The sequence below is a fragment of the uncultured Microbacterium sp. genome, assembly GCF_937927635.1.
Taxonomy (GTDB): Bacteria; Actinomycetota; Actinomycetes; order Actinomycetales; family Microbacteriaceae; genus Microbacterium.
On record NZ_CALBRW010000003.1, the window covers coordinates 1 to 56,869 of the forward strand.

Below are 56,869 nucleotides of genomic sequence, written 5' to 3' on the forward strand. Positions count from 1 at the left end.
GGTGGTTCCGGGGTCGGTGGTTCCGGGGTCGGTGGTTCCGGGGTCGGTGGTTCCCGGGTCGGTGGTTCCGGGGTCGGTGGTTCCGGGCTCGATGCTCGGCTCGGTCGTCTCAGCCGGAGTCGGCTCGGCGGTGGGTTCAGGCGCAGGTGGGGCGGGTTCGTCGGCGACCGTGACGGGTGCAGGCGCCGGGGGCGCCTGCACGTCGGCATCCGGATCCGTCTTCGGCTCGGGTGCCGGCGTCGGCTGCTCGGGCAGGTCGATCACCAGAGGATCACCGGTCGACAGGCCGGGCGCGGGAGCGACGTCGGCGGAGGCGACGGACGAGGAGTCCGACTCCGACGCATTGGGCTGGGAGGTGGCGGGTGCGCCGCCCAGCACACCGGGCAGAACCGCGGCTGCCGCCACGACGCCGGCGATCACCAGCGCGGCGGATCCGGCGCCGACCAGCGCTCCGATCCCGGAGACGACGCCCGCGCTGGAACCCGCCGAACCTCCTGCTGCGGCCGAGGACGACGCCCCTGTGGTGCCCGTCGCGGCAGCGACGCCCGCCGAGCCGGTGGCACTCGCGACGACCACGCCCTCGACCACACTCGAAGGCATGGCGGCCAGAGCGGCGACGGGGGCCTCGCCGAGCTGCAGTGAGGCGAGGTACGCCGAGGCGCCGGTGACGCCCAGCACGAGCGGGAGCAGCACGAGCGTCAGCCGGCTCGAGACGTCCTTCGCCTCCGCGGCGACGATCATGCAGCGCGCGCATCCCTCGAGATGATCGTCGACGCGCTGATGTGCACGCGTGGTGAGGTTGCCGCGGGCGTACGCACCCAGACGCTCGATGGTCCACTGGCACTCGGAGCCCTCGCCGACGCTGTGCAGGTGCGCCTGGATCCACGCCTCCCGCAGTCCCTCACGGGCGCGGAACGACAGCTGCGAGACGGCTCCGGCGCTCATGCCCAGCAGCGTGCCGATCGCAGCCGGCTTCATCTGCTCGATCTCGGAGTACCAGAGCACCTCCTGCCAGCGCGACGGCAGTGAGCGGAACGCCTTCGCGGTCAGACCGCGGTCGAGCTCCTCGCTCGCGGCAGCGTCTGTGCTGGCCGGATCGACCACGGTCTCCAGCTCGTCGATGGTGGTCTCGCGGCGACGGCGCCCCCAGGCCGCGGCGGTGTTGCGGATGCTGGTGAACAGATAGGCGCGGAATGAGCCGTTGGGACCTCCGCCCGTGAGGATGGCCTGATAGATGCGGGAGTACGCCTCCTGCACGAGATCGTCGGCGTCGATCGAGGAGGTGATCGAGCGCGCGACGGTCATGCCGGAGCGGTAGTGGCGCCGCCAGAGTTCGCCGAACGCGTCGACGTCGCCGGACCGCGTGCGCAGCACGAGGTCGGCGTCAGCCGCCGCTGACTCCCCGGAGTTCTTCTCTTTCACGACTTCCCTGATTCGGTTCCTGTCGTCGGCGCTCGCGCAGTGCGGGAACGCTCTCACAGCAAGAGACGCGTGAAAGCTCGAATCATCACGCGTCCCGACCATTCTCACCCGAAAGGTTCAAGGAAGCCACCCCTGTGGAGAACTCGGGGAGCGCTCCCAGGAACCCGCTCGAGAAAATCTTCAGAACTCGCGTAATGAATCGCCTTCGGCGTCGTCTCATCCTGTGGAGCATCCCTGACGCCCCACCGGGGGGCTGGTGCGTCAGGGGCCGATGCCGGGGTATCGCATCGGATGTGACCGGCTCGGGAACCTCGGGGGAGGAGCTCCCGAGCCGGTCCGCTCGTATGGGGACAAGACCGCTGTGCTGGGGAGCACAGCACTGGGGACGCGGGGCCGCCGGGCTGGGGAGAACGGCGGCCTCCCGCAATCCACCACCGCGCTGGACTCAGCGCGTCGGCGCGGCGCCCGTCCAGACCGCGTGCACGGTCAGATCAGCATCCAGCAGCACGGCATCCGCGACATGGTCGGGCTGCAGCCGCCCGAGCGAACCGGCGAATCCGATGGCTCCCGCGGGAGTCCCCGTCAGTGCGCGAACTGCCTCGCCGAGCGGCACACCGGCGTCGACGGCTCGTCGCAGCGCGATGTCCTGGGTGAGTGTGGAGCCGGCGATGGAACCGGTGTCGTCGGCACGAGCCATTCCGTCCGTGACCGTGACCTTCACCGCGCCGAGGTCGTAGTGCCCGTCTGCGCTGCCGGCAGCCGCCATGGCATCCGTGATCAGCGCGACGCGACCCGGCGCGATGTCGAACAGCAGGCGGATCACGTGCGGGTGCAGGTGGAAGTTGTCGGCGATGCCCTCCAGCACCACCCCGCGATCCGCCGCGGCCGTCAGAATCGGACCCGGAGCGCGGTGGTGGATGCCGTTCATGGCGTTGAAGGCGTGCGTGAGGATCGAGGCGCCGGCGTCGAAGGCGGCGGCCGCGATGGCGGCATCCGCATTCGTGTGTCCGACCGCGACTGCGGTGCCTGCGGCGACGACCTGACGCACCGCGTCGAGCCCGCCCGGGAGCTCGGGGGCGATGGTCACCTGGCGGATCGTGCCGCGGCCGGCCTCCAGCAGGCGCGTCACATCGGCGGCCTCCGGGTGCCGCAGCAGCGACGGCTCGTGAGCTCCGTGATGGCCCGGATCCAGGAACGGACCCTCCAAGTGGCTGCCCAGGATGCCGGCATCCGTCTGCATGAGATCGGCGATATCCCCCACCTGTGTGACGAGCTGGTCGATCGTGGCGGTGACCAGCGAGATCACCGCGCGGGTCGTGCCGTGCGAGCGGTGCATCGCGCGGGCCGTGCGGATGGCGTCGGCGCCGTCGTCGTACGAGGCGCCCGCACCGCCGTGGCCGTGGATGTCGATGAATCCGGGAGTGAGGATCGCTCCCGCTCCGGCGACGGATGCCGCATCGATCACGTCATCGGCATCCGCCCAGCCCGCACCGGTGCCGCGCGCCGCCACGATGCCATCCTCGAAGCGCACCCACGCGTCCTCGACCACCGTCCCGTCTCCGTCGACGATGCGCGCGGAGTGGATCACCCGTGAGCCGGTGAAGTCTGTGATCGGTGTCATCGTTCGCTCCTGGTGGGGTCGGGGTCCGGCAGGCAGGACCATGAACAAAATCTACCCTTCGGGCATCCGCCGCACCCGCTAGACTTTCCTCGTCGCGACTGGCGTCTGGGTGGGTCACCACCGGGGAGCGGCCTCTTTGGAATCGACCGCGCGCCTGGGCCGATGAGGAACACACCCAATCCCCGTGTGAACAGGAGACCGCTATGACCGACCGTTACTTCAACGCCCCGCTCTCCGAGGTGGACCCGGAGATCGCCGAGGTTCTCGAGCGCGAGCTGAACCGCCAGCGCACGTACCTCGAGATGATCGCCTCGGAGAACTTCGTGCCCGTCTCGGTGCTGCAGTCGCAGGGCTCGGTGCTCACCAACAAGTACGCCGAGGGCTACCCCGGCCGTCGCTACTACGGCGGCTGCGAGGAGGTCGACGTCGCGGAGTCGCTGGCCATCGAGCGCGCCAAGAGCCTGTTCGGCGCCGAGTACGCCAACGTGCAGCCGCACTCCGGCGCAACCGCCAACGCCGCCGTGCTGCACGCCATCGCGCGTCCCGGCGACACGCTGCTGGGTCTGTCGCTCGACCAGGGCGGTCACCTCACGCACGGCATGAAGATCAACTTCTCCGGCCGGCTGTACAACATCGTCGCCTACGGCGTGAACCCGGAGACTTCGCTGGTGGACATGGACGAGGTCCGCCGCCTGGCCCTCGAGCACAAGCCGAAGGTCATCATCGCCGGATGGTCGGCCTACCCCCGTCAGATGGACTTCGCCGCCTTCCGCGCCATCGCCGACGAGGTCGGCGCCACGCTGTGGGTGGACATGGCGCACTTCGCCGGTCTGGTCGCGGCGGGCCTGCACCCGAGCCCCGTGCCGCACGCGCACGTGGTCTCCTCCACCGTGCACAAGACCATCGGCGGCCCGCGCTCGGGCTTCATCCTCACCAACGACGCCGACATCGCCAAGAAGATCAACTCGGCCGTGTTCCCGGGCCAGCAGGGCGGTCCGCTCATGCACGTGATCGCCGCCAAGGCCACCGCGTTCAAGCTCGCCGCGACCCCCGAGTTCGCCGAACGCCAGCAGCGCGTGCTGTCGGGTGCGAAGATCATCGCCGAGCGGCTGATGCAGCAGGATGTCGCGGATGCCGGCATCTCGGTCCGCTCGGGCGGCACCGACGTGCACCTGGTGCTGGTCGACCTGCGCAACGCCGAGATCGACGGCAAGCAGGCCGAGGACCTGCTGCACGAGATCCACATCACCGTCAACCGCAACGCCGTCCCGAACGACCCGCGCCCGCCGATGGTCACCTCGGGCCTGCGCATCGGCACCCCGGCGCTGGCCACCCGCGGCTTCGGCGACGCCGAGTTCACCGAGGTCGCCGACGTGATCGCGCTGGCGCTGCAGCCGAACGCCGACGTCGAGGCGCTGCGCGCCCGTGTCGACGCCCTGGCCGAGGCGTTCCCGCTCTACCCGGACCTGCACCAGTGACCGCGAAGGTCCTCGACGGCAGGGCCGCTGCGGCCGCCATCAAGGCCGAACTGGCCGAACGGGTGGCGGCGCTGCGCGAGCGCGGCGTCGTCCCCGGCATCGCCACCGTGCTGGTGGGCGCCGACCCGGCATCCCAGCTGTACGTCGGAATGAAGCACCGCCAGTCCGAGGCGATCGGGATGAACTCGATCCAGCGCGAACTGCCGGCCGACGCCACCCAGGCCGACGTCGAGGCGCTGATCGACGAGCTCAACGCCGATCCGACCTGCCACGGGTACATCGTGCAGCTGCCGCTGCCGAAGCACCTCGACACCGACGCGATCCTGGAGCGCATCGACCCGGCCAAGGACGCCGATGGCCTGCATCCGACCAACCTGGGTCGGCTGGTGCTGAACGTCAACTCGCCCATCCACACGCCGCTGCCCTGCACGCCCCGTGGCGTGATCGAGCTGCTGCTGCGCAACGATTACGACCTCAAGGGCAAGCACGTGGTGGTCGTGGGACGCGGCGTGACCATCGGCCGCCCGATGGGGCTGCTGCTGACGCGTCGCGACATCAACGCCACGGTCACGCAGGTGCACACCGGCACGCCCGACATGACCCCGTTCCTGCGCGAGGCCGACGTCATCGTCGCCGGTGCGGGCGTGAAGCACCTGATCAAGGCCTCGGACGTGAAGCCGGGAGCCGCGGTGCTGGATGTCGGCGTCACGCGTGAGACGGATCCTGCGACCGGCAAGTCGAAGGTCTACGGCGACGTGCATCCGGATGTCGCGGAGGTGGCGGGCTTCCTGTCGCCGAACCCCGGCGGCGTGGGCCCGATGACCGTGGCCCTGCTGATGACCAACGTCGTCGAGGCCGCCGAGCGCACTCTGGCCTGACGCGCCTTCTCGCCGAGACCCCTCACCACCGCCGAGACCCCTCGTGGGCGACGCGGCTGCTGAGGGGTCTCGACGTTCAGGAGGGGTTTCGGCGAAAGCGGGTCAGGCCGCGGGGCTGCTGGCCAGTGAGGCCTGCACGCCGGTGATGCGGGCGTACTCGTCGAAGCGGAAGGTCGCGGAGCCGGTGGCATCCGTGATCACCGCGCCGGAGAACGACTCGTCGGTCCACTGCAGCGTCCAGCCGGCCAGCCGGGCGAGGTCCCAGACCGAGGCGCGCGGGTCGCTGAGTGTGAGCCCGGAGAGGATGCGGGGGAGCACGGTCATCGCCGACGCGACTGTCAGCGGCGGGATGGCATCATCCAGCAGCAGCACGGCCCTCGAACCGCCGGCAGGAGCCGAGTAATGGGGCGAGATTCCGGTGATCTCCGCTGCTGCGCCGCCGATGACGTGCGCGAGATCGGCGATCCACGCGTCGATGTCCTCGCCGGCGTCCGAACCGAAGGCGACCTCACCCGTGGTCAGCTCCGGGATGCCGTGCTCGGCGCCGTAGGCGCGCAGACGCTCGCCCACGCCGGTGGGATCGCCCTGCGGCAGCGCCCACGACCACATCAGCGAACGCGGCCCCGGCGCGATCGAGGCGATCAGATGCGGAGACGCCTGCAGCGTGCGCGACGGATCCTCGGTGCCGGCGAACACGAAGGTGCCCGCGGCGAGATCGACGTCCCAGCGGTGATCGCCGAGGGCCTCTGTCGCTGTGTGCAGCTGGTCCTGACGGAGGGCGGTGAACAGCGCGGCGCGGTGGGCGAGGGCGCGCAGGGTCTCGAAGGTCATGCGCACAGTCTGGCCCCGGATGCTGTGCGCGACCGAAGTCGAAGCCGTGAATTCGCTATGGTCGATGCAGAATATCGGAACGAAGGAGTTTCTGACATGCCCACGACGCAGACCAGATCCCCACGGCGCAGCGTGATGCGCCCCATCAACAGATTCCTCGAGCAGTGGGTGCCATCGGCGCTGACGTTCGCGATCGTGCTGACCCTGGTGGTCGCCGTGCTCGCGATGACGCTCACGCAGACGAGCCCCGTCGACGTGGTGAAGGGCTGGGGCGACGGACTCTCCGGCCTGCTGGCCTTCATGACCCAGATGTGCCTGATCCTGCTGCTGGGGTACATGCTGGCCAACACCCGACCGGTGCGCAAGCTGCTGCGGTGGCTGGCGCGCGTGCCGGGCACCGCCGCCCTGGCATATGTGTTCGTGTTCGTCGTCGCCGCGGTCGCCAGCCTCATCACCTGGGGCCTGGGGCTGATCGTCGGCACGCTGCTGGCCCGCGAGATCGCTGTGGTGGCGCGCGAGCGCGGCATGAAGGTGCACTTCCCGCTTTTGGTCGCGGCCGGGTACTCCGGCTTCGTCGTCTGGCACATGGGCTACTCCGGTTCCGGTCCGCTGACCGCCGCCACTCCGGGCTCGTTCCTGGCGCCGAGTCTGCATGACAGGGTGATCCCGGTCAGCCAGACCACGTTCTCGACATGGAACATGCTCGCCGCGCTCGCTGTCATCGTGGTGTGCGGCCTGCTGTTCTTCCTGATCCGCCCGCGCAAGGACGACGAGATCTATGAGCTGCCCGCGCGGGTCGGCTCCGAGGCCGACGACGACGCCGACGACGAGGTCATCACACCCGCCGACCGCATCGACGCCTCCCGCATCCTCACCCTGCTGCTCGGCTTGGGTCTCGCGGCCTACCTGGTGGTGCACTTCGTGCAGGGCGGCACGCTCACGCTGGACATCGTGAACTGGTCGTTCCTGGCGCTGATCCTGCTGATCGTCCGCAGTCCGTTCGAGCTGATCCACCTCACCAAGAAGGCCGCCGCCAACGTCGGCGAGATCCTGGTGCAGTTCCCGCTGTACGCCGGCATCCTCGGCATCATGGCCAGCTCCGGCCTGATCAAGCTGTTCTCCGACGCTTTCGTCTCGATCGCCACGCCCGTCACCTTCGGCGTGCTGGCACTGATCTCGGCGGGCTTCGTGAACTTCTTCGTGCCCTCCGGTGGCGGGCAGTTCGCCGTGCAGGGGCCGATCATGCTGGATGCCGCGAACCAGCTGGGCGTCGACCCGTCCATCGCCATCATGGCGGTGGCGTACGGCGACCAGTGGACCAACATGATCCAGCCGTTCTGGGCCCTGCCGGTGCTGGCCATCGCGGGACTGAAGATGCGCGACATCCTCGGCTACACGTTCGTCACCCTGTTGGGGTCCGGCGTGGTGATGGCGGCCGCGCTGCTCTTCGTCAGCCTGTGAGCGCCCGCGCCGGGCGCGGCTGCCGGGTCATCCCCGGATGGTCGCGCCCGGCGCTCTGCCCATCCGCCACACGCTGGGCACGAACGCCGTCGAGATGGCGATGACGGCGTACAGGATGCCGGAGGTGACCAGCACCACCTCCGGGTCGGCGCGAGTGATGAGCCAGCCGTATACCAGCGTGCCGATGGGCATGACCACGAAGCTGCCCAGCATGTCGTAGCTGGAGACGCGGCTGAGCTTCTCGACGGGGATGTTCTCCATCATCGCCACGCTCCAGCCGGTGCTGAACACCTCGGCCCCGGCTCCGGCGATCAGCGCCGCGATGGCCACCAGCACGACCGCGGGATGCACGCCCAGCATGGTCAGCGGGATCGAGAACAGGCTGATGCCCAGCATCCCGAACCGCAGCGGTCGCCGCAGCGGGAACCACATCAGGATCAGTGTCATCAGCAGCACGCCCGCGCCCTCGGCGCTGACCACCCAGCCCCAGCCGGCGATGCCGAGCCGGTCGTCGTTCTTGGCGATGTAGGGGCCGACCACGCCCCAGGAGCCGACGTGAATCGCGTTCATGATCATGAACGCGAACACCACCGCAACCAGCCAGGACCTGCTCCAGAACTCGGTCCAGCCGATGCGCAGATCGGTGAACAGCGAGAACGCGCCGTCCCCGGCCGGCGGTGGGAGCCTGACCATCGCCAGGATCGGGATGGCGGAGAGCCAGCCGATCAGCTGCACCACCATGGCCCAGGCGGGACCGGCGGTGGTGACCAGGATGCCGGCGATCACCGGCCCGCCGATCGTGACGGCCGAGCGCACGAACGACAGCATGGCGTTGGCCTGCTGCAGCGTCTCCGGTCGGGTGAGCTGCGGGATGATGCCCTGCATGGCCGGCAGCACGAACGCCGTGGAGGCGCCGTTGACGGCGGCCAGCGCCACGACGACGGGGATGGTCGCCGTGTGCGTGAACAGCAGCGTGGCGATGGTGCCGATGGAGAGCAGATCCAGCACGTAGCACGCCTGGATCACCAGCGCTCGGGGGAGCCGGTCGGCCACCACGCCGCCGAACAGCACGAACACGACATTCGCGACGGTGAACGCGGTGAGCACCAGCGACAGGCTCACCGGATCGTTGTCGATCTCCAATACCGCGAATGCCAGCGCGATCGATGACATGGAGCCCGTCACGAGAGTGATGGCGCGGGCCAGGAAGAACCAGCGGAAGTTGCGGTCGCCCAGCGCCGCCAGCCGCACGCCGTGGCTCACGGGGCGCCGGGGTTCATGAGGCGGTCCGCGGTATCGGCATCCGTTCATCAAACCACAGCGTTCACAACTCCGGAGAACTGGGCCGGGCACCGCAGGATCGGCGGTTCCCGTCGTCGATCGGCGGTGGATCTCCGGAGTTGTGAACGCGGGCTCAGTACGCGTCGGCGGTGGTGTCTCCGGATGCCGGGATGAACCGGGCCGCGAGGGCCTCGGAGCCGCGGGCGAGGATCGTCACATCGGCGCTGGCGGAGAGGAAGTCCGCGCCGGCTTCGAGGTAGGCGTCGGCCGTGGCCGGGTCGAACGCGTTCACGCCGGCCTTCTTGCCCGCCGCATGCGCGGCAGCGAACACGCGGTGCACGCAGGCGACCACCTCAGGATGACCCTGCTGGCCCGGCAGTCCCATCGACGAGGACAGGTCGGCGGGGCCCACCAGCACGCCGTCCACGCCGTCGACGGCGGCGATCTCGGCGGCCTGCTCCACGGCATCCGCCGACTCGATCTGCACGAACAGCGACACCGTCTGGGACGCGTTCTGCACATAACCGGTCACCCGGCCCCAGCGCGCGCTGCGGGCGAGAGCGGAGCCCACGCCGCGGATGCCCTCCGGCGGGTACCGCACGGCGGCGACGGCCGCCCGGGCCTCGTCGGCCGTCGACACCATCGGCACCAGCAGATTCTGCGCGCCGGCATCCAGCACCTGCTTGATGACGACCGGATCGTTGAACGGCACGCGCACGACGGTCGCGGGGGGATACGCGGCGATCACCTGCAGCTGCTGCTGCACGGTGGTGAGGGTGTTCGGGCCGTGCTCCATGTCGATCAGCAGCCAGTCGATCCCGGAACCGGCGCAGATCTCCGCCAGCAGCGGAGACCCCGTGCTCAGCCACATGCCGATCAGCGGGCGGTCGGCAGCATCCAGCCGCTCGCGGAAGGTCGGGTCTAGACGAATCGGCATTCGATGGTCCCCATCTCTCGGTAGTCGCAGCGCACGGCATCCCCGCGCTGCACCCACATCGGCCTTGTGAACGAGCCTGCCAGGATGATCTCCCCGGCCTGAAGACGCTGACCGTGCTGGTGGAACTTGTTCGCCAGCCAGGCCACGCCCGTCGCCGGGTGGCCGAGCACGCCGGCGGCGACACCGGTCTCCTCGATCTGCCCGTTGCGGCTGAGCACGCCGGGCACCCAGCGCAGATCGATCTCGTCGGGGCGCATGTGCACGTCGCCGAGCACCATCGCGCCGTAGGCGGCGTTGTCGCTGATGGTGTCGACGATCGTGCGGCCCTCGAGCTCGATGTGCGAGTTGAGCACCTCCAGTGCCGGCACGGCGTAGTCGATGGCAGCCAGTGCATCCTCGAGCGTGCAGTCCGGGCCTTCCAGCGGCGCCTTCAAGGCGAACGCCAGCTCCACCTCGATGCGCACGTTGGAGAAGTGGTCGAACGGGATCTCCGCGCCCGTGCGGTACACGGTGTCGTCGAACATCACGCCGTAATCGGGCTCGGTGATGCCGGTGGCCTGCTGCATGGCCTTCGAGGTCAGCCCGATCTTGCGACCGACCAGTGTGCGCCCGGCCGCCAGCTGCGAATCCCGCCAGACGCCCTGGATGGCGTAGGAGTCCTCGATCGTGGCGTCCGGGTACCGTGCCGTGATCCGGGGGATCACGCCACGGGTGCGCTCGGCCTCGGCCAGCTCCGCGGCCAGTGCCGCGATGGTCTCGCCGGGCAGGGTCACAGCTGGTGACCCAGCTTGTACTCGCCCTGCTTCCACTCCGGCATCGGCGTCTCATCCAGCGGGCGCGTGTAGCTGAACCCGTCGGCGCCGATGGTCACCGCCAGCTCGCTGGTGTCCGTGCGGGCGAGCACGGGCTGCGGGTTGCCGTCCAGGTCGAGCACCAGCGACGCGTCGGTGTACCAGCTCGGCACGACCGGGTTGCCCCACCAGTCGCGGCGCTGGTTGTCGTGCACGTCCCAGGAGATGACCGGGTTGTCGGGGTCACCGGTGTAGTAGTCCTGCGTGTAGATCTCCACGCGGTGCCCGTCGGGGTCGCGCAGGTACAGGTAGAACGCGTTGGAGACGCCGTGCCGGCCGGGACCGCGCTCGATGGCGTCCGAGTGCCGGCGGGCGCCCAGGATGTCGCAGATCGCCAGGATGTTGTGCTTCTCATGGGTCGCGAACGCGACGTGGTGCATGCGGGGCCCGTCGCCGCCGGTCATCGCGGTGTCGTGCACGGTGGGCTTGCGGCGCATCCACGCGGCGTACACGGTGCCCTCTTCGTCCTGGATGTCCTCGGTGACGCGGAAGCCCAGTGACTGCATGAAGTTCACGGCGCGCGGCACATCGGGGGTCACCTGGTTGAAGTGGTCCAGTCGCACCAGCTCACCGGGCTTGTGCAGGTCGTAGCGCCACGACATGCGCTCGACGTGCGTGGTGGCGAAGAAGAACTCGTACGGGAAGCCCAGCGGGTCGACCACCCGCACCGAGTCGCCGATGCCGTTCACGAAGCCATCCGGATTGCGGCGCACGTCGCAGCCGAGCTCCGTGTAGAAGGCGACCGCCTTGTCGAGGTCCTCCGCGGAGCGCACCCGGTACGAGAAGGCCGCGACCGCCGCGACCGGGCCCTTGCGCAGGATGAGGTTGTGGTGGATGAACTCCTCGGTGGAGCGCAGGTAGATCGCCTGATCGTCCTCCTCGGTGACGTACAGGCCGAGGATGTCGACGTAGAACTCGCGGGATGCGGCGAGGTCGGTGACGATCAGCTCCATGTACGCGCAGCGCAGGATGTCCGGCGGGGACGCCTGCGGGGTGGCGATCGGGTTGTCCGAGCGGATCGGCGCCTCCTGGCTCACGTAGAAGCCGGAGGAGGTGAGGGTCATTTCATCGCGGTTGGTCATGTCAGCGTCCTTGCTAGAAGTGGGGGAGAAGGGTCAGCGGGGGTCCGGGTCGTCCAGGTCCTGCTTGCCGAAGGCGGGGTTGTGCGGGGCGCCCAGGGTGATGTGCACGCTCTGCTGGTCGGTGTAGAAGTCGATCGAGCGGTAGCCGCCCTCGTGCCCGAGTCCGGAGGCCTTCACGCCGCCGAACGGGGTGCGCAGGTCGCGCACGTTGTTGGAGTTCAGCCACACCATGCCGGCCTCGACGGCGCCCGCGAAGTTGTGCGCGCGCTTGAGGTCGTTGGTCCAGATGTACGCCGCGAGGCCGTACTTGGTGTTGTTGGCCAGCGCCAGCGCCTCCTCGTCGGTGTCGAACGGCGTGATCGCGACCACCGGGCCGAAGATCTCCTCCTGGAAGATCCGGGCATCCGGCGACACGTCGGCGAAGGCGGTCGGGGCGACGTAGTTTCCGGTGGGGAATCCCTCCGGACGCCCGCCGCCGGCGATCAGGCGGCCCTCGCTCTTGCCCAGCTCGACGTAGCTCATCACCTTGGCGTAGTGCTCGGGATGCACCAGCGCGCCGACCTCGGTGGTGGGGTCGTGCGGCAAACCCACCTTCACGCGGCGCGCCATGGCGCCGAAGCGCTCGACGAACTCGTCGTAGATCGAGCGCTCGACGATGATGCGCGAGCCCGCCGTGCAGCGCTCGCCGTTGAGCGAGAACACGCCGAACACGCAGGCGTCCACGGCCGTGTCGAGGTCGGCATCCGCGAACACGACCGCCGGGCTCTTGCCGCCCAGCTCCATCGAGAGGCCCTTGAGGAACGGTGCGGAGTTCGCGAAGATCAGCTGGCCGGTGCTGCTCTCGCCGGTGAACGAGATCAGCGGGACATCCGGATGCTTGACCAGCGCGTCACCGGCATCCTCGCCCAGGCCGTTGACGAGGTTGAAGACGCCCTTCGGCAGCCCGGCCTCCTCGAAGATTCCGGCCCAGAGCGACGCCGACAGCGGCGTGAACTCGGCGGGCTTGAGCACCACGGTGTTGCCGGTCGCGAGAGCGGGGCCCAGCTTCCAGGACTCCAGCATGAACGGGGTGTTCCACGGCGTGATCAGGCCCGCGACGCCGATCGGCTTGCGGTTGACGTAGTTCATCTGCTTGCCGGGCACCTTGAACGCGTCATCGGCCTGGGCGACGATCAGGTCGGCGAAGAAGCGGAAGTTCTCGGCCGCGCGGCGGGCCTGACCCAGCGCCTGCGTGATGGGCAGGCCCGAGTCGAAGGACTCCAGCTCGGCCAGGCGGGCGTCGCGGGACTCGACGATGTCGGCGATGCGGTGCAGCACGCGGCTGCGATCGCGCGGCAGCATGCGTGGCCACGGGCCCTCGGTGAATGCGCGACGGGCCGCTGCGACAGCGCGGTCGATGTCGGCCTTCTTGCCCGCGGCGGCGTGCACATAGGTCTCGTTGGTGACGGGGTTCAGGACCTCGAAGGTGTCGCCGTCGAGCGAGTCCACGAACTCGCCGTCGATGTAGTGCTGGATCTTGGCCGGCAGGTCGGCCGGGGTGTAGGTCATCATCGTCCTTCTTCGGTGTGGTGGGCGTGGCGGGCGGCCAGGAACGCTTCCATGGTGCGCCAGCGGTGGTCTCGTGCGGCGAGCTCGATCTGCAGCGGCTCGGCGCCGCCGCGGATCAGCTCGAGGATCTCGTCGTGCTCGTCGACGGAGTGTCCGGCTCTGCTCGGCACGTACGTGAACGAGGTGTCGCGGATGCCGGAGAGCCGGGCCCACCCGCGGTGCACCAGATCGAGGATGTGCGGGTTCGGGCACGGTTCGAAGAGCACCGAGTGGAACTGCTGGTTGAGCTTGGTGAACGTGCGCGCGTCGAAGTGCTCGAGCAGATGCCGCATGCGGTCGTTGGCGGCCTGCGCGCGGGCCAGGTCGTCGTCGCTGAGGAAAGGTGCCGACAGCGACGTGGCGGCGCCCTCGACGATGCCGAGGGTCTGCATGGTGTGCGCGTACTCGCTCTCGTCGACCATCGAGACGTGCGCGCCGATGTTGCGCTCGAAGGTCACCAGGCCCTCGGCCTCGAGCCGGCGGATTGCCTCGCGCACGGGCACGACGCTCATCCCCAGCTCGCCCGCGATGGCTCCCAGCACCAGCCGGTAGCCGGGGCCGAAGGCGTGCGAGGTGATCCGCGAGTGGACCCAGTCGTAGGCCTGCTGGGATTTGCTCGGCGTGTGCAGGAGAGTGCTCATCCGCGGGCCTCGTATCGGGCGCGCCACTCGGCATTCATGGGGAACAGCCCGTCGAGCTTCTCTCCCTCGGCCACGCGGTCGGCGACCCAGGCATCCTGCTCCTCCTGCGCGAGGGCCGCGTCGGCGACCTCCTCGGCGAGGGCCGGGGGGATGACGATCACGCCGTCGCCGTCGCCGACGATGATGTCGCCGGGCTGCACCGCGGCGCCGCCGCAGGCGATGGTGACATCGGACTCCCACGGCACGTGCTTGCGGCCCAGCACCGATGGGTGGCGGCCCTGCGAGAACACCGGCAGGCCGATCTCGACCACGGCGTCGTAGTCGCGCACGGCGCCGTCCGTGACGACGCCCGCGGCGCCACGGGTCTTCGCACGCAGTGCCAGGATGTCGCCGAGCGTGCCGGCGCCGGCATCCCCGCGGCACTCGATGACGACGATCTCGCCCTCGCCGACGGCGTCGAACGCGCGCTTCTGGGCGTTGTAGCCGCCGCCGTGGCTGGTGAACAGGTCCTCCCGGGCGGGGATGAACCGCAGCGTCTTCGCGGTGCCGACGATCTTGCTGCCGGCGATGTTGGCGTGCACGCCATCGATGAAGCAGGAGTGCAGGCCGCGCTTGCGCAGCTGGCTGGACAGGCCGGCCGTGGGCGCGGCCTCGAGCTTCGCGCGCAGCTCGGGGGTCAGGACCGACCCTTCGTCCGGCAGTCCCGCGAGCTCGCGGGAGCCCCACGCCTCGGTGCGCTGCAGGTCGTTCACGGCCGGCAGCGAGCCCAGCGCGGGGTCGAACGGCACGGTGCCCTGCGTGACCGTGGTCACCAGGCGTCCCGAGGTGGGGGAGCCGGCGGCATCCGGAGCGTCCACCTCGATCTCGACGACGTCGCCCGGCACGATCACGCTGGACCCCGCGGGCGTGCCGGCGAGGATCACGTCGCCCGGCTCCAGCGTGAAGTGCTGCGACAGGTCGGCAATCAACTGGGCCAGCGGGAACAGCACACCGGACGTGCTGTCGTCCTGGCGCAGCTCGCCGTTGACCCACGCCCGCACGCGCAGCGCCGCCGGGTCGACCGTGGCGGCGTCGATGAGCTCCGGACCCAGGGGTGTGTAGCCGTCGCCGCCCTTGGAGCGCACGTTCGAGCCCTTGTCGACTGCGCGCAGGTCGTACAGGCCCAGGTCGTTGGATGCGGTGACCGAGGCCACGTGCGACCAGGCGTCGGCGACGGAGACGCGGCGGGCGGCTGTGCCGATGATCAGCGCGATCTCGCCCTCGAAGGCCAGCAGCTCGGTGCCGGCGGGGCGCTCCACGGTGCCACCGGAGACGCCGACGGAGCTGGCCGGCTTGAAGAAGTAGGAGGGGGCGGCGGGGGTGCGTCCGCGCTGCTCGGCGCGCGAGCGGTAGTTCAGATGGATCGCGACGATCTTGCCGGGACGGGGAATGGCCGTCATTGGTGCGCCTCCTTGCGTTCGCACGTGGCGGGGAGATGCCCTTGTGCGTCGTATTCGAAATCGTATATCATCACTCGCAACAGGGCAAGCATTCCGATCATCCGCCCTGGACAACGACGTCAGCTCGAAGGAGAGACTCATGAGCGCCCAGCCAGACGGCGGGTTCACCCCGACCGGGACCATCGCATCGTCGGCGGATAGACGACGCGTCGTCTTCGCCACCGTGGTCGGCACCACCGTGGAGTGGTACGACTTCTTCATCTACGCGTTCGCCGCCGCGACCGTGTTCGCGACGCTGTTCTTCGAGCCGATGGGCGACCAGTTCGCGCAGATCGTGTCGTTCTTCAGCGTCGGCATCAGCTTCCTGTTCCGCCCGCTGGGTGCCTTCCTGGCCGGCCACTTCGGCGACAAGCTCGGGCGTCGCCCGATGCTCGTGCTGACGCTGCTGCTGATGGGCGGCGCCACCACCCTGGTCGGTGTGCTGCCCACGCACGCGCTGATCGGCGTGTGGGCTCCCGTCCTGCTGATCCTGCTGCGCGTGATCCAGGGCATCTCCGCCGGCGGCGAGTGGGGCGGCGCGGTGCTGATGGCCGTCGAGCACGCGCCCAAGCACAAGCGCGGCCTGTTCGGCGCCTCGCCGCAGATCGGCGTGCCGATCGGCCTGCTGCTGGCATCCATGGTGCTGGCCGTGACCGAGAGCATCTTCCCGGGACCTCAGCCCGGATCCTCCGTCGCCCTGGCGGACACCCCGTTCGGCCAGTTCGGCTGGCGCATCCCGTTCCTGCTCTCGATCGTGCTGATCGGCGTCGGCTACTGGGTGCGACTGCGGGTGTCGGAGAGCCCGGTGTTCACCGAGATCGCCGCCCGCAAGGATGAGACCCGGATGCCGATCGTGCAGCTGCTGCGCAACCACCTCCCGCTGGTGATCGTCGCAGCGCTCGTGTTCGCCGGCAACAACGCCGTCGGCTACATGACCACCGGCGGATACGTGCAGCACTACGCCACCGATCCCAAGGGTCCCATCGGCCTGGCCACCGGCCCGGTGTTCTGGGTCGTGGCGCTCTCGGGCGTGACCTGGCTGTTCTTCACCTGGTTCTCGGGCTGGCTCTCCGACAGGCTGGGGCGCCGCACCACCTACATCGTCGGATGGATCGCGCAGCTGGTCGGCGTCTTCCTGCTGTTCTTCCTGACCAACCTCGGAACCGTCGCCTCGCTGGCCGCGGCCCTGGTCATCCTCACCATCGGGCTGGGCTTCACGTACGGGCCGCAGGCCGCGCTGTACTCGGAGCTGTTCCCGGCATCCATCCGCTTCTCGGGCGTCTCGATCTCGTACGCGATCGGCGCCATCGTCGGCGGCGCGTTCTCTCCGCTGATCGCGCAGGCGATCTTCCAGAGCACGCGCTCGACCACGGGCATCACCTGGTACCTGGCGGGCATGACCGTGGTCGGCCTGATCGCCACGCTGCTGCTGCGCGATCGCACCGGCATCCCCCTGGGCCCGGAGAGCGAGGACGAGCAGGCGAAGTCCCCGATCTACGGGATGTCGCGAGCCTGAACGACGCATCCGCCCGGCTCGGTGCGAGCCGGGCGGATGACGGCGTCAGCCGTTGATGACCTGCGGGACCGACACGGACTTCAGCCCCTCGGCGCCGAACTCCAAGCCGTAGCCGGACTGTTTCACGCCACCGAACGGCACCATCGGGTGCACGCCGCCATGCGAGTTGATCCACACGGTGCCGGCCTGCAGGCGCGCCGCGATCTCGCGGGCCTTCGCGCGGTCGGCGGACCACACCGAGGCGCCCAGGCCGACATCCACTCCGTTGGCGAGAGCGACTGCCTCGTCGACGTCGTGGTAGCGGATGATGGGCAGCGCGGGGCCGAACTGCTCCTCTGTGACCAGGGGGTTGCCGGGATCGATGTCGGCGATGAGCGTGGTCGGGTAGAAGTTGCCCACGGCATCCCGATCCGGATCCCCTCCCATCACGACGCGGGCTCCGGAGGCCTTGGCCGCCTCGACGAGCCGGTCCACGACGTCGAACTGCATGCGGTTCTGCAGCGGCCCCAGTACGTTCTGCTCGTCGACGCCCGTGCCCATCGGCATGGCGGCGGCGACCTCGGCGAGCGCGGAGACGACGGCGTCGTAGACGTCCTCGTGCACGTACAGCCGCTTCAGGGCCGCGCAGGTCTGGCCGGTGTTGATGAACGCGCCCCAGAACAGGTCCTGCGCGATGGCAGCAGGATCCACATCGGGCAGCACGATGCCGGCGTCGTTGCCGCCGAGCTCCAGCGTGAGACGGGTGAGGTTGTCGGCCGAGCTCTCGACGATGCGCTTGCCGGTGGCGGTGGAGCCGGTGAACATGATCTTGCCGAACGCGGGGTTCGAGGTCATCGCGGCGCCCAGCGCGCCGTCGCCTGCGACCGTGTTCAGCACGCCCTCCGGCAGCACGGTGTTGATCACGGCCGCCAGAGCCAGGCCGGACAGTGTCGTGTACTCCGAGGGCTTGGCCACCACGGCGTTGCCCATCCGCAGCGAAGGGGCGATCTGCCAGATGGCGATCATCATCGGCCAGTTCCACGGCGTGATCGCGGCCACCAGCCCGATCGGGCGGCGGTGCAGCTCGGCATAGGTCTCACCGTCGTCGACGACGACCTCCACCGGCAGGGGAGTGGCGGCGGTCGCCCGCAGCCAGGCCGAGCACGCACCCACCTCGAACCGCGCGTTGGGGCCGTTCAGCGGCTTGCCCTGCTCGCGCGACAGCAGCAGCGCCAGCGGCTCGGCGGCGGCATCGATGGCATCGGCGACGCGGTTCAGGGTCGCCACGCGCTCCTCGTCGCTGAGAGCGGCCCAGCCCGGCTGCGCGGCCCTGGCGCGGGCGATCGCGGCGTCCAGGTCGGTGCGGTCCTGCACGGGAACGCGGGCGATGAGTTCGCCGGTCGCGGGATCGTGCACCTCGCGCGAGGGCTCGGCGGATGCCGACACGGCGGCCAGCAGGTCGTCGTAGGTGTGCAATGCGGTGGACATGTCAGTGCTCCTTGATGGTGGTGGAACGGGTCTGGCTGGGCGAGCATCCGAACTCCGCCCGGTACGCGCGCGAGAAGTGCGCGGCGTCGATGAAGCCCCAGGCCGAGGCGATGCGCATGATCGAGTGGTCCAGGTAGGCGGCATCCGCCAGCCGGATGCGGCACTGCTCGAGCCGCCGACGGCGCACCCGCTTCGCCACGGTGTCGCCGTTCTCGTGGAACAGCGCGTGCAGCGAGCGCTGCGAGATGAAGTGCGCGGCGGCGATGGCGGCGGGATCCAGGTCGGGAGCCGCCAGGTGCAGGTCGATGAAGTTGAGGACGTCGGCGAACAACCGCTCGCGAGGGTCAGCGCCTGCGCCGCGGAGTGCGAGCTGCTGCGAGAGCAGGGTGCTGATCATGTCGACCGTGCTGCGAGCCAGCCGAGGGCCGACTGGCCCGGTCAATGCGTCCGGATGCTCGGCGAGCCCCCGCAGGAACGGAAGGATCAGCGCGCCCGCTCCGTCCTGCTCGTCGCCGAGTGCGACGGCCGTCAGCTCGCTCACCGCCTCCAGCGGCAGATCGACGTCGGCGGCGGGGAGCATCACCACCAGGCTGCGGAACGGGCCGTCGAAGGCGAGGGAGTAGGGCTGCTCGGTGTCGTAGATCGCGAGCATCCCCGGCCTCAGCAGCACCTCGCGCCCGTCCTGCATGAGCAGTCCGTGGCCGGCCAGCTGCATGCCGACCTTGAAGCAGCTGCGCGGGCGGGCGGCGATCAGCGCCGGCGTGCGCTCCACGACGTGGTCGTCGGCGTCGACCACGGCCACGTGCACGCCGCCTGACGCGGCATGGCGGATGCTGCCGCGGAACGTGCCCGGATTGTCCGAGGTGACCTGGAGCGGCACGAACGAGTCGTTCACGGCCGCGCGGAACTGCGTGAATCCCAGCGCCGTGTCCGGGGCTGCCAGGGTCGGCATGGCGCTCATCCCCGTCGGAACTCGTCGATAAGGCCGCGGGCGGTGGTGATGCCGGTCTCGATGGCGCCGTCCACCACCACACCGTTCCACCCCTTCGCCCAGTCCGCACCGGCGAACCGCAGCCGGGTGCCGGTGTCGCGGAACAGGCTCCAGCCCTGGAGGAACTGCCCGGATCTCGGCGTGGCCCAGGTCTGGCCCGACCACTGATCCGCCACCCAGTCGTGGCCGGTGCTCTCCACGACCTCGAGGTCGGCACGCCAGCGGCGCACGATCTGCTGCACCTGCTCGCGGTCGGTCAGGTCGATGCCGTTGTGATCGGAGCCGAATCCCACCAGGATCGTGGTGCCGTCCTCGTCGAAGTACTCGCTGCGGATCAGCGCGATCGGGTTGCCGGTGGGGGCGTAGGCGATCAGGGAGTGGTGCCCGCGGATGCGGATCCAGATCTTGAAGCCGGTGCAGCCCCAGCCTTCCTCCACCACCTGCTGCGCCGGAGCCGGCAGAGCGGGGGAGAACGCGATGTTCCCCAGCGCGCCGAGCGGGGCGGTGACGATCACGGCATCCGCGTCGACGGTGCGGCCGTCGGCCAGCGTGAGGCGGGCGCCGTCGGCGTCGTGCGCGACGGCGGCGACGGGCGTGCTCAGATGGATGGGGGCCCGCAGGTCGGCGGCGATGGCCTGGTAGATGCCGCGCATGCCGTCGTCAAGCTTGAAGCGCAGGGTCTGATCGTCGAGCAGCGACAGGCGGTGGTCGCTCAGCGACGCCCAGTGCTTGGCCATCAGCGGGGATGCCGTGAGCGTGCTGCCGTTGTAACCGGCCGACCAGTACGCGTCGGCCAGGTCGATCTCCTCCTGCGTGAAGTCGCCGTCGCGCAGCGCATCCAGCACGCTGCCCTGGTCGGCCGCGCGGAAGCTCTGGATCAGGGACTCGTCACCGGACTCCAGCACGTGAAGCGGTTCGTGCGGGTAGGGGAAGAAGTCGCGGGAGCCCTCGAAGATGCGTTCCTGCGGGCGGGCCAGCTTGGCATCCAGCTCGGCTTCGGTGCCGTGGTGCACCTCGCCGCCGCTGAGCCAGTACGCGTCGTCGGCGACGGGGCTGGGGTGGATGCCCTGGCCGTAGCGGGTGATCTCGGTCCACACGAACGGCTGCATCCAATGCACCCAGGTGGCGCCCATCTCCAGCGGGCGGCCCAGCCGGTCGTCGGTCCAGGCGCGGCCGCCGATGCGGTCCCGGGCCTCGTAGATCTCGACGCGGATGCCGTTCGCCTCCAGCTCGCGGGCGGCCGTGAGCCCTGAGAATCCAGCGCCGACGATCGCGACGGTGTGTGGGGTGGTGCCTGCCATGGAAAACCGCCTTTGGTCTCGGTGTGTGGCACCGAGCGTAAGACTATCCAAATGGATAGTCAAGCGGGGTGGGATGCCTCCGTGATCAGCCGGCGGATGCGGGCCAGCACCCGGTCGATGTCCTCGCCGCCGCCGAGGGTGAGCTGCTTGAGCACCAGCCCGTCCAGTGCGAACCAGATCGCATCGATGAGCTCCTCGTCGTCGACGCCCAGTTCCGTCAGGCGCCGGCGGTTGGCCTCCCGGTACATCTGGTAGTAGCGCTCGACGTGCTCGTGCAGCTCGGGGCGGCGGCGGGACTCCAGCAGCAGCTCGTACTGGAACGCCTGCGCATCGGTGCTGCGGGCGGCCAGGGATTCGATGCCGGCGGCGAACTCCGCGGCGTCCGCGGGGCCGTCGTCCATGCTGGTCTCGCGCAGGCTCTCCGCGATCGCGAATTCGAGCGCCGCGGCGATCAGCTGGTCGCGCGAGCCGAAGTGGTGGCGCACGAGTCCGTGCGAGACCCCGGCGCGGGCGGCGACCTCCCGGTAGGTCAGCGCGCGAAGGCCGCTGTCGGCGACGACGGATATGGTCGCGCGCAGCAGTGCTTCGCGCCCGGGAGAGCTGGTCACACCAGTACCCTAGATGCCTCCGTGGGATGACTGCGCGCGCGGGCAACCAGAATGCGCGGGCGGACAACCCCCGGCGCACGCCGAGCAGCACGATGGACAGCATCCACCCGACGCACTCACGAACGCAGGAGTTCCCATGAGCGCCCATCTCTCGCAGACGTCTCCCACCTCGACACCGCGGAGCCGCCTCGGCGTGCCCTCCATCACGGTGATGATCATCGCGGCATCGGCGCCGCTGACGGTCGTCGCCGGCGGCGTGACCACCGCGTACTCCGTCACCGGCTCCGCGGCCGTGCCGATCGGCTACATACTGCTGGGTGCGGTGCTGGCGGTGTTCGCCATCGGTTACGCCGCCATGAGCAGGTTCATCACCAACGCCGGCGCGTTCTACTCTTACGCCGCACGCGGGCTGGGCAGACCGGTCGGCGTCGGGGCGTCGCTGGTCGCCCTGGTCTCGTACAACTGCATGCAGATCGGCATCTACGGGATGTTCGGATTCCAGGTGTCCATGCTGCTGGAGGAGAAGTTCGGGCTGAGCGTGCCCTGGTGGGTGCCGGTGCTGGCGTGCATCGCTGTGGTCGCCGTGATGGGCGTGAACCGCGTCGACCTGTCGGCGAAGGTGCTCGGCATCATCGTGAGCCTGGAGTTCCTGGCGGTGCTGGTGTTCGACATCGTCGCCTTCGCGCAGCCCGCCGAGGAGTTCACCGCGCAGCCCATCTCCCCGACCGAGCTGTTCACGCCCGGCATCGGCGCCGTGCTGGTGTTCGGCATCGCGGCCTTCATGGGCTTCGAGTCCGCCGCCATCTACGGTGAGGAGGCGAAGGACCCCAAGCGCACGGTCGCGCGGGCCACGTTCAGCGCGGTGCTGATCATCGGCGGGTTCTACGCGCTGTCCTCCTGGGCGCTGTCGCTGGCCATCGGGCCGTCGAAGATCACCTCGGGCGGGATCACCGCCGAGGAGGCCGGCCCGCCGCTGTTCTTCGGGTTCGTCGCCGAGCACATCGGCGTGCTCTTCGTCGACATCACCTCGGTGCTGTTCATCACCAGCCTGTTCGCCGCGCTGGTGTCCTTCCACAACGCGGTCGCCCGCTACCTGTTCTCGCTGGGGCGCGAGCGCGTGCTCCCCGAACGGCTCGCGGCGGTGCGGAACGGCGCGCCGTGGGCGGGCTCCGTGACCCAGACCGTCCTGGCCGCGGTGGTCATCGCGATCTTCGCCATCGCCAGCGCCGGATCCGACCTCGGTGCGCTGTTTCCCGTTGTCACGCTGTTCTCCTGGCTGACCAACACCGGGGCACTGGGGCTCGTACTGCTGATGGCCGTCGTGGCGTTCGCCGTCGTCGGCTACTTCCGGCGCGACCACCGTGATGTGGGCGTCGGCTCGCGCATGGTAGCCCCGATCGTCTCGGGCGTCGTCCTGTTGGTGGTGCTGGTGCTGATCCTGGCGAACTTCAACGTGCTGCTGGATCAGGCCGAGCCCACGCTGGCCACCTTCCTGCTCCCCGCACTGGTGATCGTGCCGGGGCTGGGCGGCGTCGCCTGGGGCGCTTGGCTGAAGAGGGCCCGGCCCGAGCTCTATGCCGGAATTGGCCGGGGCACGGGGGACACCACGGCCGTGCCGGTGGCCGCGAGGTGAGGCGAGCCTCGGTGGCTGAACGGGTCTCAGCCTCCGAGCGCCTCGCGGATCGCGCTCGCCGACGACTGCAGGCGGGTGGCGATCTCAGCATCCGGATGCTTGGATGCCACGTGCACGACGGCCAGGGCCGCGGGGCGGCGGCCGCGGAGCGCCAGCGGCACGGCGACCGAGCGCAGGTTGGGGATGACCTCGTCGTGACTGGTGGCGAAGCCGCGTTCGCGGGACACCTCGACCTCGGCACGCAGGTCGGCCGAGACCTCGGGCCACTCGGAATCCCGCAGCTGGGCGAGGATGGCCCGCCCTGGTGCGCCGGCGGTCACCGGATGCCGGGTGCCCGGCCGCTGCGCGACGTTCGCCACCGTGTGACGCGGCTCGACGCTGGTGAGCGTGATGACCTCCTCGCCGTCGAGCACGGCCAGGAAGGCCGTGAGCCCGAGCTCGTTCGCGACGGCGGTGAGCTCGGGCAGCGCCTCGGCCTGCAGGTCGTGCGCGACCCCGGCCGCCAGCGCCGCCATCCGGGGACCGAGGGACGCGAGTCCTGCCGCGTTGCGAGCCACCAGGCGGTGATCCTCCAGCGTGCGCAGCAGGCGGTAGGCGATCGAGCGGTGCACCTCGAGCCGCGCGGCGACCTCGTCGATCGACAGCGGGCCGTCGGCGAGGATCTCCAGGATCCTGATGCCGCGGCTCAGCGTCTGCGAGGCGGGGGCGGCGGACATGCGGGCTCCTTCTCATCGCGGTGCTCTTGTCACGGCATCCGCTCGTCGTATACGATCTGTTCAATAGTAGAACGTGCTGTTCAAATATAGAACGCGCGTGACGGCAGTGCAACACCTGACGACGATGTTCAGGGAAGGACCCGAAGATGCAGTTCCACCACCACGGCTATGTCTCCCACGACCCGCGCGTGCTCCCCGCCGCGGGGCTCGGCCTGAACCGCTCCGCCGATCTGCCCGACGAGGTCGACGTGCTCATCGTCGGCTCCGGGCCCGCCGGCATGCTGCTGGCCGCGCAGATGTCGCAGTTCCCCGATGTGAACACGCGCATCATCGAGAAGCGGGACGGTCGACTCGTGCTCGGGCAGGCCGACGGCATCCAGCCCCGCAGCGTCGAGACCTTCCAGGCGTTCGGGTTCGCGCCGCGCATCATCGCCGAGGCGTACAACATCGGCTGGATGAACTTCTGGGGTCCCGACCCCGAGAACCGCGACAACATCATCCGAACCTCCCGCACCGAGGACTACGGGCTGAAGATCAGCGAGTTCCCGCACCTGATCGTCAATCAGGCGCGCGTGCTGGACTACTTCGCCGAGGCCGCCGCGCACGGGCCAGGGCGCATCGAGCCCGACTACGGCGTGGAGTTCCTGGGGCTCACCGTGCACGACGACGGCGAGTACCCCGTCGAGGTGCGGGTCAACGACCACGGCGCCGAGCGCATCATCCGCGCCAAGTACGTCGCCGGCTGCGACGGCGCTCGCAGCGGCGTGCGCGAGGCCATCGGGCGCAAGCATGTCGGCAGCATCTCCGCGCACGCCTGGGGCGTGATGGACGTCCTCGTGAACACCGACTTCCCCGACTGGCGCACCAAGTGCGCGATCAACGCCGAAGCCGGCAATATCCTGCACATCCCGCGCGAGGGCGGCTACCTCAGTCGGATGTACATCGATCTGGGCGCCGTCGCCGAGGATGACAACCACCAGGTTCGCTCCACGTCGATCGAGCAGATCATCGCCAGGGCCAACGAGATCCTGCATCCCTACACGCTCGACGTGAAGCAGGTGGCCTGGCACAGCGTGTACGAGGTCGGCCACCGTGTCACCGACGGCTTCGACGACGCGCTGGAAGCCGACCGTCACCCGCGCGTGTTCCTCACCGGAGACGCCTGCCACACGCACAGCGCCAAGGCCGGGCAGGGCATGAACGTCTCCATGCAGGACGGATTCAACCTGGGCTGGAAGCTCGGACACGTGCTCACCGGTCGCGCTCCGGTCGAGCTGCTGTCGACCTACGCCGCCGAGCGCCGTCCGGTCGCCCAGCAGCTGATCGACTTCGACCGCGAGTGGTCCTCGCTGATGGCCCGCAAGCCCGAGGAGATCTCCGACCCGCAGGAGCTGGCGACCTACTATCTGGCGACCGCCGAGTTCCCCTCCGGGTTCATGACGCAGTACCCGCCGTCCATGATCGTCTCGGGCGCCTCGCAGCAGGAGCTGGCCACGGGGTTCCCGCTCGGCAAGCGCTTCAAGTCGGCCGAGGTCACCCGCGTCAGCGACGGCAACGCCGAGCACCTGGGGCACCACGCCAAGGCTGATGGGCGCTGGAGGGTGTACGCGTTCGCGGATCGGTCCGGCGACGCGCTGGCGCGCTGGGCTTCCGCGGTGGAGCCGCTTCTGGCGCACTACACCCCGGCGGAGGGGGATTCGGATGCCGTGTTCGACGTGCTCGCGATCTACCAGCAGCGTCACGACGAGCTGGAGTTCCACGATGCCCCCGCGCTGTTCCGTCCGCAGACCGGCCCGTTCGGCCTGACCGACTGGGAGAAGGTGTACTCGGCAGCACCCACCGTGTGGTGCAACGAGGACATCTTCGAGTCGCGGGGCCTGTCCCGCGACGGCGTCGTGATCGTCGTCAGGCCCGACCAGTACGTGGCGGCCGTCCTGCCGCTGGATGCCGTCGACGAGCTGTCCGCGTTCTTCCAGGGCGCCCTGCTCCCGGCATCCTGACGTCGGTCGTGACGTCGACTTCAGACAGGTGACGACTGCCGGGTGGGGCCTCTCCGCGGCCATCGGCAAGACCGGCGCATCCAACCGCGCGCAGGCCGTGCGCATCGCGCAGGACAAGGGCTGGGTCTGAGGTCTGGGAGATGCTCTTCCCTCCGGCCGAACACGGGAATACCGTCACTGTCATGGATGCTGTGCTCTGAGCACGTCGCGTCCTGCTGCGACGGCGGATGGGGTGGCGCATGGAAGGTCTGGAGATCACGGTCCTGCTGGGGCTGACGATCCTGGCGGGGACGATGCTGGCGCCGAGGATCCGCGTCGCGCTGCCGCTGGTGCTGGTCGTGTTCGGGCTGCTGCTGGGCTTCGTGCCCGCGCTGCGGAACGTGCAGCTGCCGCCGGAGACCGTGCTGCTGCTGTTCCTGCCGGTGATGCTGTTCTGGGAGAGTCTGACGACGTCGCTGCGGTCCATCCGTCGGGACTTCCGGTACATCCTGCCGATGAGCACGCTGCTCGTGGTCGCGTCGGCCTTTGCTGTCGCCGGCGTGGGCGTGCTGTTCGGCCTGCCGTGGGAGATCGCCCTGATCCTCGGCGCCGCAGTGGCCCCGCCCGACGCCACCGCCGTCGCCGCGCTCGGGCGCCTGCTGCCTCGGCGCAGCTTCATGAAGCTCAAGGCGGAGAGCCTGACGAACGACGGCACCGCGCTGGTGCTGTACGCCATCGCGGTCTCGCTCGCGGTCGGCGGTCAGGTCACGCCGCTCCTGGTCACCTGGACGGTCATCGTCTCGTATCTCGGCGGCATCCTGGTCGGCGCCGTGGTCGCTGCGGCGGCCTGGCTGCTGCTGCGCCGCACGCAGTCGACGATCACCATCAACGTGACGATGCTGCTGGTGCCGTTCGTCGCGTTCCTGCTGGCCGAGATGATCCACGCCTCCGGTGTGCTGGCCGTGGTCGTCGCGGGGCTGATCGCCGCGTATGTCAGCTCGCAGGTCACCACCGCCGCGTCGCGGCGTCAGTCCGATGCCGCCTGGCCGTTCGGGGTCTTCCTGCTCAACGGAGCGCTGTTCGTGCTGATCGGGCTGGAGGTGCAGTGGGTGGTGCACCAGACCTCGCTGCAGACCATCGGCTGGCTGATGCTGACGACCCTCGCCGTCTGGGCTGCGCTGCTGGTGGTGCGCTTCCTGTTCCAGCTGCTCGCGGTGCCGTTCCAGCAGCTGGCGGGCGCGCCGACGCACCCGTTGGGAATGCGCACCAGGATGCAGCTCGTCACCACTGTGGCGGGCATGCGGGGCGCCGTCTCGCTGGCGATCGCACTGTCGGTGCCTCTGGCCACGGGGGACGGCGCGCCGCTCGCCGGACGAGACGACATCGTCTTCGTCACGGCCGGGGTGATCCTGCTGAGTCTGCTCGTTCAGGGGCCGCTGCTGCCCGCCATCGTCCGCTGGGCGCGGTTCCCCGTCGATCAGGGTGAGGCGGAGGAGTTCGAGCTCGCCGAGCGCGCCATCTCCGGCGCGGCGATGTCGGCCCTGGATGCGCTGGCCGCCGAGCACGGGATCAGCGACGAGGTGCGCGACCGGCTGCGGCGCGACGGCTACGAGCGGCTGGAGCTCGCCAACGCCCGAGCGATGGCGAGGGAGCGCGCGCTGATCGACGCGGAGGTGGGCGCGATGGAGGACCTGCTCGACGCTCCCGATCCGCTGGCCGGTGGCGCCGCGGGACCGGCCGTTCCCGTCGACCTGGGGGATGAGACGGGGGGTGGCGGTGTGCTCCAGATGGTCGCGGTCTCGGCCGACATCGACCTGGAGCAGCGCTCGCCGCTGATCCGTTACGAGGAGATGTCGCGGCTCAAGCTGGCGGTGATCGAGCACAAGCGCGGAGTGCTGCACGGGCTTCGCCGCTCCGGCGCCGTCGACGATCTGATCGTGCACCGGATCTCGGCAGATCTCGACCTGGAGCAGGTGCGTCTGCAGGGGATCGAACAGCTGGATTGAGGTTCCGTCCCGAGCGGATGCCGGGCTCAGGAGTTCACGCGGATGATCTCCTGCTGGTACGGCGCGATGACTCTGCCGGAGATGCGCAGGTCGAGCAGGAGGAAGCGGCGGGATGCCGGATCCTCGGATGCCCAGGATGCCAGCCGCTCGAGGTCGTCGAGCGTGCGGACCACGACGCCCTCCGCGCCGACGGCCTCGCCGAAGGCGGCGAAGTCGACCTGGGGGATCATCATGGGGGACTCGGCCAGGCCCTTCAGCCCGTACAGGTTGACCTCGGCGCCGTAGGCCGCGTCGTTCCACACCACGGCGCAGCCGTGTCCGCCGGCGGCCCGCACCGCGGATTCCAGGTCGGAGATGGCCATCAGGCCGCCGCCGTCGCCGGAGGTCAGCACGACCGTGCTCTCCGGCCGGGCACGGGTGGCACCGACCACGCTCGGCCAGCCCTGGCCGATGGACTGGAACGCCGTGCCGACCATCATCATGCGATCCGGGGCGGCCACCGGCCAGTACATGTTGGCCCAGCCGATGAAGTGCCCGCCGTCGGACACCACCACGCGGTCCTCCGGCAGCAGCTCGGCGATGCGGCGTGCCGCGGAGCGCGGGTCCAGCCGGCCGTCGGGAGCGAGCGCGTCGCCTTCCGGGTAGGTGCGGGCGGCGGCGACGTCGACGGTCTCGCGCCAGGGAGTGTGCGCTTCGCGCGGAGATGTGCGCTTCGCGCGGACAGAATCCGCGAATTCGTCCGCGGCAGGCGCACTTTCCCGCGTCGAGTGTTCGGCAGCGGATGCCGGGGAGTCGGATGCCGGGGCGCCGGACGCCGGGGCGCCGGATGCCACAACTCCGGAGATCCAGGGGTCCGCGGTGCCGTCGTACGGCGTGTCGGTGGCTTTCGCTGCCGATTCTCCGGAGTTATGGACGAGCGCGACCAGCGCCTCGGCCGCCAACCGGGCATCCGCGCGCACGAACCCGCCGACGTGCGGATGCGTGGCGGCCGGGGCCACGTCGATCTGGAACACCCGGGTGCCGGGCGCGAACAGCTCGCCGAAGCGCATCGTGAACTGGTTCAGTGAGGCACCGAACACCACGGCCACGTCGGCCTCCCGCACCAGCGCCATGGCGCCGTCTGCGCCGAAGCCGCCCGCCACACCCAGGTCGTAGCGGGTGTCCGGGAACACGCCCCTGCCCAGGGCGCTGGACGCCGTGAGGGCACCGGTCGCCTCGGCCAGCTGCCCGAGGGCCACGCTCGCACCGGCCAGCCAGGCACCGCGCCCCGCCAGCAGGAACGGGCGCTCCGCCCCTGCGAGGGCAGCGGCGATCTCGTCCAGCATCCCCTCCGCGAACTCGCCCTTCGGCGCCAGGGGAGCGGGGACTCGGGGCTCGGGAGCAGCGGGCACCGGGCCGGCCTCGAGAGCGGCGACGTCGTAGGGGATGGCCAGTACGACCGGCACCCGGTACGTCAGGGCGTGCTCGATGGCGATGACGGTCGTGGCCGCGGCATCCGCTCTGCCTGTCGTGTAGGTGCGCGCGCCGACGGCGGATGCCAGCGCGATCTGGTCGACGTCCCACGGGCGCGGACCCGAGGTCGGCTCGTCGCCGACCACCAGCACCAGCGGCACGTGCGCCTGCACGGACTCGGCCAGCGAGGTGATGGTGTTCGTGAACCCGGCGCCGTAGGTCGTGGTGGCCGCGGCGATCCGGCCCGAGGCGCGGAAGTGCGCGTCGGCGGCGACCACGGCGCCCTGCTCGTGACGGACGGCCGTGAACACGGCATCCGTCTGCGTCTCGATGGCGTCGAGGAAGTAGGCGTTGCCGTTGCCCATCACGCCGAAGACGTGGTCGATGTGCTGGGCGAGGGTGAGGGCGACGTGGGCGGAGACGGTGGGCATGCGAAAGCCTTTCGAGAGGAACGGACGGGATCCGTATATGTCTCGCTGCTCGCGCGTCATCGCGGTGGCCTGTCGGTCGCAGAGTGCTTCGTGCCCCTTTTTCGGGCACCGGCCGTAGCCGGACGTGTCGATTGTACCCGCGCTGATGCAGGACAATGGAGCAATGACGGATGCAGCGATCGAGCGCGAGACGCTCACCTGGGACGGTTTCGGAGACGCGACGCGAGAGCTGGCCAGGAGCATCCTCGACAGCGGATTCGAGCCCGAGGTCGTCGTCGCCATCGCCCGCGGCGGTCTGCTGCCTGCCGGGGCCATCGCCTACGGCCTGGGCGCGAAGAACTGCGGCGCCATCAACATGGAGTTCTACACCGGCATCGGCACGGTGCTCGACGCACCCGAGGTGCTGCCGCCCGCCCTGGACATGGAGTACCTCGACGGCCGCCGCGTGCTGCTGGTCGACGACGTGGCCGACTCCGGCCGCACGCTGGCGCTGGCCGTCAAGCTGCTGCAGGACAAGGGCGCCATCGTGAAATCCGTGACCATCTACACCAAGCCCACCACGATCATCGACCCGGACTACTCGTGGAAGGCCACCGACCGCTGGATCAACTTCCCGTGGTCGTACAAGGGCACCGTCACAGAAGAGGACCAGGGTCTGCCGCCGAGCGCCTGATCACTCTCACCGCCCGTCTATATGCGTCGAATGCGCCCGAAACGCGCCATCACTCTGCGTTTCGCGCGAATAGACGGGCGGGTCAGCGGCCGGTGAATTCCGGCTTGCGCTTCTGCTGGAACGCGGCGAAGCCCTCGCGGTAGTCGTCGGTGTCGCACAATGCCGCCTGCGCGGCGTTCTCGAGTTCGACCGACTCCCACAGCGCCAGGCGCTCGTCGCGGATGCGCGCCACCAGCTGCTTGCTGGCCAGGAACGCGGCGGTCGCGCCCTGGGATGCCTTCGACGCGGCATCCTCGGCGGCCTGCGCCACCTCGCCGTCGGGGAAGACCCGCGAGAACAGTCCCGCGGCCACCGCCTCGGCACCGGTCATGAGCCTGCCGGTGTAGATGAGGTCGAGCGTGCGGTGCGCGCCCAGCCGGTCCAGGAACAGCGCGTGCCCTCCGGAATCGAGCGTGGCGCCGAGGGCGGCGAACGGGGAGCCGATCTTCGCCGACTCCGCCACGTACACGACATCCGTGGCTATCAGCAGGCCCAGCCCCACACCCAGGCAGGCGCCGTGCGCGACGGCGAACGTCGGGGCGGGGAACGCCGACATCCGCTTCAGCAGCGGCGTGACCAGTCCGCCGAGGTACCCCATCACGTCGTCGTCGCGGGGGTCGACACCGGAGATGTCGCGCCCGGCGCAGAACGCCCGGCCCTCGCCGCGCAGCACGAGCGCGCGCACTCCGGCACGCTCGGCCTCGTCGTAGGCGGCGCCCAGGTCGGCGAGCGCCTGCTCATCGAGCGCGTTGAGCTTGGCGGGGGCGTTCAGGGTGACGTGCGCGACGTCGGCGGCGATGGCGAGGTCGATCATGAGGCTCCTGAGGTCAGACGTCGTAGTCGACCACGACGCGGTCGCTGGTGGGGTGGGACTGGCAGGTGAGCACATAGCCGCGCTCGAGCTCGTCGGGCTCCAGGGCGTAGTTCTCGGTCATGGTCACGCTGCCCTCCAGCACGCGCGCGCGGCACGTGCCGCACACGCCGCCCGAGCAGGCGAACGGGGTGTCAGGCCGCACGCGCAGCGCGGCGTTCAGCACCGACTCGTGGGCGTCGACGGGGCTCTCCACGGTGGAGGAGACGCCGTCGAGGTTGATCTCGATGCGCACCGTCTTCTGCCCGGCGCGCACCTCCACCTGCCGCGGCCCGCGCTCTGCGGGCGCGTCGCCGGTGGTGAACAGCTCGAAGCGCACGTGCTCGCGCGGCACGCCGATGTCGGTCAGCACCTCGCGGCACATGTCCACCAGCGCGAACGGCCCGCACAGGAACCACTCGTCCACCGTGGCGGGCAGGATCAGCGCATCCAGGATCGTGCGCAGCTTCTGTTCATCGATCCGGCCCGACAGCACCGGCGCCGTGCGCTGCTCGCGCGAGAGCACGTGGTGCAGCACCAGCCGGGTGGGGTAGCGGTCCTTCAGATCGGCGAGGTCCTCGAGGAACATCACGTCGCTGGTGGACTTGTTCGTGTACAGCAGTGTGAAGCGGGTGGAATCGGATGCCGTCAGCAGGTTCCGCGCGAGCGCCATCATCGGCGTGATGCCCGAGCCCGCCGCGATGCCGACGACATGCGTGCCCTCCAGCTCTGACAGGCCAGAGGTGAAGGTGCCCTGCGGGCTCATCACGTCGATCTCGAAGCCGGGGGTCAGCTCGGTCTGCGCCCAGGTGGAGAACACTCCGCCCTCGTCGCGCTTGACCGCGACGCTGAGGCTGGTCGCGCCGTCCCGCACGGGGGACGGCGGGCGGCACAGCGAGTACGAGCGGCGCAGCTCCTCGCCGTTCAACTGCACCCGCAGCGCCACGTACTGGCCGGGCAGGTAGGCGTACTCGTCGGCGAGGTCGCCGGGAACGATGAAGCTCACCTCGATGGCGTCATCGGTGAGCCGCCGCACATCCGACACCGTCAGCGTGTGGAACCGTGCGCGGTGCCGGTCGCCGGTGGGATGCCGGGGCTCGGCGGCGTGTGGGTGGGAGTCGGGCATCCGGAACAGCGCCATCAGATCACCTTGAAATGGTCGAAGGGCTCCAGGCACGCGCGGCACTCGTAGAGCGCCTTGCACGAGGTGGAGCCGAAGCGGGAGATCTCGCGGGTGTTCAGCGATCCGCAGCGCGGGCACTTGACGGCGAGCGTCAGCTTGATGGGGCCCTGCGTGTGAGCGGCTCGGCCGGACGGCGGGGCGATGCCGAACTCGGTGAGCTTGCGCTTGCCGTCCTCGCTCATCCAGTCGGTGGTCCAGGCGGGGGAGAGCACCAGCCGCACCTCGACGTCGTCGAATCCCTCGGCGGTCAGCGCCAGCAGGATGTCGTCGCGGATGGCGTCCATGGCCGGGCATCCGCTGTACGTCGGGGTGATGTCCACCACGACTCGGCCCGTCTCGTCGGAGCGCACGTCGCGCAGCACGCCGAGATCCTCGATGGTGAGCACGGGGATCTCGGGATCGGCCACGCGCGCGGCGATCTGCCGCGCGCGGGTCGCCCTCAGCGGTGCCGTCATGCGGGTCACCAGATCGCTCCCGGATGCCGGCGGGCCAGCACCTGCATCTCCGCCAGTAGGTGGCCCATCGGAGTGGCGTGCGCACCGTGCCTGCCGCCGCCGCTCGACTGCCCGATGGCGGGCGCCTCGAGTTCGGCCTCGGCGAGCACCTCGGCGATCACGGCGTCGAAGCCCGCACGCAGCGAAGAGGGCTGCACTGCGGCATCCGCAAGTCGGGTGGTGAGGTCCTCGTCGCGGAACAGCTCGTCGATGTACGGCCACACATCGCGCAGCGCGCGGACGATCTTCTCGCGCGAGACGTCGGTCCCGCCAGCCAGCCGCAGCACCCACTGCACGGCGTGATCGCGGTGGTAGTCGACCTCCTTGACGGACTTCTCGGCGATGGCCGCCAGGGTCTCATCGGTCGAGGAGCGCAGCGCGGAGTACAGCTCGAACATGTAGGCGGATGCCAGCAGCTGGCGCGCGATGGTCTGCGCGAAATCGCCGTTCGGCTGCTCCATGAGCCAGGCGCTGCGGAACTCGGACTCGTCACGGAAGTACGCCAGCTCGTCCTCGCTGCGGCCGTCCCAAGAACCGGCGTAGCGCAGCAGGGAGCGGGCGTGGCCGAGCAGGTCCAGCGCGATGTTGGCCAGCGCGACATCCTCCTCCAGCTCGGGCGCGCGCGAGATCCAGGCGCCCAGCTGCTGCGACAGGACCAGCGCGTCGTCGGCCAGCCACAGGGCGTACTCGGCGATGTCGGCCGAGGTCGCGCGGGCCTCACCGCCGGAGAGCTCGGCAGCGAGCTCCAGCTCGTCGACCGAGACGTGCACATCCTCGCTCACAGGTGCGGCACCCCCTCGGATGCCGTGTAGTACACGGCGTGACGGTAGTTCTTGCCGGCCGGGCTCTCGAAGAAGGCGCCCTTGTCGTCGGGGTCGCTGGTGGTGATGGCATCCGCCGGCACGACCCAGATCGAGACGCCCTCGTTACGGCGGGTGTACAGGTCGCGGGCGTTGCGCACGGCCATGGTCGCGTCTGGCGCGTGCAGCGATCCGACGTGCACGTGGTTCAGGCCGCGGTTCGCGCGGACGAAGACCTCCCACAGAGGCCAGGTCTCCTGCCCCTCGGTTGCTGAGCCGGGCCCACGCGCCCCGGAGGGGGGCGTGGGGAGCGAAGCACCGGGAGTCGACATCACGCCACCTGCCCTTCTGCGCGCAGTGCCTGCTTGCGGGCGTACTCGGCCGCGGCCTCGCGCACCCATGCGCCGTCCTCGTGCGCGGTACGGCGGCGCTCGATGCGCTCGGCGTTGCACGGCCCGTTGCCCTTCAGCACCTGGAAGAACTCGTCCCAGTCGATCTCGCCCATGTCGTAGGTCTGGGTCTGCTCGTTCCAGCGCAGTTCGGGGTCGGGCAACGTGATGCCGAGGATCTCGGCCTGCGGCACGAGCATCCCGACGAAACGCTGCCGCAGCTCGTCGTTGGAGAACCGCTTGATCTTCCACGCCATCGACTGTGCGGAGTTCGGGGACTGGTCATCCGGCGGGCCGAACATCTGCAGGCTCGGCCAGTACCACCGGTTCACGGCATCCTGAGCCATCTCGCGCTGCTCCTGCGTGCCCTGCATGAGGGCCAGCAGGATCTCGAATCCCTGTCGCTGATGGAACGACTCCTCCTTGCAGACCCGCACCATCGCGCGCCCGTACGGGCCGTACGAGCAGCGGCACAGCGGCACCTGGTTCACGATGGCCGCGCCGTCGACCAGCCAGCCGATCGCGCCCATGTCGGCCCAGGTGGGGGTGGGGTAGTTGAAGATCGAGGAGTACTTGGCCTTGCCGTCGATGAGCTGCTGCGTCATCGTGTCGCGTGTGATGCCCAGGGTCTGCGCGGCGGAGTACAGGTAGAGCCCGTGGCCGGCCTCGTCCTGCACCTTCGCCATCAGGATGGCCTTGCGCTTCAGGCTCGGGGCGCGGGTGATCCAGTTGCCCTCGGGCTGCATGCCGATGATCTCGGAGTGCGCGTGCTGGGAGATCTGACGGATCAGCGTCTTGCGGTACGCCTCCGGCATCCAGTCGCGCGGTTCGATGCGCTGCTCGTGGGCGACGTGCTCGTCGAAGCGCGCCAGCGCGTCGGCATCGTCGACCACGGAGAGGTCTGCGGGTGCGGTCATCTTCGACTCCTCGGCGTTCTTCTTTACTGACCGATCGTTAGGTAATTGTCGCATGCTCGTGAGGCGGTTGCAACCGGATCAGAGCGAGCGGGAGATGAGTTCCAGAAGTGCCCGCCCGTACGCCTCAGCGGGATCCGGATGCTCGAACCGCAGCGTCTCTTGTGCGAGCTGGATCTCGACCTCGAAGGTGTCCTCCAGGCGCGTCAGACGCCGGAATGTGCCGCGCAGCAGTTCGCGCAACTGGTCCTCGCGCGGCAGCCAGACCGCATCGGCCAGCTCCACGGCATCCAGAGCCCACTCCGTCGTCCCGTTGAAGGCGAGATCCGTGCCGCGCGGCGTGCGCCGCGCCTCGATGGTCATCTCGCTGACCGTGAAGGTCTCGGCCTCGATCTCGGGCTCGACCTCCTCGGGAAGGTCGAGCTGGAAGCGATCGCCGGATGCCGGATGCCACACCAACCCGGCTTCGCGCAGGGCGACGGCGAGCTCGCGGGTGATCATGGGGACAGGCTATGCCTCGGGTGGCCATGTCGGTGCCGTCGGGCAGAGTGGAGGCATGACCTCCACCACCCGCGATGCCGCGCTCTCCGCCCTCCGCGACCTCGTCGGCCGCCCGGATGCGGACTTCCACGACGGCCAGTACGAGGCCATCGAGGCCCTGGTGGCCGAACGGCGGCGGGCGCTGGTCGTGCAGCGCACCGGGTGGGGCAAGTCGGCGGTGTACTTCGTCGCCACGCTGCTGCTGCGCCGGCAGGGAGCAGGGCCCACGGTGCTGGTCTCGCCGCTGCTGGCGCTCATGCGCGACCAGATCAGCGCGGCCGAGCGCGCGGGCGTGCGGGCTGTCGCCATCAACTCCACCAACGCGCACGAGTGGTCCGATGTTCTGGAACGGCTCGATCGTGACGAGGTCGACGTGCTGCTGGTCTCGCCCGAGCGGCTGAACAACCCCTCTTTCCGGGAGAACCAGTTGCCGACGCTGGTGCGCCGGATCGGGATGCTGGTGGTCGACGAGGCGCACTGCATCAGCGACTGGGGCCACGACTTCCGGCCCGACTACCGGCGCCTGCGCGACCTGATCGCGCAGATGCCCTCCGACGTCCCGGTGCTCGCCACGACCGCCACGGCCAACAGCCGCGTCGTGGCGGATGTGGCGGAGCAGCTCGGCGGCGCGGAGGTGCTGACCATCCGCGGGCCGCTGGCGCGAGCATCCCTCCGCCTGGGCGTGCTGCAGCTGCCGAACGCCGCCAGCCGACTTGCCTGGCTGCTCAGCCATCTCGACGATCTGCCGGGCTCCGGCATCATCTACACGCTCACCGTCGCCGCGGCCGTCGACACTGCACGGCTGCTGCGCGAGCACGGTCACGACGTGCGCGCGTACACCGGGCAGACGGACGCCGACGAGCGCGAGGAGTCCGAGGGGATGCTCAAGCGCAACGAGGTCAAGGCGCTCATCGCCACCAGCGCGCTGGGCATGGGCTTCGACAAGCCCGACCTCGGCTTCGTCATCCACCTCGGTGCACCGTCGTCGCCGGTCGCGTACTACCAGCAGGTGGGACGCGCGGGCCGTGCCAGTGAGAGCGCCGACGTGCTGCTGCTGCCCGGCGCGGAGGACAAGGACATCTGGCACTACTTCGCCACGGCATCCATGCCCGACAGGGAGCGTGCGGAGCGCGTGATCGCCGCCCTTGGCGACCAGCCCATCTCGACGCCCGCGCTGGAGGCCAGGGTCGACATCCGCCGCACTCCGCTGGAGCTGCTGCTGAAGGTGCTCGATGTCGACGGCGCCGTCAAGCGCGTGCAGGGCGGGTGGGTCTCGACCGGCGCCGGCTGGACGTACGACGCCGAGCGCTACGAGCGCATCGCCGCCGAGCGCCGGGCCGAGCAGCAGCACATGATCGAGTACCAGCAGACCAGCGGATGCCGGATGGAGTTCCTGCAGCGATCCTTGGACGACGCCACCGCCGCGCCGTGCGGGCGGTGCGACAACTGCGCGGGGGCGTGGTTCCCGACTGAGATCGGAGCGGATGCCGGAGCCGCAGCTGCAGGTTCTCTCGACCGTGTCGGCGTGCCCATCGAGCCGCGCAAGCAGTGGCCCACGGGCGCCGACCGGCTGGGCGTCCCCGTCCGCGGGCGCATCGTGGCCGAGGAACAGGCCGCCGAGGGGCGTGCGCTGGCTCGGCTGACGGATCTCGGCTGGGGCGGCACGCTGCGCGAGCTGTTCGCCGCCGGAGCTGCGGATGCCCCGGTGCCGCCGCAGGTGCTGGACGCATGCGTGCGGGTGCTGGCCGGGTGGGGATGGGAGGAGCGTCCGGTCGCGGTGGTGGGGATGCCGTCGCGCTCACACCCGCAGCTGACGGGTTCGCTGGCCCGTGGCCTGGCCGAGATCGGCAGGCTGCCATATCTGGGTGAGCTCGGCTTCTCCGGCGAAGGGCCGACAGGAGGTCCCGGCGGCAACAGCGCGTTCCGCGTGGCGGGGCTGTGGGAACGCTTCACGGTTGAGGGGCTGCAGATCCCGGAAGGCCCCGTGCTGCTGGTGGATGACCTGGCCGACAGCCGCTGGACTCTCACCGTCGCGGCGCGCGCGCTGCTGCAGGCCGGTGCGACCGCGGTGCTGCCGTTCGCGCTGGGGCTGCGGGGGTAGCCCGCCCGCCGCGGCTTCCGTTTCAGCGAGGCACGGGCGGGCCTCACTTCACCGCTTCTCCGATCACAACAGGATCGCCCAGTAGAAACGACCTGGATCAGAACTGCGTCCCGCATCGCACTGGCGGATGCACTTCTGATCCAGCCCGATGAGGCGCGCCACCCTCACCGCAGGTCGTAGACCCGCTTGTACTTGCCCTCGCTCCTCGGCAGCGTGCCGGGCTCCTCGAGCACCACCTCCACGGTCGTGCCGATGTGCTGTTTGATCCGGTGCTTCAGCACGTTCGTCGCCGCCGCGCACTCCTCCACCGACAGCGCGGGGTGCCGTTCGATCCGCACGGTCATGGAATCCAGGCGTCCCTCGCGCCGCAGCTCGAGGATGAAGTGCGGGGTCAGCGCCTCCATGCCCATCACGAGCTCCTCGATCTGGGTGGGGAACAGGTTCACGCCGCGCAGGATGATCATGTCGTCATCGCGCCCGGTGATCTTCTCGATCCGCCGCACCGCGGGATACGTCGAGCCCGGCAGCAGCCTGGTCAGGTCGCGGGTGCGGTAGCGGATCACGGGGAAGGCCTGCTTGGTGAGCGAGGTGAACACCAACTCGCCCAGTTCGCCGTCGCCCTTCACCTCGCCGGTCTCGCCGTCGATGATCTCGGGCAGGAAATGGTCCTCCCAGATGTGCGGACCGTCCTTGGTCTCCACGCTCTCGCTCGCCACACCCGGGCCCATCACCTCGCTGAGCCCGTAGATGTCCACGGCGTCGATGTTCAGGCGCTTCTCGATCTCGACCCGCATCTCGTTGGTCCACGGCTCCGCGCCCAGCACCGCCACCTTCAGCGACGTCCTGGTCGGGTCGATGCCGGCCTGCTCCAGGGCATCCGCGATGGTCAGCAGATAACTCGGCGTGCAGAGGATGGCATCCGGTTCGAAGTCGTTGATCAGCTGCGCCTGCCGGGCCGTCTGCCCGCCCGAGACGGGGATGACCACGGCACCCAGCCGCTCCACGCCGGTGTGCGCGCCCAGCCCACCCGTGAACAGGCCGTATCCGTACGCGTTGTGCACCTTCATCCCGGCGCGGATGCCAGCGGCGTACAGCGACCGTGCCACCAGATCGCCCCAGACATCCAGGTCCGCCTGCGTGTAACCGACCACGGTTGGCCGCCCGGTGGTGCCCGACGACGCGTGGATGCGGCGTACCTCCGCCATCGGCACCGCGAACATCCCGAACGGGTACGTCTCGCGAAGGTCGGCCTTGGTCGTGAACGGCAGCTTTCGAGCATCCTCCAGCGAGCGGATGTCGTCGGGGCCGACACCCGCCTCGTCGAACTTGCGACGGTACAGCGGCACGTTCTCGTACGCGTGCCGCACCGTCCACTGCAGACGCTCCAACTGCAGCGCGCGCAGCCTCTCCACCGAGTGCAGCTCGGGTTCGGATCCAGGGATGAAGGGTGCTGAGACCATGTCGACTCCTCGTCGTGCCGTGCGGTCCCGTGGCGTCAGAGCGGCGTCCGGTTGGTGGTGATGGAGCGGCCGCGAACCTCGGCGACGACGTCGCCGGTCTCATCGGTCACGGTGATGTCGTACAGGCCGCTGCGGCCGTTGATCGTGCGGCGCACGGCCGTCGCCGTGAGCGTCTGCCCGGCCGCGGTCGACTTCAGGAAGGTGATGTCGGCACCGCCGGCGACCGTGACCCGCACGTCCTCGTTGCAGGCGATCGCGAACGCCGTGTCGGCCAGCGTGAACACCAACCCGCCGTGCGTGATGGCGAAGCCGTTGAGCATGTCCTCGCGCACCGGCATCGACACCACCGCGCGGCCGGGCTCATCGACCTCGACGACCATGCCCAGCATGGCCGAGGCGCGGTCGCGTTTGAGCATCTCCCTCACGCCGGCTCCTTGCTCACCAGCGTGAGCACGTCGTAGGTCGCGACGATCTCATCGTTCTGGTTGCGGATCACGGCATCCCACCGCACCTCGCCGTACTCGTCGGTCTCGCGCGGGGTGATCTGCTTGGCGGTCAGCTCCACGCGGATGCTGTCGCCGGGCGACACCGGGGTGATGAACCGCAGGTTCTCCAGCCCGTAGTTGGCCAGCACAGGGCCGGGCTCCGGGTCGACGAACAGACCCGCCGCCCACGACACCAGCAGGTAGCCGTGCGCGACCCGGCCCGGGAAGAACGGGTTCGCGGCGGCCGCCTTCTCATCCATGTGCGCGTAGAACGTGTCGCCGGTGAAGTGCGCGAACGTCTCGATGTCGTCCAGCGTCACCTCGCGGGATGCCGAGACGATCTGCTCGCCGATCCGCAGCTCTGCCAGCGACTTGCGGAACGGATGCCGGCCATCGCTGTGCGCGGCGGCACCGGCGTGCCACACGCCGGTCAGCGCCGTGAGCATCTCGGGGGAGCCCTGCACGGCCGTGCGCTGCATGTGGTGCAGCACGGCACGGATGCCGCCGAGCTCCTCACCGCCGCCGGCGCGGCCCGGCCCGCCGTGCACGAGGCCCGGCATGGGGGAGCCGTGGCCGGTGGAAGTGCGGGCGTCGTCGCGGTCGAGCAGCAGCATCCTGCCGTTGAACGGCGCGATGCGGGTGGCGAGCTCCACGGCCTGAGCGGGATCGTGCGTGGCGATGCTGGTCACCAGCGATCCGCCGCCGCGGTTCACGATGTCGGAGGCCTCTGCGACAGTGTCGTATGTGATCAGCGACGACACGGGGCCGAACGCCTCCACCTCGTGCACGGCATCCGCCTGCGCGTCGTCAAAACGCAGCAGCACGGGCGAGACGAATGCGCCTTCGGGTGCGTCGCCGGTGCTGCCGTCGGCCCAGCGCACCTCGGGGGCGTCCGTGCCGCCGACGACGACTCGCCCGCCGGCATCCTCCAGCTTCCGCACCTGCCGCAGCACCTCGTCGCGCTGCGCGGTCGAGGCCAGCGGACCCATCGTCACGCCCTCGGCGCGCGGGTCGCCCAGCACAGTCTTCTGATCGATGCGCGCCTGCACGGCGGCGATCACGGCATCCGCCGACGCTGTCGGCACGATCGCGCGACGGATGGCGGTGCACTTCTGGCCGGCCTTCGTCGTCATCTCCGTCACCAGCTGGCGCACGTACGCGTCGAACTCGGGGGTGCCCTCGGTGGCGTCCGTGCCCAGCACGGAGGCGTTGATCGAGTCGGTCTCGGCGGTGAACCGCACCCCACCCGTCTGCACCGACGGATGCTGTCGCAGCGCCTGCGCGGTCGACGCGCTGCCGGTGAACCCGACCAGGTCGCCCAGCCGCAGATTCTCGAACAGGTCGGGCACGCTGCCGCTGACCAGCTGCAGCGATCCTTCCGGCAGCAGGCCGGACTCCACGAGGATGCGCACCATGGCCTCGGCCAGGTACCCGGTGGGGGTGGCGGGCTTCACGAGCGTGGGCATGCCGGCCAGGAACGCCGGCGCGAGCTTCTCCAGCGAGCCCCAGACCGGGAAGTTGAAGGCGTTGATCTGCACGGCCACGCCCGGCAGTGTCGTGTACACGTGCCGGCCCAGGAACGAGCCGTCCTTCGACAGCACCTCGACGGGGCCGTCGACGTACACGCGGCTGTTGGGCAGCTCGCGGCGGCCCTTGCCGGAGTACGAGAACAGCACGCCGATGCCGCCGTCGATGTCCACCCAGGAGTCGGCCTTGGTGGCGCCGGTGCGGGCGGAGATCGCGTACAGCTCGTCCTTGCGTGCGGTGAGCGCCAGTGCGAACTGCTTCAGCAGCAGGGCGCGCTGGTGGAAGGTCAGCGCGGCCAGGCTCGCGTGCCCTGTGGTGCGGGCGTACTCCAGGGCGGCGGCGAGATCCAGGCCCTCGGTGGAGACCGTCGTGACCAGCTCGCCGGTGGAGGCGTCGCGCACCTCGGTGCCACGACCCTGGGTCCCTGAGCCTGTCGAAGGGTCGTTCGGCGTCCACCACGCGCCCTGCACGTAGCTCGGCAGAAAGTCGGTCATCGCTCCTCGTTCCACACGTAGAATCCCTCGCCGCTCTTGCGGCCCAGCTTTCCCTCGGCGACCATCCGCCGCAAGAGCTGCGGCGGCTCGAACCGAGGTCCGAGTTCGCGGGCCAGCTCCTCGGCGATGCCCAGGCGCACGTCCAGCCCGACGATGTCGGTGGTGCGCAGCGGACCCATCGGATGCCGGTACCCCAGCTCCATGGCCGCGTCGATGTCGGCGGCGTCGGCGACGTTCTCCTCCAGCATCCGGATCGCCTCCAGGCCCAGCATCACGCCGAGCCGGCTGGATGCGAAGCCGGGGGAGTCGCGCACGACCACCGGGGTCTTGCGCAGCGTCGCCACCCACTCGCGGGCGTCGTCGACCACGCGGCGCGCGGTGCGCGAGCCGGTGACGATCTCGACGAGTTTCGACGCCGGCACCGGATTGAAGAAGTGCAGTCCCAGGAACTGCTCGGGCCGCGTGAGGGAGGCGGCCAGCGAATCGATCGAGATGGACGACGTGTTAGAGGCGATCACGGCATCCGCTCGCACGACCTGCTCGACGCGAGTCAGCGCGCCGGTCTTCAGATCGTGATCCTCGGGGACGGCCTCCGCGACCAGACCCGCGTTCGCGAAGGCGGCGAAGTCCGTGCCCACGGTCAGCGAGGAAGTGGCGCCTGCGGCATCCGCGAGGTCCCCGCGCGTGACGGAGGTGGCGATGCTCGACAGCACGCGCTCGCGTGCGGCATCCGCCTGCTCCTCGTCGCGCTCGACCAGCTGCACGCGGGCGCCCGCCAGCAGGAACGCGTGCGCGATGCCGGCGCCCATGCGCCCGCCGCCGAGCACGCCGACGATTCCGGGTACGGTCATGACTTCTTCTTCCGGTTCAGGAACGCCGTCATGCGACGGTGCTTCTCATCGCTCTCGAACAGCTCGGCCTGCAGCTCGCGCTCGATGTCGGGATGCTGTGCGCGCGGCGTGCGCAGCGCCAGCTTGGTGTGCCGGGTGGCCAGGGCGTCGTTCGCGGCGATCCGATCGGCCATCGCGTGAGCGGCATCGAGCAGCGCATCGAAAGGATGGATGCCGGAGACGAGCCCCCACGCCAGGGCTTCGTCGGCAGTGAGGATGCGGCCGGTCAGCAGCAGCTCGCTCGCGCGGGCGCCGCCGACGATCTCGGGCAGGCGCCAGGTAGCGCCCGCTGCGGCCATGATGCCCAGCCCGGTCTCGGGGTTTCCGATCTTCAGTGTCGGCGACGCGATGCGCAGGTCGGTCGCGTAGGCCAGCTCCGCGCCACCGCCGAGGGCGTAACCGCTGATCGCGGCGATCACGGGCATGGGCAGCTCGTTGATGCGGATGAACGCGGTGGCGTTGATGGCTTTCCGCGCATCGGCGGCGTCGCGGTCGCGCAGCTGGCCGATGTCTGCGCCGCCGGCGAACACGGTCTCGCTGCCGGCGAGGATCAGCGTGCGCGGGTCGGCTTCGAGCTCGGCGCACAGCGCGTGCAGCGCATCGATCATGTCCTGGTCGATGGCGTTGCGCTTCTCGGGGCGGTTCAGCGTCGCCACGACGCGGTCCGCGCGGCGCTCGATCAGCAGGGGTTCAGGCATCCAGGCGCTCCACGATCATCGCGGTGCCCTGACCGACGCCGACGCACATGGTGGCCAGGCCGTAGCGGACGTTATCGGCCTCCATCCTGCGCAGCAGCGTGACGATCAGGCGCGATCCGCTGGAACCCAGCGGGTGCCCGAGGGCGATCGCCCCGCCGTCGGTGTTGACGATGTCAGGGTTCAGTCCCAGGCGGCGGATGCTGGCCAGCGACTGCGTGGCGAACGCCTCGTTGAGCTCGACCGCGCCGAGGTCGTCCACGGTGAGACCGGCCTTGGCCAGCGCCTTCTGCGTGGCGGGCACCGGGCCGAGCCCCATGATCTCGGGGGCGAGGGCGGCGGTGGCCGAGGCGACGATGCGGGCGCGGGCGCGCAGGCTGTGGCGGGCCACGGCATCCGCACTGGCCACGACGATGGCCGAGGCGCCGTCGTTGAGCGAGCTGGCGTTGCCGGCTGTGACGACGGTGCCGCCAGGAACCACCGCACGCAGCTTCGCGAGCTTCTCCAGCGAAGTGTCCCGCCGCGGACCCTCGTCGGTGTCCACGATCACGCCCTTGGGCGTCTGGACCGCGACGATCTCGGATGCCAGCCGTCCGGCATCGATGGCGGCGATGGCGCGCTGGTGGCTGAGCAGTGCGAAGGCGTCGGCATCCTCCCGGCTGATGCCGTCCATGCGGGCGACCTCCTCCGCCGTCTCGGGCATGGAGAAGGTGGCCTTGTCGCGGGCCAGCAGCTTCGGGTTGGCGAAGCGCCAGCCGATGGAGGTGTCGAACGCGGGGCCGGGCTTGGCCCAGGCGCGGTCGGGCTTGGCCTGCACCCACGGGGCGCGCGACATCGACTCCACACCCCCGGCGACGATGAGATCGGCATCCCCCGCGCGGATGGCCTGCGAGGCCAGCGTGATGGCCGACATCCCCGATGCGCAAAGACGGTTCACGGTGATCGCGGGGAGCGTGTCGGGCAGGCCGGCCAGCAGCACGGCCATGCGGGCGACGTTGCGGTTGTCCTCGCCGGCCTGGTTCGCGGCGCCCAGGATGACCTCGTCGATGGCGTCGTGCGGCACGCCCGAGCGCGCGACCGTCTCGCCGACCACGAGCGCAGCCAGGTCGTCGGGCCGGACGCCCGCCAGCGCGCCGCCGTAGCGCCCGACCGGCGTGCGGATGCCGTCGACCAGATATGCCTCGGTCATGCCGTTGCTCCCTTTCCTCACCCTTCTATTTGCGCCGAGTGCGTCGGAATCCGGGCGAGATCCACGCGTTCGGCGCAAATAGACGGGCCTGTGTTCAGATTCTTCCGTAGGCGCGCAGCGGATGCTCGATGAGTTCGACCACCCGACGCAGGAACCCCGCGGCGTAGCCGCCGTCGCACACCCGATGATCGAACACCAGCGACAGCTGCGCGATGCGACGCGCCACGATCTGCCCGTCGACGACCCACGGGCGCTCCAGGATGCGGCCGATGCCGAGCATGGCCACATCCGGGTGGTTGATGATGGGCGCCGAGCCGTCCACGCCGAAGCCGCCGTAGTTGTTGAGGGTGAACGTCGAACCGCGCAGCGCCTCGGGGGCCGTGCGCCCCGCGCGCGCCGTCTGGGCGAGCTCGCGCAGCGCGGCGTCCAGCTGCTCGAGGTTCAGCTCGTGGGCGCGGGGGATGACCGGCACCATCAGTCCCCGGTCGGTGTCGGCGGCGATGCCGAGGTTCACGCCCTCGACGGTGATGATCTCCGAGGCGTCATCGCTGAGCCGCGAGGCCAGCAGCGGGAACTCGGCCAGCGCGATGAGCGTGAACCGGGCCACCAGCGCCGTGAGCGACGGCGCCTTCCCGCCTTCGGGCGCCATCTGCGCGCGCAGGTTCCACAGCTCGGTCGCGTCGACGTCGACCCATACGGTCGCCTCGGGTATCTCGGCGCGGCTGCGCGACAGCTTGGCGCTGACGGCCTTGCGCAGCGGGCTCATCCGCTCGCGCGAGAGGACCGGGAGGCCGTCGACGAGATCGCCGGATGCCGAGCCGGTCACGCTCGCGGTCCCCGGAGCGGATGCCGAGGCAGAGCCGGGTGCCGCGGAAGGAGCGGATGCCGCGGCGGGGCCGGATGCTGCGGAAGAAGCGGATGCCGAGGCGGGGCCGGATGCCGCGGAAGAAGCGGATGCCGTGAAGCCGTCGACTCCGGCATCCGCCGCCGCACGCAGCACGTCCGCGCGGGTGATGGCCCCATCGGACCCCGTGCCCACCAGCATCCGCACGTCCACGCCGAGGTCCCGCGCGAGCCGCCGCACGATGGGCGACCGCACCGCGACGGGCTTCCGCGGCGCTTCCTTCTCGTCGACAGCACGGGATGTCGCCGGCTGCACGGGAACGTCGCGCGAAGAAGCCGTGCGCTCGGCGAGGTCCCGTGCTCTCGACGGAGATGGAGCGGGGGCGGCGCGGGGGCGACGGCGGCCGGAGCCGGCGCGCTCGGTGGTGCCGTAGCCGATCAGCACGTTGCCGGAGCCCGAGCCGGCGCGCTCCTCGGTGCGGTACGCCTCGTGCTCGATCGTGTCGGGCAACGCGGAGGCCGGCGTCCGGGTCTCCGAGCCCGTCGAAGGGTCGGGTGACGTTTCGCTTCGACTCGCTGGCGCTCGTTCAGCACGAGCGGCGGGCACAGCGTACTGGCCGTCCTGGGAGCCTGAGTCCAGCGACGGGCCGTCCACCTCGAGCACCGGCGCGCCGACGTCGATCACGTCGCCGGGCTCGCCGTGCAGGGCCGTGATGACGCCGGCGAACGGCGAGGGCAGCTCGACGATGCTCTTCGCCGTCTCGACCTCGGCGATGGCCTGGTCGGTGGTGATGGTGTCGCCCACCTTCACCAGCCATTGCACGAGCCCCGCCTCGGTGAGGCCCTCGCCGAGGTCGGGCAGGCGGAACACCCGCGCGGTCGCGGTGGTCATGCGGAGACCTCGTCATCCCAGTGCAGCGAGTCGATGGCATCCAGCACACGATCCGCGTCGGGCAGGTACCAGTGCTCGAACTTCGGCGGAGCGAACGGGGCGTCGAACCCGGTCACGCGGCGCACCGGCGCCTCGAGGTGCTCGAAGCAGCGCTCGGACACCCGCGCCTGGATCTCGCTCGCCACGCTCGCATATCCCGGCGCCTCGGCGATGACCACGGCGCGGCCCGTCGAGCGCACGGCCGCGGTGACCGTCGCGTCGTCGAAGGGGGAGAGGCTGCGCACGTCGATCACCTGCACGCTGCGTCCCTCGGATGCTGCGATCTCGGCTGCCTCCAGAGCGACGGGCACCATGGCGGCATAGGCCAGCAGGGTGACGTCCGTGCCCTCCCGGGCGACGCGGGCGGTGCCCAGTTCCATGGTGACGGACGTGTCGACCTCGCCCTTGGACCAGTACAGCTTCTTCGGCTCCAGGAAGACCACGGGGTCGGGCGAGGCGATGGCTGCGCGCAGCATGGAGTACGCGTCCTGCGGGGTCGACGGGGAGACCACCGTGAGCCCCGGGGTGTGCGCGTAGTACGCCTCGGAGGAGTCGCAGTGGTGCTCCACGCCGCCGATGCCGCCGCCGAACGGGATGCGGATGACGATCGGCATCCGCACGGCACCACGGGTGCGGTTGCTCATCTTCGCGACGTGCGAGACCACCTGCTCGAACGCCGGCAGCGCGAACGCGTCGAACTGCATCTCCACGACGGGGCGCATGCCGTTCATGGCCATGCCGACGGCCGTGCCCATGATCGCGGATTCGGCCAGCGGGGTGTCGAAGCAGCGGTCCTCGCCGAAGCGCTCGGCCAGCCCATCGGTGATGCGGAAGACGCCGCCGAGCGTGCCCACGTCCTCACCGAACACCAGCACCGCGGGGTCCTCGGCGATGGCATCGGCCAGTGCTCGGTTGAGTGCTGCGGCCATGGTCATGGTGCCCACCACGTGGTGCGACCTCTCGATGTCGATGTCGGCTGCGATGGTCATCGCCGGCCTCCTGCCTCGGTGAGCTGCGTGCGTTCGATCTCGCCGCGCAGCAGCTGCCACTGCTCCTCCAGCTGGGGCGAACGCTCGGAGCGGACGTAGCGGAACAGGTCCTCGGGATCGAGGTCGGCATCCGTGTTCAGCGCCTCGCGCAGGGCCGCCGCGATGGACTCCGCGCCGGCCGCCAGCTGCTCCTCGCGAGCCTCGTCGAGCAGCCCGCGCGAGACCAGGTGCGCGCGCAGGCGGGTGAGCGGATCGCGGGCGATCCAGGCCTGCACCTCCTCGCGCTCGCGGTAGCGGGTGTCGTCATCGGCATTGGTGTGCGCCTGCATCCGGTAGGTGTGCGCCTCGACCAGCGACGGGCCGCCGCCGGAACGGGCGCGCTCCACAGCCTCGCCGAGCACGGCCAGCACGCCAGCCACGTCGTTGCCGTCCACGCGCTGTCCCGGCATCCCGTACCCGATCGCCTTGTGCGCGAGCGAGGGCGCCGCGGTCTGGCGCGACAGCGGCACCGAGATCGCGAACTCGTTGTTCTGGATCAGGAAGACCACCGGCAGGTGGAACACGGCGGCGAAGTTCATCGCCTCGTGGAAGTCGCCCTCGCTGGTGGCGCCGTCGCCGCACAGCGCCAGGACGACGGTGTCCTCGCCGCGGTGCTTGGCCGCGTGCGCGAAGCCCGCCGCGTGCAGCAGCTGAGTGGCCAGCGGCGTGGACTGCGGCGCCACGTGGTGCTCGGCCGGGTCGTAGCCGGAGTGCCAATCGCCTTTCAGCAGCACCATCGCGTCGGCGGGTTCCACGCCGCGCGCGATCACGGCCACCGAGTCGCGGTAGGTGGGGAACAGCCAGTCGCGCTCGGCGAGCGCCAGGGAAGCGCCCACCTCGCAGGCCTCCTGCCCGTGCGAGGACGGGTAGACCGCCATGCGGCCCTGCCGAACCAGCGCGTACGCCTGGTCGTTGATGCGCCGGCCCTCGACCAGGCCCTGATACGCGCGCAGGAGCAGGTCGTCATCCGGCATCCGATAGCGTTCGTCGGCGACAACCGCACCGGTCTCGTCGATCAGCGTGACCGGGGTGTCGCGGGGGAGCAGATCATCGTGCTGCATGGGTTCGCCCTCCTTGCCGAACATGTCTGCCCAGTGTGCCTCTGAAATCGCAATCGTCCAATGGAATCCGGTCAGAACTGGATGACTGTACGGCGATAGATGACAGGATGAACGATGTGTCAGCATCCTCTGACGGAACGAAGGAGTTCTCATGACCGTTCTCGATGCCACCGATCACGCGATCCTCGCCGAGCTGCGTCGGGACGCGCGGGTCTCGATGACAGCCATCGCGGATGCCGTGCACATCTCTCGAGCGGGCGCGCACGCGCGCATCAAGAGGCTGACGGATGCCGGTGTCATCACCGGCTACACGGTGCGCACCGACCCCGTGCAGCTCGGCCACCACGCCTCCGCCTACGTGATGCTGGCCATCGAGCAGGCCAGCTGGGTGGAGGTGCAGGCGCGGCTGCGGGCGATCCCCGAGGTCGAGCACATGGCGCTGGTCGGCGGCGACTTCGACGTCATCCTGCTGGTGCGCGCCAGCGATGCCCGCGACCTGCGTCGGATCGTGCTGGAGGACATCCAAGCGGTGCCGTCGATCCGTTCCACGCGCACGACGCTGATCTTCGAGGACTTCAGCCGCGACTGATATCGCGCGCCACTCGGAGCCCGAACGCGGTCGCATCGCCCTTCGCGCGGCGCGAAGGCGACGAGGGACTCGCGGTGGGCGACTCAGCCCAGAGCCTGGAGCGTCGCGGTCATTCCTCCGGGCCGGCCGTGTCGGCATGCCAGATCGGCGGATGCGACAGCGGCCCCACCCGGCGCTCCAGCTCGGCCGCGAGGGCGATGATCTGCGCCTCGCCACCCGGGCGGCCGATGAGCTGCACGCTGATCGGATGCCCGGCATCGTCGACTGTGACCGGCACGACGATCGCGGGGAGGCCCGCGACGTTCACGAAGCTGCTGTACGGCGCGTACTGCACCTGCTGCGCGAAGCCGCGTGCGGCATCCGTCCGGTCGAACCAGCCGACCGGCTGCGGGGGCAGTGCGAGAGCCGGCGTGAGCACGGCGTCGAAGGACGCGAAGGCCTCGATCGTCGCACGCTCGAAGGCGGATGCCGCTGCCAGCGCGTCGAGCACCTGCACGCCGCTGAGGGCGCGGCCCTCGCGCACCAGCCACGCCGTGATCGGCTCGACGATCTCGAGCTGCCGATCGGTGAGGTCCATGCGTGCGGCGCTCATGCGCCACAGCGTCGTGAACAGCGCCGCATAGCCCTCCGGCCGCCAGGTGAAGGCGTCCACGCCGTGCCCGGCATCCGTGAGCAGGGCCGTCGCGACCTCGACGGCGCGCGCGGCATCCGGGTCGAGGCGGATGTCCTCGGCGTCGTCCCACGGCGACACCGTGGTCACGCCGACGCGTGCGAAGGTCTGCGGGGCGAGCGCCGCGTCGAGGAACGGACCCTCGCCGGGAGCGCGGGTCGCGAACGGATGCGGTCGCCCGCCTGCCTGCACGTCGAGCAGCAGGGCGGCATCCGCCACCGTGCGCGCGAGAGGGCCCGCGACCGGCAGCCCGCCCGGGCTGTCGAGACCGGACGCGAACGGCACCCGTCCGCGGGACGGCTTCAGTCCGACGATGCCCACGGTGGCCGCGGGGATGCGGATGGATCCGCCGCCGTCGGAACCCGGAGCGAGCGGCAGCAGACCCGCCGCCACCGCGGCGGCCGCCCCGCCGCTGGACCCGCCGGCGCCGTTGTCCGTGTTCCACGGATCGCGGGTCGGCGGGCCGATCATTGTCTCGGTGTAGCCGGTCAGGCCGAACTCGGGCGTGCTCGTCTTGCCGAGGCTGATGCCGCCTGCCTCGTCGAGCACGGCCGCCTGATCGCCGGTGGTCTCGGGCACGAGGTCGGCGTGCAGGCGCGAGCCGTAGCGGGTCGGCACGCCGGCGCGCGGCACGAGGTCCTTGTCGGCGAAGGGCAGCCCCCAGAGCGCGCCGCGCGGCTCTGTGGGCGCGAGCGACTCCGCACGCACGAGCGACTCCGCACGCGCGAGTGCGGCATCCGCCGTCACCTCGACGAACGCTCCGATCGCCGGGTCGAGGCGGGCGATGCGGTCGAGGTAGTGCGCCGCCAGATCCACCGGCGAGAGGTCACCGGCATGGAGCGCCGCCAGCTGCTCGATCGCGGTGAGGTCGTGCAGCTCGGGCATGGGGCGAGTCTAGGTCAGCGGATACCGCGCGGCGCAACGGCCCCCGTCTGCAGCGGGTGCTGGAGCGCATCCAGCCGGATGCCGTCGTATCGAGGGCGTGTCGGATGCCGGTGGCCGGGCCTGTCGGGGGTCAGGACAGCACGAGCTCGATCCCCTCGGCATCCACTGCGACACTCACGTGCGCGAGGTCGGGCACGCTGAACGTCGCGCCGTGCTCTGCCGCGTGCGCGCCCACACCGATCACGCGCATCCCCGCGGCCAGGCCCGCCTGCACGCCGGCGGCGGAATCCTCGAACACCACGCAGTCCGCCGGAGCGAGGCCCAGCGCGGCGGCACCCTTCAGGAACCCCTCCGGATCCGGCTTGGAGGCCGTCACGCTCTCGGCGGTGATGGCGACGTCGGGCACCACCAGCCCAGCGGCGGTCATCCGCGCCGTCATCAGCGGGATGTTCGCCGAGGTGACGATGGCGTGCGGTGCGCCTTTCAGCGCCTGCAGCAGCGCTCCGGCGCCGAGGATCTCCACGACGCCGTCGACGTCGGAGGTCTCCTGCGCGAGCATCTCGGTGTTCTCCGCGATGTTGATCGCGTGGTCGCGCTCGGGGAGCAGGAGGGCCATGCTCAGGTATCCCTGCCGACCGTGGATCGTGCGCAGCACGTGCTGCGGGTCCAGGCCGTACGGCTTCGCCCACGCCAGCCACAGTCGCTCGACGACCGCCGTGGAATCGACGAGGGTGCCGTCCATGTCGAGCAGGACGGCACGGGTGCGGATGCTGTGGGTCATGGCTTCAGGCTATCCGTCGCGTCCGGCCGGGAGCGTCCGCCGCCGCGGCTAGAGTGAGCGCGGGAGGCGGCCGCCCGGGCCGAAGCGGATGCCGACACTGACGCGGATCATCGCCCAGGTGCTGGACGTCATCCGGCGCCCCGCGCGCACGCCGGAGGCGCTGGAGTCCGTCGCCCTGCTCACCGGCGCTGCGGCCTTCGTGATCGGCTTCCCCGTGTCGTGGCTGATCTTCGGTCGCGCGCACCTGGCGATCACGGGAGCGGGATCGATCGGCTGGTACGCGGCCGTCGGCGGCGCCGTGGTGGCCGTGCTGGCCTTCACCGCCGGACGACTGGCCGTGCGGCGGGCATCCGAGGATCCCGCAGGCGCGGCCGACAGCCGTACCTCGGGCCTGCTGCGCTGGTACGACCTCATCGCGATCGGCGGGGCGTACGCGTCCATCGCTCTGCTGGGCTGGGTCGGCATCTCCGTGCTTCTGGAGCGGAGCTTCATCGGCGCACCGGTGTTCGCGTTCCCCGGTGCGATCCTCGTGGGCGTGGCCTTCGCGCTCACGGCCTATGTGGCCTTCCTGGGCGCTGCGCGCCTGACACCGATGTCGCTCTCGCTCGACCTGGCGGTGTTCCTGGTGGTCGGCGCCTTCGCCGCCATGCTGGGCTCATCCGACCCGACCTGGTGGCAGGACAATCTCTCGTCGCTGGGGCAGACCACCAACTCTGCGGCACCCGCGTTCAACATCACGCTGATCATCTCGGGTGTCATCGTCACGACCATCGCGCGCTTCGCCACGGCCGCCCTGCCGGTCGACAGCCATGCGCAGCGCCGCGGACGAACGCTCATGCGCACCGGACTCGTGCTGGTCGGCCTCTTACTGGCCTGCGTGGGCGTGTTCCCCGTGAACGAGTTCTTCCTGCTGCACAACACGGTCGCCACGGGCATGGCCGTGATCTTCGCCGTGATGATCTGCGCGCTGCCGTGGCTGCTGCCCAGTCTGCCGCGCGTGTTCTTCGGCCTGGGCTACGTCTACGTCGGCGTCATCGTGCTGCTGGCGATCTTCTTCGCCACCGGCTATTACAACCTCACAGCGGTCGAGCTCATCGCGGCCGTGCTGATCTTCAGCTGGATCATCGTGTTCCTGCGCACGACCAGTGCGGCAGCGCCGCGCATCACCGCCCACCGCCCGCCTGCCGTGGGTTGACAGCGCCCGCGGAGGGGATCTATATTGATGGAATCGTTTCCATGGAAACGATTTCATGGATTTCCGGACCTGCTGCACAGCACATCCGCACACGAAGAGGTGAAGCGATGACGACCACGCCGGATCGCGCCGTGACCATCGAAGAGGTCGCCGCTCTCGCCGGAGTGTCGAAGGCCACCGCGTCCCGTGTGCTGTCCGGGCATCCGTCCACGTCGCAGAGCTCCCGCAAGCGCGTGCACGACGCCGTCCGCGAGCTGGACTACCAGCCCAACGCGCAGGCGCGCTCGCTGCGCTCCGCCCGTACTGGGACGGTCGGCGTACTCATCCCCGATGTGCGGAACATGTTCTTCGCCGAACTCGTGCACGGCATCGAGCAGGAGGCGCTCGAACGCGGCTACGTCAACGTGCTCGGCAACGCCGACGAGAGCATCGCGCAGCAGGATGCCTTCCTGGAGGCCCTCATGCGCCAGCGCGTGGACGGCATCATCATCGCGCCGGTGGGTGACGGCGGCGGAGCGATCGCGCGGCTGCTGCGCCGTCGCATCCCCGTGGTCTTCGTCGACCGCGTGCTCGGCGACGCGGCGGGCCCCGCCTCCGCCATCCCGTCCGTCACCACCGACAGCGCTCCCGGCCTGCGCGCGGCCATCCAACGGCTGCACGAGCGCGGGCACCGCCGGATCGGCTTCATCGCCGGTCCGCAGCAGACGTCGACCGGGCGCCAGCGGCTCGAGCTGTTCCGCCGGATCATGGCCGAGCAGTCGCTGCCCGTGCGCGAGGACCACATCTTCACCGGCGACTTCCAACCGGCCAGCGGCGCGGTCGGCATCGACGCGCTGCTGGGCACGACCGAGCCTCCGACGGCCATCATCACCGCCGACAGTCCCATGACGGCCGGAGCCGTCGCGAGGCTGCACGAGCGCGGGATGCGCCCGGGCGTCGGCATCGACCTGGTCTCCTTCGACGACATCGACTGGTTCGCCCTGCTGGACCCGCCGCTGAGCGTGATCTCGCACTCCGCGGCGGACATGGGCAGAAGAGCCGTGCAGTCGCTGTGCGAGGTGATCGACGGCGGCGCTCCCGCGGCGCAGGTGCTGCCGAGCACGTTCGTGGCGCGCGGTCCGCTGACCGTGTCCGCCCCCGGCACGACCCCCGCGCGGAGCGGGCGAAAGGCGCACTGATGGCAGAGCACTCAACGTCGCAGACCGCACCGGTCGTCTCGGTGCGGTCCGTGAGCAAGTCCTTCGGGCCGGTGACCGTCGTCCGTGACGTGTCGTTCGACCTGCACGCCGGCAAGGTGCAGGTGCTGCTCGGCGAGAACGGCGCGGGCAAGTCGACCATCATCAAGATGATCGCCGGCGTGCACGAGCCCGACGGCGGCGAGATCCTCGTCGACGGAACCCCCGTGCGCATCCCGAACGCACGCGCGGCGGAGCAGCTGGGAATCGCCACCATCCACCAGGAGCTGAACCTCGTGCCTTCGCTGAGCGTGGCCGAGAACGTCATGCTCGGCCGAACGCCGGAGCGCTTCGGCATGATCGATCGCCGCGAGATGCGCCGCCTCTCCAGCGCCGCCCTGGATCGGATCGGCCTCTCCGTCGACCCGTCCACGCGCGTGTCCGACCTCGGCATCGCGCAGCAGCAGCTCGTCGAGATCGCGAAGGCACTCAGCGTGGACGCCCGCGTGCTGATCCTCGACGAGCCGACGGCCGCCCTGACCAGGCACGAGACCACGCAGCTGTTCCGCGTGGTCGAGGAGCTCCGTGCGCAGGGCGTCGCGATGCTGTTCATCAGCCACCACCTCGAGGAGATCGCGCAGATCGGCGACAGCGTCGTCGTGCTGCGCGACGGCGAGCGGATCGCCGAGGTTCCGGGCAGCACGCCCGAGGCGGAGCTGGTGCGGCTCATGGTCGGCCGCGACATCGACGACCAGTTCCCGCGCCGCCGACCGACGGGCGTCGAGCGCAGGCCGCTGCTGCAGGTGAGCGGCCTGTCGTCGGCCGGGCGCTTCGACGACATCGACATCACCGTCCACGCCGGGGAGATCGTCGGCATCGCGGGGCTCGTCGGCGCGGGCCGCACCGAGGTGCTGCGCGCCATCGCCGGCGCCGACGGCTACGACGCGGGGAGCGTAGAGGTCGACGGACGCCGGTTGCGCTCGGGCCGGGTCAGGGACGCCATCGCCGCGGGGATCGGCCACGTGCCCGAGGACCGCAAGCGACAGGGGCTCGTGCTGCAAGCATCCGTCTCCGACAATCTCGGGTTCGCCACGCTCGCCTCGACCTCCCGCGCGGGTCTGGTCGACTTCGCCGGCCAGCGCAGGAGGGCCACCGAGGTCGCCGAGAGGCTGCGGGTGCGCATGCACGACATCGGCCAGGAGGTCGGCTCGCTCTCCGGGGGCAACCAGCAGAAGGTCGTGTTCGGGCGGTGGATCATGGCCGACTCCGGCGTGCTGCTGCTGGACGAGCCGACCCGTGGCGTCGACGTCGGAGCGAAGGTCGAGATCTACGAGCTGATGAATGCCATCACCGACGCCGGCGGCGCGGTGCTGATGGTCTCGAGCGAGCTGCCGGAGGTGCTCGGCATGAGCGACCGCATCCTCGTGATGCGCTCAGGGCGCATCCGCGGGGAGTTCCACGCCGACGAGGCGACCGAAGACAAGATCATGGACCTCGCCGCACGCGGCGGGAACGAGTGAAGGACGAATCGATGACCACTGCGACGGCGCCGGCGAAGACCGGCGGGTTCAGCCTGAAGAGATTCCTCGCCGACAACGGCGCGCTGGTGGGGCTGGTGCTCCTCAGCGTGCTGCTGTTCATCGCCACACCGGCCTTCCTCACCCCGCAGAACATCCTGAACATCGGCATCCAGGCGTCCTCCGTCGCCATCCTCGCGTTCGGATCGACCTTCGCCATCGTCGCCGCCGGCATCGACCTGTCGGTGGGATCGGTCGCGGCGCTGGGCGCGATGGTCTCGGCGTGGATGTTCGCCAACGCGAACCTGCCCGGCTGGCTCGCACTGATCGCGGGACTGGCGACCGGACTGATCGTCGGCGCCGTCAACGGCGTCGCCAACGCCTACGGAAAGCTGCCGTCGTTCATCGCGACGCTGGCCATGCTGAGCGTCGCGCGAGGCCTGACCCTGGTGATCTCCGACGGGACGCCGATCAAGACCCCGCCCATCGTGTCGTTCCTCGGCGGCAGCATCGGACCAGTGCCCGTACCGATCCTCGTGCTGATCCTGGCCGCGCTGGTGGCCTCGTTCATCCTCAACCGCACTGTGATCGGCCGCAGCATGTACGCCGTCGGCGGCAATGCCGAGGCGGCCGAGCTCTCCGGCATCAACGTGCGTCGCATCCGCGTGATCGTGTTCGCCCTGTCCGGTCTCTTCGCCGCCGTGGCAGGTCTCCTGCTGGCGGGTCGGCTGGACTCGGCCCAGCCCCAGGCCGCGGTCGGATACGAGCTGGATGCCATCGCCGCGGTCGTCATCGGCGGTGCATCGCTGATGGGCGGCTTCGGCAAGATCTCCGGAACGTTCATCGGCGCTCTCGTGCTGGTCGTGATCCGCAACGGTCTCAATCTGCTCAATGTCAGCTCGTTCTGGCAGCAGGTCGTGATCGGCGTCGTGATCGCACTGGCCGTCGGCTTCGACGTCATCCGCCGCAAGACCCGCAGCAGCTGACACTGCCGCCCCCGCACCTGAATCCCAAGAAATCACCCGACAACACTCAATGAAGGAGTGCATATGAATTCCGTGACCAAGATCACGCTCGCCGGCCTCACGACGGCCCTGCTCGTGGTCGGCCTGGCGGCCTGCAACCGCGGCCCCGCCGCCGACGGCGGTGCGGCATCCGGCCAGAAGATCACCCTGTCGCTGTCGACCTTGAACAACCCGTTCTTCGTCGAGGTGCGCGACGGTGCCAAGGCTGAGGCCGAGAAGCTCGGCGTGCAGCTGGACATCCTCGACGCGCAGAACGACTCCGCGACCCAGGCCAACCAGCTGGCGACCGCCGCCACCAACGGCTCGAAGGCGGTCATCGTCAACGCGGTGGACTCGGATGCCGCCGGCTCCGCCGTCTCGGCCCTGAACAAGGCGGACATCCCGGTGGTGGCCGTCGACCGCACCGTCAACGACGCCAAGCTCGCCTCGTTCATCGCCAGCGACAACGTCGCCGGCGGCACGCAGGCCGCGCAGCTGCTGGCCGAGGCGATCAGCAAGAAGGGCAGCATCCTCGTCCTGCAGGGCGTCGCCGGCACCTCTGCCAGCCGCGACCGCGGGCAGGGCTTCACCGAGGGCCTGAAGGCGTTCCCCGACATCACCGTCGCGGCCAGCCAGACCGCCAACTTCGACCGCGCCACGGCGCTGAACGTCACCACCAACCTGCTCCAGGCCCACCCCGACATCGTCGGCATCTTCGCCGAGAACGACGAGATGGCGCTCGGCGCGATCCAGGCGCTCGGCAGCCGCGCCGGCACCGACGTCAAGGTCGTCGCCTTCGACGGCACCGACGACGGTCTC

The 56,869-nt window shown here is 70.0% G+C and carries 49 protein-coding genes (1 of these 49 cut by a window edge); 15 read left to right on the forward strand and 34 right to left on the reverse strand.

The features are described 5' to 3' along the window. Together Q0568_RS00330 and Q0568_RS00335 are read right to left on the reverse strand one after the other, a co-directional pair. On the reverse strand, positions 1-1,422 hold a 1,422-nt coding region (locus Q0568_RS00330; protein ID WP_298860414.1), incomplete at its 3' end, for a sigma-70 family RNA polymerase sigma factor. Between the two features lie 445 nt (positions 1,423-1,867). After that, the gene (locus Q0568_RS00335; protein WP_298860417.1) at positions 1,868-3,043 is read right to left on the reverse strand and encodes an amidohydrolase family protein; all 1,176 of its coding nucleotides are present in this window, start codon (positions 3,041-3,043) and stop codon (positions 1,868-1,870) included. A 203-nt stretch (positions 3,044-3,246) separates the two neighbouring features. On the opposite strand from Q0568_RS00335, the gene glyA reads away from it, so the two are divergent. Further along, positions 3,247-4,521 carry a serine hydroxymethyltransferase gene (gene glyA / locus Q0568_RS00340; RefSeq protein WP_298860420.1) on the forward strand — a complete coding sequence of 425 codons (1,275 nt, stop codon included), beginning with the start codon at positions 3,247-3,249 and terminating at the stop codon, positions 4,519-4,521. Continuing rightward, on the forward strand, positions 4,518-5,399 hold the full coding sequence (locus tag Q0568_RS00345; RefSeq protein ID WP_298860423.1) for a bifunctional methylenetetrahydrofolate dehydrogenase/methenyltetrahydrofolate cyclohydrolase: 882 nt from the start codon (positions 4,518-4,520) through the stop codon (positions 5,397-5,399). Before glyA ends, Q0568_RS00345 begins: the two co-directional genes overlap by 4 nt. Positions 5,400-5,501: 102 nt before the next feature. Here the strand turns inward: Q0568_RS00345 and Q0568_RS00350 are convergent, their stop codons facing one another. Continuing rightward, entirely contained in the window at positions 5,502-6,230 is a 729-nt protein-coding gene (locus tag Q0568_RS00350; protein ID WP_298860425.1) for a DUF6882 domain-containing protein, read from the reverse strand. Between the two features lie 96 nt (positions 6,231-6,326). Between Q0568_RS00350 and Q0568_RS00355 the strand changes: the two genes are divergently transcribed. Beyond that, complete coding sequence (locus tag Q0568_RS00355) at positions 6,327-7,691, forward strand: TIGR00366 family protein (protein WP_298860427.1); 1,365 nt, start codon at positions 6,327-6,329, stop codon at positions 7,689-7,691. Between the two features lie 27 nt (positions 7,692-7,718). Here the strand turns inward: Q0568_RS00355 and Q0568_RS00360 are convergent, their stop codons facing one another. The 7 genes from Q0568_RS00360 to Q0568_RS00390 form a co-directional block, all read right to left on the reverse strand. Then, positions 7,719-8,954 (reverse strand): MFS transporter, encoded by a 1,236-nt coding sequence (locus tag Q0568_RS00360; protein WP_298860430.1) that lies wholly within the window; start codon positions 8,952-8,954, stop codon positions 7,719-7,721. A 151-nt stretch (positions 8,955-9,105) separates the two neighbouring features. Further along, positions 9,106-9,909 (reverse strand): HpcH/HpaI aldolase/citrate lyase family protein, encoded by an 804-nt coding sequence (locus Q0568_RS00365; protein WP_298860433.1) that lies wholly within the window; start codon positions 9,907-9,909, stop codon positions 9,106-9,108. Beyond that, entirely contained in the window at positions 9,894-10,676 is a 783-nt protein-coding gene (locus Q0568_RS00370; protein WP_298860855.1) for a fumarylacetoacetate hydrolase family protein, read from the reverse strand. The genes Q0568_RS00365 and Q0568_RS00370 overlap by 16 nt, the downstream gene beginning before the upstream one ends. 2 nt (positions 10,677-10,678) lie before the next feature. Then, positions 10,679-11,842 (reverse strand): 3,4-dihydroxyphenylacetate 2,3-dioxygenase, encoded by a 1,164-nt coding sequence (hpaD, locus tag Q0568_RS00375; protein WP_298860436.1) that lies wholly within the window; start codon positions 11,840-11,842, stop codon positions 10,679-10,681. A 33-nt stretch (positions 11,843-11,875) separates the two neighbouring features. Next, positions 11,876-13,390 carry a 5-carboxymethyl-2-hydroxymuconate semialdehyde dehydrogenase gene (gene hpaE / locus Q0568_RS00380; protein WP_298860440.1) on the reverse strand — a complete coding sequence of 505 codons (1,515 nt, stop codon included), beginning with the start codon at positions 13,388-13,390 and terminating at the stop codon, positions 11,876-11,878. Then, positions 13,390-14,070, reverse strand: a complete 681-nt coding sequence (locus tag Q0568_RS00385) for a GntR family transcriptional regulator (protein ID WP_298860445.1) — start codon at positions 14,068-14,070, stop codon at positions 13,390-13,392. The genes hpaE and Q0568_RS00385 overlap by 1 nt, the downstream gene beginning before the upstream one ends. Then, positions 14,067-15,509, reverse strand: coding sequence for a fumarylacetoacetate hydrolase family protein (locus Q0568_RS00390; protein ID WP_298860447.1), 1,443 nt, complete (start codon positions 15,507-15,509; stop codon positions 14,067-14,069). The genes Q0568_RS00385 and Q0568_RS00390 overlap by 4 nt, the downstream gene beginning before the upstream one ends. 139 nt (positions 15,510-15,648) lie before the next feature. Between Q0568_RS00390 and Q0568_RS00395 the strand changes: the two genes are divergently transcribed. After that, on the forward strand, positions 15,649-17,064 hold the full coding sequence (locus tag Q0568_RS00395; RefSeq protein ID WP_298860450.1) for an MFS transporter: 1,416 nt from the start codon (positions 15,649-15,651) through the stop codon (positions 17,062-17,064). 45 nt (positions 17,065-17,109) lie between these two features. On the opposite strand, the gene Q0568_RS00400 is transcribed toward Q0568_RS00395, so the two are convergent. The 4 genes from Q0568_RS00400 to Q0568_RS00415 are packed head-to-tail and all read right to left on the reverse strand — an operon-like array spanning position 17,110 to position 21,431. After that, positions 17,110-18,519 carry an aldehyde dehydrogenase family protein gene (locus Q0568_RS00400; protein ID WP_298860858.1) on the reverse strand — a complete coding sequence of 470 codons (1,410 nt, stop codon included), beginning with the start codon at positions 18,517-18,519 and terminating at the stop codon, positions 17,110-17,112. 13 nt (positions 18,520-18,532) lie between these two features. Continuing rightward, complete coding sequence (locus Q0568_RS00405) at positions 18,533-19,483, reverse strand: helix-turn-helix domain-containing protein (RefSeq protein ID WP_298860453.1); 951 nt, start codon at positions 19,481-19,483, stop codon at positions 18,533-18,535. A gap of 5 nt (positions 19,484-19,488) precedes the next feature. Continuing rightward, on the reverse strand, positions 19,489-20,823 hold the full coding sequence (locus Q0568_RS00410) for an NAD(P)/FAD-dependent oxidoreductase (protein WP_298860456.1): 1,335 nt from the start codon (positions 20,821-20,823) through the stop codon (positions 19,489-19,491). Between the two features lie 59 nt (positions 20,824-20,882). After that, on the reverse strand, positions 20,883-21,431 hold the full coding sequence (locus tag Q0568_RS00415; RefSeq protein WP_298860460.1) for a TetR family transcriptional regulator: 549 nt from the start codon (positions 21,429-21,431) through the stop codon (positions 20,883-20,885). Positions 21,432-21,567: 136 nt separating this feature from the next. Between Q0568_RS00415 and Q0568_RS00420 the strand changes: the two genes are divergently transcribed. Then, positions 21,568-23,064, forward strand: a complete 1,497-nt coding sequence (locus Q0568_RS00420; RefSeq protein WP_298860462.1) for an APC family permease — start codon at positions 21,568-21,570, stop codon at positions 23,062-23,064. Between the two features lie 26 nt (positions 23,065-23,090). Here the strand turns inward: Q0568_RS00420 and Q0568_RS00425 are convergent, their stop codons facing one another. Beyond that, positions 23,091-23,780: a helix-turn-helix domain-containing protein gene (locus Q0568_RS00425; protein WP_298860465.1), complete on the reverse strand. Its 690-nt coding sequence runs from the start codon at positions 23,778-23,780 to the stop codon at positions 23,091-23,093. Positions 23,781-23,926: 146 nt separating this feature from the next. On the opposite strand from Q0568_RS00425, the gene Q0568_RS00430 reads away from it, so the two are divergent. Beyond that, positions 23,927-25,780, forward strand: coding sequence for an FAD-dependent monooxygenase (locus Q0568_RS00430; RefSeq protein ID WP_298860468.1), 1,854 nt, complete (start codon positions 23,927-23,929; stop codon positions 25,778-25,780). A gap of 239 nt (positions 25,781-26,019) precedes the next feature. Further along, positions 26,020-27,765, forward strand: coding sequence for a Na+/H+ antiporter (locus tag Q0568_RS00435; protein ID WP_298860470.1), 1,746 nt, complete (start codon positions 26,020-26,022; stop codon positions 27,763-27,765). 26 nt (positions 27,766-27,791) lie between these two features. On the opposite strand, the gene Q0568_RS00440 is transcribed toward Q0568_RS00435, so the two are convergent. Next, on the reverse strand, positions 27,792-29,648 hold the full coding sequence (locus Q0568_RS00440; protein ID WP_298860473.1) for a thiamine pyrophosphate-binding protein: 1,857 nt from the start codon (positions 29,646-29,648) through the stop codon (positions 27,792-27,794). Positions 29,649-29,811: 163 nt separating this feature from the next. Between Q0568_RS00440 and Q0568_RS00445 the strand changes: the two genes are divergently transcribed. Then, entirely contained in the window at positions 29,812-30,321 is a 510-nt protein-coding gene (locus tag Q0568_RS00445) for a phosphoribosyltransferase (protein ID WP_298860476.1), read from the forward strand. 82 nt (positions 30,322-30,403) lie between these two features. Here the strand turns inward: Q0568_RS00445 and Q0568_RS00450 are convergent, their stop codons facing one another. The 7 genes from Q0568_RS00450 to Q0568_RS00480 all read right to left on the reverse strand — a co-directional run bounded on the left by Q0568_RS00450 (position 30,404) and on the right by Q0568_RS00480 (position 35,491). Then, complete coding sequence (locus tag Q0568_RS00450; protein WP_298860479.1) at positions 30,404-31,174, reverse strand: enoyl-CoA hydratase-related protein; 771 nt, start codon at positions 31,172-31,174, stop codon at positions 30,404-30,406. Positions 31,175-31,187: 13 nt separating this feature from the next. Further along, the gene (paaE, locus tag Q0568_RS00455) at positions 31,188-32,351 is read right to left on the reverse strand and encodes a 1,2-phenylacetyl-CoA epoxidase subunit PaaE (protein ID WP_298860482.1); all 1,164 of its coding nucleotides are present in this window, start codon (positions 32,349-32,351) and stop codon (positions 31,188-31,190) included. Further along, positions 32,351-32,848: a 1,2-phenylacetyl-CoA epoxidase subunit PaaD gene (gene paaD, locus Q0568_RS00460; protein WP_298860485.1), complete on the reverse strand. Its 498-nt coding sequence runs from the start codon at positions 32,846-32,848 to the stop codon at positions 32,351-32,353. The genes paaE and paaD overlap by 1 nt, the downstream gene beginning before the upstream one ends. Positions 32,849-32,853: 5 nt before the next feature. Continuing rightward, complete coding sequence (gene paaC / locus Q0568_RS00465) at positions 32,854-33,669, reverse strand: 1,2-phenylacetyl-CoA epoxidase subunit PaaC (protein ID WP_298860487.1); 816 nt, start codon at positions 33,667-33,669, stop codon at positions 32,854-32,856. After that, the gene (gene paaB / locus Q0568_RS00470) at positions 33,666-34,019 is read right to left on the reverse strand and encodes a 1,2-phenylacetyl-CoA epoxidase subunit PaaB (protein WP_298860490.1); all 354 of its coding nucleotides are present in this window, start codon (positions 34,017-34,019) and stop codon (positions 33,666-33,668) included. The genes paaC and paaB overlap by 4 nt, the downstream gene beginning before the upstream one ends. After that, positions 34,019-34,993, reverse strand: a complete 975-nt coding sequence (gene paaA, locus Q0568_RS00475; protein ID WP_298860493.1) for a 1,2-phenylacetyl-CoA epoxidase subunit PaaA — start codon at positions 34,991-34,993, stop codon at positions 34,019-34,021. Before paaA ends, paaB begins: the two co-directional genes overlap by 1 nt. Before the next feature lie 78 nt (positions 34,994-35,071). Beyond that, entirely contained in the window at positions 35,072-35,491 is a 420-nt protein-coding gene (locus tag Q0568_RS00480) for a pilus assembly protein CpaE (RefSeq protein WP_298860496.1), read from the reverse strand. A gap of 55 nt (positions 35,492-35,546) precedes the next feature. Between Q0568_RS00480 and Q0568_RS00485 the strand changes: the two genes are divergently transcribed. Further along, a complete protein-coding gene (locus tag Q0568_RS00485) occupies positions 35,547-37,631 on the forward strand; it encodes an ATP-dependent DNA helicase RecQ (protein ID WP_298860499.1) in 2,085 nt (694 codons plus the stop codon). A 164-nt stretch (positions 37,632-37,795) separates the two neighbouring features. On the opposite strand, the gene paaK is transcribed toward Q0568_RS00485, so the two are convergent. The 9 genes from paaK to pdhA form a co-directional block, all read right to left on the reverse strand. Then, complete coding sequence (gene paaK / locus Q0568_RS00490) at positions 37,796-39,091, reverse strand: phenylacetate--CoA ligase PaaK (RefSeq protein WP_298860502.1); 1,296 nt, start codon at positions 39,089-39,091, stop codon at positions 37,796-37,798. A 35-nt stretch (positions 39,092-39,126) separates the two neighbouring features. Continuing rightward, positions 39,127-39,507 (reverse strand): hydroxyphenylacetyl-CoA thioesterase PaaI, encoded by a 381-nt coding sequence (gene paaI, locus Q0568_RS00495; RefSeq protein ID WP_298860861.1) that lies wholly within the window; start codon positions 39,505-39,507, stop codon positions 39,127-39,129. A gap of 5 nt (positions 39,508-39,512) precedes the next feature. Beyond that, on the reverse strand, positions 39,513-41,597 hold the full coding sequence (gene paaZ / locus Q0568_RS00500; protein WP_298860505.1) for a phenylacetic acid degradation bifunctional protein PaaZ: 2,085 nt from the start codon (positions 41,595-41,597) through the stop codon (positions 39,513-39,515). Next, positions 41,594-42,448 carry a 3-hydroxyacyl-CoA dehydrogenase family protein gene (locus Q0568_RS00505; RefSeq protein WP_298860509.1) on the reverse strand — a complete coding sequence of 285 codons (855 nt, stop codon included), beginning with the start codon at positions 42,446-42,448 and terminating at the stop codon, positions 41,594-41,596. Before Q0568_RS00505 ends, paaZ begins: the two co-directional genes overlap by 4 nt. Further along, the gene (locus Q0568_RS00510; RefSeq protein ID WP_298860512.1) at positions 42,445-43,185 is read right to left on the reverse strand and encodes an enoyl-CoA hydratase/isomerase family protein; all 741 of its coding nucleotides are present in this window, start codon (positions 43,183-43,185) and stop codon (positions 42,445-42,447) included. Before Q0568_RS00510 ends, Q0568_RS00505 begins: the two co-directional genes overlap by 4 nt. Beyond that, entirely contained in the window at positions 43,178-44,371 is a 1,194-nt protein-coding gene (locus Q0568_RS00515) for an acetyl-CoA C-acyltransferase (RefSeq protein ID WP_298860515.1), read from the reverse strand. The genes Q0568_RS00510 and Q0568_RS00515 overlap by 8 nt, the downstream gene beginning before the upstream one ends. Before the next feature lie 94 nt (positions 44,372-44,465). Further along, entirely contained in the window at positions 44,466-46,106 is a 1,641-nt protein-coding gene (locus tag Q0568_RS00520) for a dihydrolipoamide acetyltransferase family protein (protein WP_298860518.1), read from the reverse strand. After that, entirely contained in the window at positions 46,103-47,134 is a 1,032-nt protein-coding gene (locus Q0568_RS00525) for an alpha-ketoacid dehydrogenase subunit beta (protein ID WP_298860521.1), read from the reverse strand. Before Q0568_RS00525 ends, Q0568_RS00520 begins: the two co-directional genes overlap by 4 nt. Continuing rightward, a complete protein-coding gene (gene pdhA, locus Q0568_RS00530; protein ID WP_298860524.1) occupies positions 47,131-48,234 on the reverse strand; it encodes a pyruvate dehydrogenase (acetyl-transferring) E1 component subunit alpha in 1,104 nt (367 codons plus the stop codon). The genes Q0568_RS00525 and pdhA overlap by 4 nt, the downstream gene beginning before the upstream one ends. A gap of 151 nt (positions 48,235-48,385) precedes the next feature. On the opposite strand from pdhA, the gene Q0568_RS00535 reads away from it, so the two are divergent. Next, positions 48,386-48,823, forward strand: a complete 438-nt coding sequence (locus tag Q0568_RS00535; RefSeq protein WP_298860526.1) for an Lrp/AsnC family transcriptional regulator — start codon at positions 48,386-48,388, stop codon at positions 48,821-48,823. Between the two features lie 109 nt (positions 48,824-48,932). Here the strand turns inward: Q0568_RS00535 and Q0568_RS00540 are convergent, their stop codons facing one another. Both Q0568_RS00540 and Q0568_RS00545 read right to left on the reverse strand, forming a co-directional pair. After that, positions 48,933-50,378 carry an amidase gene (locus Q0568_RS00540; protein ID WP_298860529.1) on the reverse strand — a complete coding sequence of 482 codons (1,446 nt, stop codon included), beginning with the start codon at positions 50,376-50,378 and terminating at the stop codon, positions 48,933-48,935. A 130-nt stretch (positions 50,379-50,508) separates the two neighbouring features. Beyond that, positions 50,509-51,159 (reverse strand): HAD-IA family hydrolase, encoded by a 651-nt coding sequence (locus Q0568_RS00545; protein ID WP_298860532.1) that lies wholly within the window; start codon positions 51,157-51,159, stop codon positions 50,509-50,511. 88 nt (positions 51,160-51,247) lie between these two features. On the opposite strand from Q0568_RS00545, the gene Q0568_RS00550 reads away from it, so the two are divergent. The 5 genes from Q0568_RS00550 to Q0568_RS00570 all read left to right on the forward strand — a co-directional run. Continuing rightward, a complete protein-coding gene (locus tag Q0568_RS00550; RefSeq protein WP_298860536.1) occupies positions 51,248-52,354 on the forward strand; it encodes a DUF998 domain-containing protein in 1,107 nt (368 codons plus the stop codon). A 107-nt stretch (positions 52,355-52,461) separates the two neighbouring features. Then, on the forward strand, positions 52,462-53,532 hold the full coding sequence (locus Q0568_RS00555) for a LacI family DNA-binding transcriptional regulator (protein ID WP_298860538.1): 1,071 nt from the start codon (positions 52,462-52,464) through the stop codon (positions 53,530-53,532). Beyond that, positions 53,532-55,049, forward strand: coding sequence for a sugar ABC transporter ATP-binding protein (locus Q0568_RS00560; protein WP_298860540.1), 1,518 nt, complete (start codon positions 53,532-53,534; stop codon positions 55,047-55,049). The genes Q0568_RS00555 and Q0568_RS00560 overlap by 1 nt, the downstream gene beginning before the upstream one ends. An 11-nt stretch (positions 55,050-55,060) precedes the next feature. Further along, positions 55,061-56,032, forward strand: coding sequence for an ABC transporter permease (locus tag Q0568_RS00565; RefSeq protein ID WP_298860542.1), 972 nt, complete (start codon positions 55,061-55,063; stop codon positions 56,030-56,032). Positions 56,033-56,095: 63 nt separating this feature from the next. Continuing rightward, positions 56,096-56,869, forward strand: partial view of a D-ribose ABC transporter substrate-binding protein gene (locus Q0568_RS00570; protein ID WP_298860544.1) — the 5' portion only. The gene runs 174 nt beyond the window's last position; 774 of the gene's 948 nt are visible here — the first part of the coding sequence; the start codon lies at positions 56,096-56,098; its stop codon lies off the right edge, out of view.

Excerpts from the sequence above, each read along its gene's own strand:
- paaK (WP_298860502.1), bottom strand. The coding sequence starts at position 39,091 with ATGGTCTCAGCACCCTTCATCCCTGGATCCGAACCCGAGCTGCACTCG.
- hpaD (WP_298860436.1), bottom strand. The coding sequence starts at position 11,842 with ATGACCAACCGCGATGAAATGACCCTCACCTCCTCCGGCTTCTACGTG.
- Q0568_RS00335 (WP_298860417.1), bottom strand. The coding sequence starts at position 3,043 with ATGACACCGATCACAGACTTCACCGGCTCACGGGTGATCCACTCCGCG.
- Q0568_RS00395 (WP_298860450.1), top strand. The coding sequence starts at position 15,649 with ATGAGCGCCCAGCCAGACGGCGGGTTCACCCCGACCGGGACCATCGCA.
- Q0568_RS00440 (WP_298860473.1), bottom strand. The coding sequence starts at position 29,648 with ATGCCCACCGTCTCCGCCCACGTCGCCCTCACCCTCGCCCAGCACATC.
- Q0568_RS00505 (WP_298860509.1), bottom strand. The coding sequence starts at position 42,448 with ATGACCGTACCCGGAATCGTCGGCGTGCTCGGCGGCGGGCGCATGGGC.
- Q0568_RS00515 (WP_298860515.1), bottom strand. The coding sequence starts at position 44,371 with ATGACCGAGGCATATCTGGTCGACGGCATCCGCACGCCGGTCGGGCGC.
- Q0568_RS00540 (WP_298860529.1), bottom strand. The coding sequence starts at position 50,378 with ATGCCCGAGCTGCACGACCTCACCGCGATCGAGCAGCTGGCGGCGCTC.
- paaI (WP_298860861.1), bottom strand. The coding sequence starts at position 39,507 with ATGCTCAAACGCGACCGCGCCTCGGCCATGCTGGGCATGGTCGTCGAG.
- paaD (WP_298860485.1), bottom strand. The coding sequence starts at position 32,848 with ATGACGGCACCGCTGAGGGCGACCCGCGCGCGGCAGATCGCCGCGCGC.
- Q0568_RS00535 (WP_298860526.1), top strand. The coding sequence starts at position 48,386 with ATGACCGTTCTCGATGCCACCGATCACGCGATCCTCGCCGAGCTGCGT.
- Q0568_RS00420 (WP_298860462.1), top strand. The coding sequence starts at position 21,568 with ATGAGCGCCCATCTCTCGCAGACGTCTCCCACCTCGACACCGCGGAGC.
- Q0568_RS00510 (WP_298860512.1), bottom strand. The coding sequence starts at position 43,185 with ATGCCTGAACCCCTGCTGATCGAGCGCCGCGCGGACCGCGTCGTGGCG.
- Q0568_RS00385 (WP_298860445.1), bottom strand. The coding sequence starts at position 14,070 with ATGAGCACTCTCCTGCACACGCCGAGCAAATCCCAGCAGGCCTACGAC.
- Q0568_RS00410 (WP_298860456.1), bottom strand. The coding sequence starts at position 20,823 with ATGGCAGGCACCACCCCACACACCGTCGCGATCGTCGGCGCTGGATTC.
- pdhA (WP_298860524.1), bottom strand. The coding sequence starts at position 48,234 with ATGCAGCACGATGATCTGCTCCCCCGCGACACCCCGGTCACGCTGATC.
- Q0568_RS00565 (WP_298860542.1), top strand. The coding sequence starts at position 55,061 with ATGACCACTGCGACGGCGCCGGCGAAGACCGGCGGGTTCAGCCTGAAG.
- Q0568_RS00520 (WP_298860518.1), bottom strand. The coding sequence starts at position 46,106 with ATGACCACCGCGACCGCGCGGGTGTTCCGCCTGCCCGACCTCGGCGAG.
- Q0568_RS00480 (WP_298860496.1), bottom strand. The coding sequence starts at position 35,491 with ATGATCACCCGCGAGCTCGCCGTCGCCCTGCGCGAAGCCGGGTTGGTG.
- Q0568_RS00560 (WP_298860540.1), top strand. The coding sequence starts at position 53,532 with ATGGCAGAGCACTCAACGTCGCAGACCGCACCGGTCGTCTCGGTGCGG.
- Q0568_RS00550 (WP_298860536.1), top strand. The coding sequence starts at position 51,248 with ATGCCGACACTGACGCGGATCATCGCCCAGGTGCTGGACGTCATCCGG.
- Q0568_RS00425 (WP_298860465.1), bottom strand. The coding sequence starts at position 23,780 with ATGTCCGCCGCCCCCGCCTCGCAGACGCTGAGCCGCGGCATCAGGATC.
- Q0568_RS00525 (WP_298860521.1), bottom strand. The coding sequence starts at position 47,134 with ATGACCATCGCAGCCGACATCGACATCGAGAGGTCGCACCACGTGGTG.
- Q0568_RS00405 (WP_298860453.1), bottom strand. The coding sequence starts at position 19,483 with ATGCCGACCCTGGCAGCCCCGGACACGGCGCTGGGATTCACGCAGTTC.
- Q0568_RS00390 (WP_298860447.1), bottom strand. The coding sequence starts at position 15,509 with ATGACGGCCATTCCCCGTCCCGGCAAGATCGTCGCGATCCATCTGAAC.
- Q0568_RS00555 (WP_298860538.1), top strand. The coding sequence starts at position 52,462 with ATGACGACCACGCCGGATCGCGCCGTGACCATCGAAGAGGTCGCCGCT.
- Q0568_RS00350 (WP_298860425.1), bottom strand. The coding sequence starts at position 6,230 with ATGACCTTCGAGACCCTGCGCGCCCTCGCCCACCGCGCCGCGCTGTTC.
- paaE (WP_298860482.1), bottom strand. The coding sequence starts at position 32,351 with ATGGCGCTGTTCCGGATGCCCGACTCCCACCCACACGCCGCCGAGCCC.
- paaB (WP_298860490.1), bottom strand. The coding sequence starts at position 34,019 with ATGTCGACTCCCGGTGCTTCGCTCCCCACGCCCCCCTCCGGGGCGCGT.
- Q0568_RS00445 (WP_298860476.1), top strand. The coding sequence starts at position 29,812 with ATGACGGATGCAGCGATCGAGCGCGAGACGCTCACCTGGGACGGTTTC.
- hpaE (WP_298860440.1), bottom strand. The coding sequence starts at position 13,390 with ATGACCTACACCCCGGCCGACCTGCCGGCCAAGATCCAGCACTACATC.
- Q0568_RS00545 (WP_298860532.1), bottom strand. The coding sequence starts at position 51,159 with ATGACCCACAGCATCCGCACCCGTGCCGTCCTGCTCGACATGGACGGC.
- glyA (WP_298860420.1), top strand. The coding sequence starts at position 3,247 with ATGACCGACCGTTACTTCAACGCCCCGCTCTCCGAGGTGGACCCGGAG.
- Q0568_RS00450 (WP_298860479.1), bottom strand. The coding sequence starts at position 31,174 with ATGATCGACCTCGCCATCGCCGCCGACGTCGCGCACGTCACCCTGAAC.
- paaZ (WP_298860505.1), bottom strand. The coding sequence starts at position 41,597 with ATGACCGACTTTCTGCCGAGCTACGTGCAGGGCGCGTGGTGGACGCCG.
- Q0568_RS00485 (WP_298860499.1), top strand. The coding sequence starts at position 35,547 with ATGACCTCCACCACCCGCGATGCCGCGCTCTCCGCCCTCCGCGACCTC.
- Q0568_RS00430 (WP_298860468.1), top strand. The coding sequence starts at position 23,927 with ATGCAGTTCCACCACCACGGCTATGTCTCCCACGACCCGCGCGTGCTC.
- Q0568_RS00365 (WP_298860433.1), bottom strand. The coding sequence starts at position 9,909 with ATGCCGATTCGTCTAGACCCGACCTTCCGCGAGCGGCTGGATGCTGCC.
- paaA (WP_298860493.1), bottom strand. The coding sequence starts at position 34,993 with ATGACCGCACCCGCAGACCTCTCCGTGGTCGACGATGCCGACGCGCTG.
- Q0568_RS00435 (WP_298860470.1), top strand. The coding sequence starts at position 26,020 with ATGGAAGGTCTGGAGATCACGGTCCTGCTGGGGCTGACGATCCTGGCG.
- Q0568_RS00355 (WP_298860427.1), top strand. The coding sequence starts at position 6,327 with ATGCCCACGACGCAGACCAGATCCCCACGGCGCAGCGTGATGCGCCCC.